Genomic DNA, 41566 nt, shown 5'->3' on the forward strand with positions numbered 1-41566 from the left:
CGGATCGCTGCTGCACACCGCGTCGAACATGTCGTTCCTCGGCGACTCCCCCTTCCAGGCGAACAACGCTCTCGGCTATCTGCTCGGCGCCATGGACGTGTCGCAGGGCGTGGTTCTTCTGTTGTTCGGCCTGGCCATGCTTCCGTCGTTCCTCGGCCGCCGGCCGCCGGCATGAGGCACCCGGATCAGTGGGCGCCGGCGCGACCGGAATCCGGGCCTTCGCCGACTCTCGCCGACGCCGACCGGACCTGAGTATCGACGGTTGGGCCGAAGGTCGTGACCAGTTCCAGAGTGTCGATCTTGACCGGCAGCGGCTCGGCGGTCAGGCCGTGCGGGGCGAACCGGAGCCCGGTCAACGTGCCCGGGCCCTGAACGATCAGAAGGCCGTGGGCGGTTGCGTGCAGCCGATGGATTCGGCCGGCGAGGTCGAAGCGGCCCCAGCGCCGCCCGTACAGGTCCCAGGCATGGATGGTGCTGCTGTCGTCGGCCGTGAAGATCACCAGCACGTCGCCGACCGCGCCGGCCGTGACCGCGGAGACCGCGTAGTCGTGCTCCAGGGTCGTCAGGCGGCCGCCGGCCATTTTCACCGTCACGATTCCCGGTCGTCTCGCTTCCGCGAGGATTCGGCCTGCTGTCCGGCCGACGGTGAAACACTCGGCGTCCATGATCAGGCCGTCGACGGTCGCCAGCCGCCGGCCCGAGTCGACGCCCCAGATGGCGGCGGCACCAGTGCCGGACACGATGACGGCGCAGTCCTCACCGAACAGGCTCGGCGATGTTCGGAGCCTCGTGGCGGCTCCGATCCACGACGTACGTGCCTCGTATTCGTGGTGGAGACGGCGGCGGCGGAACATGCCCTTGTCATCGATGCTCAGGACGCCGGGCCCGTCGTCGACCTGACCCGGCGCCACCGCGACGACCGGTCCAGCGTGCGCACCGGTCTCGCCCCAGAGCGGCGTGCCGTCGTTCGCATCGAGCACGATGATCGTCCCCTCGGCCGTGCCGAGCACGGCCCAGCGTTCGTCGGCGCCGATCGCGGTAGCTGAGCCGTCTCGCACCCACAACGGCCGCCAGCCGAGGACCCCGTCGTGCTCGGCCATGTCCGCGGTCGCTTCCGCCAGCCCGCTGGCGCCGGCGCGCACGGCGGCCAGGGCGAGGCGCTGAGTACGACCACTGCGATCGGCGCGATCGAACCCGGCGCTGACCGCCCGGCGGTACGCGGTGACCGCGGGCCCTGTGACGGCGAGACCGGCGAGCTCGGGCAGCACGACGGCGGGGTCGGCGGTGACCAGGAAATCGGCGTCGGCCAGGAGAATGGCGAGACGGCCGGCCTCGCGTGCGTGCTGGGCGATGTGCCGCTTGAGGTACGGCTCGGCGAGTTCCCATCGCGGCACGGCTGGGGCCTGACGCCTGGCGGGCGCCCACGACCGGACCGAGTCGAGAAGCCCGGTCGCCACCGGCGCAACCTCGGCCGTCTGCTTGAGGTAGTCGGCCAGTCCTTGGTGGAACAGCCGGTAGACCGTGGTGCCGTCGACCTCCGCGCTCTGCCGGAGGTAGAACCGGACGGTGTCGAGGACCTCGAGGACCAGCTGTGTGTCCGGTGGAGCCTCGCGGTCCAGCGCCGCCGCGGCGTACCCGAGGAGTCGGGCGGGCATGCCGTCGCCCTTGGCGTGGGCGGCGGCGACCAGGATCGGCCGGGTCCAGACGTCGGTCGCCCGGGTCAGCAGATCGAGTTCGAGCAGATCCGGCAGCGTGCGCGGCACACTGCGACCCACGTCGATGGCCGTCGCCTGATCGCTGATCGGCTCCGCGTAGCTGTTCAGCAGGTAGCCGCTGAACAGCCCGGCGACCAGAAAAGCGCCCCACTCCCGGTTGGCCTGGTCCTGGGTCAGGGTCTCGGCGACCGCGCGGGCCAGTGTCGAGGCCGCGCCGTCGTGCTCCAGCCGATCCCATCGTGGGTCCGTCAGCAAAAGGCGCCGGACGTAGGCGCCGACGTCGCGGCTGAGCTCCCGCTCGTCGACGTCGTCGAGGTCGACGACGCGGCCCTGGCGCTCGGCCTCGGCCCGCAGCGGCTCGAACTCGGCCCAGGGCCGCATGCCGACCAGCAGGCGTACCGGATTGCCGTCGGCCCGCACCACCCGCGTGAGAGGAAGCAGGAACTCCCGCATGAGCAATTCCGCGCCGATCGCCTCGTCGAGCGCGTCGATGACGATCACCGGCGGCTCCGGCATGACGGTCAGGGTCGCGATCAGGCCGGCCGCTGTCGGCTCGGGCACACCGGACAGGACGCCGAGTTGGCGCGCTACGGAAGAGATGATCTGAGCCGGCGTTCGCGCGCGGGCATGAACCGCGGCCATCGTTCTGTTCAGGTAAGGCGCCTGCTCGACCGCCTCCCAAACTGCCCGGGTGCTGTCGCGCATCATCGGATGGGCCGCGCAGACCAGCACGCCGATCAGCGCCGACTTACCCGCGCCCGGGCTGCCGGTCACCACCCGCAGCCCCACCGAGTCCTGCAGGTTGAGCCAGGGCGACAGCAGGCGCAGCTCGCGGCGGCGCCCGCTGAAGCAGCCGGGAAGCTCGTCGCGGACCGGCCCGCCGTGCCCGGCCGCGCGGGAGAGGAAGTGCACCGGGTCCAGCGCCTCGTCGAGATCGTCCAGGAAAGGCTTGGCGGCGGCGTCGATCCGGGTCCGGGCATCGTGGCGTGGGGTCTTCGCGTACTGCCGGTTGGGAAAGAACGGCAGCTCGGGCAGCCCGGCGCTGATGTCCACCCGGCTCGCCGTCACCCGCTGGACGAAAGCGCCCGCGGCGGTGGCATTGTGGAGAACGTCGCGGCGGATCAGCTGAGCGATGGTGTCGAGCGGAGCGAAGCGGAATGACTGGTCGATGTCGAGGCGGCCTTCGGCGAGATCGCCGAGGACCCTGATCACCGCGTCCGTGAACCGGCCGGCGTAGGCCTGCTCGTCCGGCGCGGCGGCCGCGATCACCCAGGCCCGGGCGTCCTCGTCGTTGATGGCGGGCTGCCAGAACAGCCGGGCGACGCTGCCGCCGTGACAGACGTCGAGCAGGAAGAGCGTCATCGGTACGGGGGCCTCGGCGTCGACGATCCGCTTCAGCCAGTCGCCGACGTCGGTCGCCTCGTGGTGCTCACCGTCCGCGCCGATCACCCGCAGACTTCCCGACGGTGTCAGGTAGCCGTGACTGAACAGGTGGAAGACCAGGACGTCCGTCTCGGCGGCGTCATCGATGATCTTGCGGACGGTCGCGCCGAGATCCCGGCTGGACAGGTCGGTCAGCGTGGTCGCCGTGAAACCGAGATCGGTGAACGTCCGGGCGAGGGCGCGCATCCGCCCGGCCGCCTGGGGCAGGTCCGGCCAGCGCCCCGGCTCTGGCTCCACGCCGGGCTTGGGGTCGGCGCCGAATGACGACAACCCGATGCAGACAGCCTTGTGGGTCTTCGACTTCGGCGCTGGCGCTCGGCGCGGTGCCGCGACGGACTTGCGGCCGCCCTGAAGCAGATCCCGGACCAACTGCTCGGCGCGCTCACGATGCGGCGCGAGCTGCTCCGAGGGGTGTTCCACGTCGACGACCGTCCGCCCGACCGAGACCCCCGTTTGTGGAAGGACCGGCAGGAAGACGAAGCGCGGCAGGTCTTCCACGCCGGCGTCGTGCCGGTCCTCATACGTGGAGAACGACCAGTCCGGCACACTGAGCCGAATGCGCGCCGCGATCCGGGCCAGGCCCCACAGCACGGCCGGTCGGGCGGCATCGGGACAGCCGATGACGCTGATCGGGCCGGCGGGGTCGGCCAAGAGTTGGGCCAGGACCCCTGTCAGATCGGCCGACCGGCCGGCGAGCCTGGGCAGAAGGCGCTTCTCGGCCACCCGGGTCGCCTGCCTGAGCGCTCCGCCTAACATGGGCTCCAGGATCGCGGGCGAGGGGTCGTCGGACCGCCAGCCTGTCCAGAGGCTCATGCCCAGGGCCGCCTCGGCCGCCAGCGCGTCGGCCGGGCCGATCAGGGCGTGGGAATTGTTGCGCCCGGCGCTGTCGCCCTCGTTGACCCGGCGTACCACCGCCGCGAGCCCGTCTTCGAACGAGAAGTAGGAGAGGGCGGCGTCGGGGAGCTCGGCACCTCCGACTCTCAGAAGCCTGAGGTGGGATCGTAGCCTCTGGAACCACCGCTGCGAGGCGTCCGCCTCGGTGAACGACCAGTTCAACGGCGCGAGCCGGTGACCGGTCGTGGACCAGCCGAAGAAGATCTGGTCGATCCGCACCGCCGCTGCGCTGGTCATGCTTCTGCGGCCAGCTTGGCGATCTCTGTCCGAGTGGCCTCGGCAGCGAGGTAGCTCTTGGCCCGGTGGAAGTCGAACCGGCCGATGCGCGCGTCCATGTGAATGTCCACGTCGAAGCGCTCACCGAGCCGCGGCGGCGCCGCCACGATGTCGCCGACGTCGGCGATGTCGACCCAGCGGCGCACACCGGGTGGCCGCCGTACGCCCATCGGCTCGAGACGCTCGAATATGACACCGGGTAACCCGAGCGGCGACCCCAGTGTGACGAAGAGATCCACCTCGTACTCGGAAAAGCGGCACAGCGTCTCGAACGCGACCACCGACCCGAGCGAATGCGCGATCACCGCCCGTGGCCGATGCTCCCTGAGGACCGCGGCCAGCCGATCCTGCGCCGTTCGCCGCGCCGGGCCGCCGTCGGTGAGGTAGGCCGGAACCTCGCGGAGAAACTGACCGACGAACCGGTCCACCAGATCATGATCCAGTCCGTACGTCCGGCTGACCCAGCTGATGATCTGACGGACCGGAACCGTCAGCCGGCCCTGCCCCACCTCGGCCGGCGCCCCCAGCGCCAGCGCCCACTCGGACAGCTGAGCCTGAGCCTCCGCCGGCGAATACGCGGTCCCCGCCCCCTGCACGGCCTCGGCCGCCAGACAGTCGGCGTAGTAGGCGACCTTGACGTCGACCTGCCTGCCGAGCGCGCTGCCCCAGGCCAGCGCGAGGTTGTCGGCGGCCTCGACCGGACCCCGCCGCCGGTCCAGATTGAAGATGCCGTGGATCCCCGCCACACGAAGCATGCCCGGCAGCGTATCCGCCCCGAGCCCTCCGTGCCGCTCACCGACCACGTCAGATGATGGTGTGGTCGGTGCTGCGGGGATCGCTGACGCGGGCTGCTGTGTAGATGTCGCCGGCCCGGGCGATGGCTCGCCATGGGCGGGCCTTAGTGAGGGCTATGTCGAGGGTGGGGTCGGAGCGGTCCAGGTCGACGCAGATCACGTCCGGGGCGTCTGTGCGGGCGTGGCGCAGCACGTAGCCGTGTGGGCCTATCACGGCGGACGGAGTGGCCGGGGCGCACTGGGCGGGGACCGCCATGCTCACCCAGAAATTGTGGGTGGCGGCGTGGGCTCGGGCTATGACCTCGAAGATGGGGTCCTCGGAGTATGTCGAGAACAGGACGCAATCCACGTGCCGATGTTCCAGCCATAGTTCGGGGTAGTTGACCTCTATGCACAGAAGGCAGGCGAAGCGGAAGCCGTCCACCTCGAATGTGCAGGTGTGGTCGCCGGGGGTGTAGTAGCCGTTCATTTCGGAGTGGGACAGCCAGCGCTTGTCGTAGCGGTCGGCCAGCCGGCCCTGGTCGTCGATCACCCAGAGGGAGTTGTGGGGGCGGTGCCGGCCGGTCAGGCGATGGTTGCCGCCCACCACCACCCACACGCCCAGTTCGGCGGCCAGGGCCATCGTGTGGCGTAGTTCGTCGGCCACCGGGTCCCAGTTGATGCGCCAGCCGGCGTAGTAGGTCTTCGCCGTGCCGGCGTAGCCGGACAGCGCACCTTCGGGGAAGTGGATCAGACGTGCGTTGCCGGAGGCGGCCGCACGCATCGCGGCGCGGATGGCGCGGCCGTTCGTGACCGGGTCGGTGGTGACCTCGGTCTGGGCCACGGCCAGGCGGATCGCGTCTGATCGACGGGGTGATCCGGCGATTCGGGTGTCGCGGGGCGGCGGGAGCGGGCGGGACTCCGGCGGGGAGGAGAACCCGAGATGACCACTGATCCGTCTGTCCACGATCGCACCTGGTTCCGTCTGGAGCGCGCCGCCGGCCTGGCCCTCATTGTGCTCAACTTCGCCGGCCACCGTCGACGAGGCGGCCGGCTCTTTCCGCGCTGGCCGGCCCGGCTCGGGATTGTCAGCGGGGCGCTCCGGTGCCATCGCCACCCGCGTGGTGCTGGTGGGGCGGCGCCGTGCATCGGCCGAAAGGTAGAGGCGGTGGCGGGGATTCCGTCCTCGGGCGGATGTCCACCGGGGCGGGCCGGGGCGAAGCTGTTGTCATCGCACCGGACCCAGCAACGGGGGACAACGAATGACGACGGCACCGCTCGCACACACCGACGTTGTTGTGCTGGATTATCTGGCTGCGCTGTGGGCGCAGAGCGAGGACCTGGCGCCCGAACTGCGGGACGAGCTCATGACGACGGTGGCGGACTACATCGCGGTGCGGCGGACGTCGCCCAGTGCGCCGCTCGAGGACCCGGCGGAGATCATCCGCCGGTTAGGGCCGCCGGAAGCCCTGGTGGCGGCGGTGCGCCGAGGGAGCGTGCCGGCCCACATCCGGCTGCCCGCCCTGGTTCCGACTCCTCCGCCGGCCGCCACCGGCGGGGGAGCGGTCCCCCGGGGCGGCGCGGCCGAGTACACGGCGGTGGGGCTGATGACCGTCGGGGCGGTGCTGATGCCGGTCGCCGGGCCGGTGGCGGGCATGCTGCTGGCCAGCGGGTCGCCGCACTGGCAGCCGGCGCAGAAGGCCACCGGCTGGGTGCTCACGATCGGTGCGGGCGCCGCCGCCCTCGCCTTCGCCATGTTCACGGCCGTCGCCGGGTTCGGCGGTGCCGCGGCCCTCATGTTCTGCTACATGATCCTGACCGGTGGATCGGTGATCGCCGGCTGGCGCATGTACGACGCGCTGCGCCGTTAAGAGAGAGCGCTGACCGCGCGGGCCACGCGGCGGGACTCGATGGCCAGCTCGCGGAGCATGCCGCCCAGTGTCACGTTGTACCCCATGAAGTAGAGGCCGGGGCGGGCCGACGGGCCGCCGTGTACCAGCGGGACACCGGTGTCGTCGAACAGCGTGGGGTCGTCGAAGAGCTTGGTCAGGCCCGTGCCGTAGCCGGTGGCGGCGACGATCACCTCGGGTGTCAGGGTGGTGCCGTCGGCCAGCCGGACCGCGTTCTCGGTGAAGGACTCGACCGCCGCGACCGGGCGTACGCGCCCCGCGAGCACGTCCCGGACGATGCCGACGTCCTGCAACGGCACGTACCGCTGGGTGCGCAGGCGGGTCTTGAGACCTTCGGTGGGGCGGGCCAGGCCGTACGGGCGAAGGTCCGGCACCTCCATCCGGGCCATCGTGGCCGCCATCGAGTTGAAGACCGGCTCGGGCAGGCCGCCCAGCAGCAGGCCGTTCATCTGGGCGGGCCAGCCGGCCGTGGCGCGGCGGACGATGTGCGGTGGGGTCCGCACGGCCAGGCTCACCGAGGCGGCGCCACCCTCGGCCAGGTCGGTGCTGATCTCGGCGCCGCTGTTGCCGGGGCCGACGACCAGCACGTTCTTGCCGCGGAAGGGCTCGGCGTTGCGGTAGGCCGAGGAGTGGATCAGCGTTCCGGTCCACGACGCGAGGCCGGGCCACTGGGGGATCACCGGTGTGTGCAGGTAGCCGGTCGCCACGATCAGCGTGCGCGACGTGTGCTCCGAGCCGTCGGCCAACTGCATGGACCAGCGCTCGCCCCCCGGCTTCACCCGTTCGACCGTGGTGCCGGTGCGGACGTCAAGGGCGAAGCGTTCCCGGTACGCCTCCAGGTAGCGCACCAGGTCGTCGCGGCGCACCCACCGGCCGTACTCCCGGGGGATCGGAAAACCCGGCAGGCCGGACAGGCGGCGCACGGTGTGCAGGCGCAACCGGTCGTAGCGGCCCCGCCAGCTGGTGGCCACCTCGGGGCCGCGCTCGAGCACGACGCTGTCCACGCCGTTCGCCTTGAGCTGGGCCGCCACGGCCAGGCCGGCAGCGCCGGCGCCGAGCACAGTCACGTTCGCCATGGGCAGCAGTGTGATCGATGGCTGATACGCCCGGTGCGCGGGGGTGGCCCGGGCGGCGACTACCATGGCGGCGACGCCCACAAGGCCGAGTTCACCGCCGCTACGCAGCCCCACTGGAACCGGACATGACAAGCGACACCGACCTGACCGCCAGCCTGCGCCGGGCCGGTGTGGCCGACGTGCTCACCGATGCGGCGCACCGGTCGGCCTATTCGAGCGACGCCTCGCTGTACCGGGTGGTGCCGCGGGCGATCGTGCGACCGCGCCACGACGACGATGTGGCGGCGACCCTGCGGGTGTGCCGGGAGCTGGGCGTTCCGGTCACCGCCCGCGGCGCGGGCACGTCGGTGGCGGGCAACGCGATCGGGCCGGGCGTGGTGCTCGATTTCAGCCGGCACATGAACAAGGTGCTCGAGGTCGACCCCGAGACGCGGACGGCGCGGGTGCAGGCGGGCACGATCCAGGCGACGCTGCAGGCGGCCGCGAAGCCGTACGGACTGCGGTTCGGCCCCGACCCGTCGACGCACACGCGGTGCACGATCGGCGGCATGATCGGCAACAACTCGTGCGGGGCGCGGACGCTGGGCTACGGGCGTACCTCGGACAATGTCGTGGGTCTGTCGGCGCTGACCATCGAGGGCGAGCGGCTGATCACCGGGGCCCGGACGCCCGGAGCTCAGACCTCGGGCGCCGACAAGGTCGTCGAGGAGCTGCGGAACGTCATCGGGGCCAGCCTCGCGACCGGCCGGACCGAGTTCGCCCGCTTCGGCCGCCAGGTGTCGGGCTACGCGGTCGAGCACCTGCTGCCGGAGAACGGCTTCAACCTGACCGAGTTCCTGGTCGGCAGCGAGGGCACGCTCGCGGTCGTCACCGAGGCGACGGTGCGGCTGGTGGCCGACCCGGCGTACCGCACGCTCGTGGTTCTGGGTTATCCCGATTTCGGTACGGCCGGTGACGTGATCCCGCAGATCCTCGGGTTCAAGCCGACGGCCTGCGAGGGCATCGACTCCCGCATCTGCGACGTGGTCCGCAGCCGGCGTGGCCCGGACGCGGTGCCGCCGCTGCCCGGTGGCACGGCCTGGCTCATGGTCGAGATCGCGGGCGAGGACCAGGACGAGGTCCGGGAGCGGACGGCGAGGCTGGTCGCCGCCTCGGGGGCGGTCGACTCGCTGGTGGTCGAGGACACGGCCGCGGCGGCGCCGCTGTGGAAGATCCGCGAGGACGGCGCCGGTCTGGCCGGCCGGGCGCCGAGCGGGCTGCCGGCCCACGCGGGCTGGGAGGACGCGGCCGTGCCGCCGGAGCGTATCGGCGCGTACCTGCGGGACTTCGATCTGCTGGTGGAGCGGCACGGGCTGAGCGCGATGCCGTACGGGCATCTGGGCGACGGCTGCGTGCACGTACGCCTGGACTTCCCGCTGGACTCCCCGGGCGGGCCGGGGAAGTTCCGGGCGTTCCTGGAGGACGCGGCCGACCTGGTCGTGAGCTACGGCGGGTCGCTGTCGGGCGAGCACGGCGACGGGCGGGCCCGCAGCGAGCTGCTGACCCGGATGTACTCGCCGGCGGCGATCGACCTGTTCCGGCGGATCAAGCACACCTTCGACCCGGACAACCTGCTCAACCCCGGCAACCTGGTCGATCCGGATCCGGTCGACGCGAACATCCGGGTGTCGCAGGCGCGGCCGGTGACGGTGCCGTTGGCGCTGGCCTATCACGCGGACGGCGGCGACTTCAACCAGGCGGTGCACCGGTGCACGGGCGTGGGCAAGTGCCGCGCCGACACCACGGTGCTGGGCGGCGTGATGTGCCCGTCGTACCTGGCCACCAAGAACGAGAAGGACTCGACGCGCGGGCGGGCCCGCGTGCTGCAGGAGATGCTGGACGGCGATCTCGCGCCCGATTGGCGGGCCGAGGCCGTACACGACGCGCTGGATCTTTGTCTGTCCTGCAAGGGCTGTGCCTCGGACTGCCCGACGGGGATCGACATGGCGGCGTACAAGTCCGAGGTTCTGCACCAGAGCTACAAGCGGCGGGCGCGGCCGCGGTCGCACTATTCGCTCGGATGGCTGCCTCGGTGGTCCCGCCTCGCTTCCAAAATGCCGGCTTTCGCGAATGTGATGACCTCGCTGCCCGGTATTCGGGGCCTCGCGCTGTACTTCGCCGGAGTGGACAAGCGGCGGTCGATTCCCACGTTTGCGCCGCGCACCTTCCGTTCGTCGTTCATCCCGAAAAAGTCCGGCAAACCGGTCGTGTTGTTCGTGGACAGCTTCACCGACCACTTCTCGCCGGAGATCGCTGAGGCGGCGGTCGAGGTGCTGTCGGACGCGGGGTACGCGCCGCAGGTCACCAGCCGGAAAGCGTGCTGCGGGCTGACGTGGATCTCGACCGGGCAGCTCGACGCGGCGCGGCGGATCCTCGGCGCCACAGTGGACGAGCTCCACAAATCGGTCAAGCAGGGTATTCCGGTGGTCGGGCTCGAGCCGTCGTGCACCGGCGTGCTGCGGCAGGACGCGGTCGAGCTGGTCGACAACGACAAGGCCCGTGACGTGGCGGCCGCGACCAGGACAGTGGCCGAGCTGCTGGCCGAGACGGACGGCTACGAGCCGCCGTCGCTGGACGGGGTGCGGGTCATCGCGCAGCCGCACTGCCACCACCACGCCGTGATGGGCTGGGACGCCGACGCCAAGCTGCTGAAGAAGGCGGGCGCGACCGTCAAGCGGCTCGGCGGCTGCTGCGGCCTGGCCGGCAACTTCGGCGTCGAGCGCGGCCACTACGAGGTGTCGGTGCAGGTGGCCGAGCAGCAGCTGCTGCCCGCCCTGGAGAAGGCCGAGGAGGGCGACATCTTCCTGGCCGACGGCTTCTCCTGCCGGACCCAGGCGGCCGACCTGGCCGGCACGCCGGGCCAGCACCTCGTACAGCTGCTGCGGGAGCACCGGCGCTGACCGCTCTGGAGATCGTCGCCCTGCTCGGGGGCGGGCTGCTGGCCGGCACGGTCAACGCCGTGGCCGGCGGCGGCTCGCTGATCACCTTCCCGCTGCTGGTCGCGCTCGGCCTGCCGGGCGTGGCGGCCAACGTCAGCAACGCGCTGTCGGTCGCGCCCGGCTACGCCGCGAGCGCGGTCGCCGGGCGGCCCGACCTGGCCGGCCAGGGCCGCCGCATCGTCACGATCATTCCGACCGTCGTCGTCGGCACGCTCTGCGGCAGCTCGCTGCTGCTGTTCACGCCGCGCTCGGTCTTCGACCTCGTGGTGCCCTTCCTGCTGCTGGCGGCGGCCGCGATGATGGCCTTCCAGAAGCGGTTGCGCGCGCTGGCCGGCGAACCGAAGGACAATCCCGCCGTCTTCGTGCAGATTGCGGTCTTCCTCTGCGGGCTGTACGGCGGGTATTTCAACGCGGCCATGGGCCTGCTCCTGATCGCCGCGCTGTCGCTGGTCCTCGACGAGACGCTGCGCCGGATCAGCGCCCTGAAGAACGTCTTCTCGGCCGTGGTCGGCGTGACCACCGTGCTCACCTACAGCGTCTTCGGCCCGGTCAACTGGGCCGTCGTCGCGGTCCTGGCCCCGGCCACGATCGTCGGCGGTGTGATCGGCGCCCGGATCGCCCAGCGGCTGCCGGCCGAGGTGCTCCGGTGGACGATCGTCGTCTTCGCGACGGTGGTGGCCGCGATCCTGCTGCTCACCTGATTCGCCCCATTCTTCCGTAAGATCGGCATATGAGTGGGCGGGGCGTCCGGGACGCCATGCTGGGACTCGTGCCGACCTCGGTGGCCCTGCTGGTGGCGGCGGCGGTGCTCGACGGGCTGGCCTTCTCGTCGCTGTGGCTGGCCCTGCTGATCGCCACCATGCTCGGGCTCGTGGACGCGGTGGTCCTGCCCGTGCTGCGGATCCTGGCCGCCCGGGTCGGTGCCGTGATCTCCCTGCTGCTGGGTATCGCGGCCCAGATCGCGGTGGTCGAGGCGGCGCTCGTGGTGGTGCCCGGCGTGACCGTCACGGGCTGGGCCACGGCCGCCTGGACGCTGCTGATCGTGTCGGTCGTGCTGGCCGTGAACCGCTGGCTGGCCGGGGTCAACGACAGCTCGTACCTGGTCGCCGATCTGATCCACCGGGGCCGGGTGCGCCGCCGGCCGGCCGAGGGTGGCGGCGGCGAGGGCGTCGTGATCGTGCAGATCGACGGGCTGCCGTTCCCCGTCCTGGAGGTCGGCATCGCGGCCGGAACGCTGCCGACGCTGTCGCGGTGGATCCGCTCCGGGTCGCACGACGCGGCGCGCTGGTGGGCCCGGGTGCCCTCGACCACGCCGGCCAGCCAGGCCGGCCTGCTGCACGGCACCAACGACGGGATCCCGGCGTTCCGGTGGTACGACAAGGAGGCGGGCCGGCTGTTCGTGGCCAACCGCCCGGCCGACGCGGCCGCCATCGAGGCCCGCCTGTCCGACGGCAAAGGACTGCTGGCCGAGGGCGGCGTCAGCATCTCCAACATGTTCAGCGGGGACGCGCCGACCGCGCACGTCGTGATGAGCCGGGCCGGGCACAGCTTCGGGCTGGGGCCGGGCAAGGCCTACGTACGGTTCTTCGCGAGCCCGTTCGTCCTGGTGCGCGCACTCGTCCGGACGGTCGGGGAGATGGTCAAGGAGCTCTACCAGGGGCGTCAGCAGCGGCTGCGGGGAATCGAGCCCCGGGTCTCGCGGCACGGGTCGTACGTGGCCCTGCGCGGCCTGACCAACGTGCTGCTCCGTGATTTGAACGTGGCGCTGGTGGCCGAGCACATAATGGCGGCGGCGCCGGTCATCTTCGTGGACTTCGTCGACTACGACGAGATCGCCCACCACGCGGGCGTGCTCCGGCCCGAGTCGCTGGCCGCCCTGGCCGGCCTGGACGGGGTGCTGGCGACCCTGGAACGGGTGGCCGAGGCGGCACCCCGGCCGTACCGGTTCGTCGTGCTCTCCGACCACGGCCAGAGCCAGGGCCACACGTTCCGCCAGCTCACCGGCCGGCCCCTGGAGGACGCGGTGCGGCAGCACACCGGCGCCGGGAAGGCGTCGACGCTGGCCGACACCCGCGACGCCGAGGCGTGGGGGCCGCTCAACGCGATGCTCACCGAGGTGCTCGGCAAGTCGCGGCTCGGCCCCAACCCGGGTCACGGCGCCGCGCCCGACGGCGACCGGCCCGAGCTGGTCGTGGTCGGCTCGGGCAACCTGGGGCTGGTCTGGTTCCCGCGACTGGCCGGCCGGGTGCCGATCGAGGAGCTGGGGCGGCTGTTCCCCGGTCTCATCCCGGGGCTGCTCGGTGAGCCGGGCATCGGTTTCGTGGTCGTGGACAGCGCGCGGGGGCCGCTCGCGGTCGGCCGGGACGGCGTACACGTGCTGGAAGAGGGTTTGGTCGAAGGCGCCGACCCGCTGGAGCCGTTCGGTCCCCGGGCCGCGCCCGACCTCGCCCGGGTGGCGGCGATGGACAACGCGCCCGACCTGTACGTGCATTCGACGCTGGACGAGCGGACCCGGGAGGTGCACGCCTTCGAGGAGCTGGTGGGGTGTCACGGCGGCCTCGGGGGCTGGCAGAACGACGCCGTCCTGGTCCACCCGGCCGACTGGCCGCTCGACGACCCGCTCCTGTACGGCGCCGACGCCGTGCACCGGCAGCTGGTCCGCTGGCTGGAGGGATGCGGGGCGCGGAAGTCACTTCGCTGACCGAGCGCTGCGATCAAGGCCGTGGATGCATACGCTTCGGTGGGGGTGGCCGCCGTGACCAGAATCTACTACCGGGGCCCGGATGCCATCGTCACGGGCGACCACATCGTCTGGCTGACCGAGCCGGTGCGGACCTTCCCGCGACGGGAGCTGCGCGACATCGGCATCGTCCGCGGGGCGCCGCCGCCGCTGAGCGCGGGCGCCCTGGTCCTCGCGGGACTGAGCCTGCTGGTCGCCGTGGGCGCCCTGGCCGCGGCGGCGTACGCCGACAGCACGGGCCTGTGGGTCGCCGCGGCGATCGTCGACGTGGTGGCGCTCGGCTGCGTCGGGGCCGCGCTGGGCCGGCGTACCCGGCCCTGGGAGATCCACGCGGTGCACCGCGGCGCCGAGGTCGTGGTCTACGCCAGCGCCGACGACCGTGTCTTCCACCAGGTCTCCCGGGCGATCCGGCGCTCCCTGGAGATGGCCTGAGCCGGTCAGGGCAACGGCGTACCGGTGAGCTCGGCCAGGGCGCCGAGCAGCCGATCCTGGAAGCGGGGATCGGCGGCGCTGGGATGGGGGTCGTGGCGCCGCTGGTGGTACCAGTAGCCACCGCTGGTCCGGGCCGCCGGGTCGTCGCTGGTGGCCAGCCACTCCTGGGTGCGGTGCCCGAGCCGCAGGTCGTCGGGGGCGCCGGGACCGCCCATCCGGGTCGGCACCCAGCCCGGGTCGACGGCGTTGCTGAGGACGCCGGGCCACCGCCGGGCCACGGCGAGGGCCAGGGTGGTGACGAAGAGCTTGCTGTCCGAGTACGAGCCGGCGCCGAGCAGCCCGACGTCGGGCCGCCCGCCGCGGTGCATGCCGCTGGTCAGATAGACGAGCCGCGACGGCCCGTCGATGAGGGCGGTGAGCAGGTACGGCGCGACCACGTTGACCGGCATGACCCGAGCGTCCCGGTAGACGCCCGCGTTGTGGACCACCACATCGACCCGGCCGGCCCGCTCGGCCACCGCCCGGGTCTGGCCGATGTCGGCCAGGTCGCCGACCACCCCCGACGCTCCGCGTTCCAGCAGATCGCCGACCGCGCCCAGCCGCTCCGCGCTGCGCGCGTGGACGACGACCTCGTGCCCCTCGCCGAGCAGAGTCTCGGCCGTGAGCCGGCCGAGACCGTCCGCCGACCCGGTGATGAAGACGCGGGCCACGGGCTACTCCGCCCACGCGGCGACGCCGGCGCCGGCGCGGTGCAGGCAGTCGCGGACGCGTCGCAGGTAGACGTCGAAGGGCTCGTCCGGCTCCCACGTCTGGTAGGCGGTCGCCGTCGCCGCCTGGGCCAGGTTGAGCTGCAAGGCCGCGGTGGTCGGATCGGGTTCGCGGGCGAAGACCCACTCGTGCAGATCGGCCCGGAACTGGGCGCCGAAGTCCTCGGTGGACTGGGCGAGCGCGGGGGACTGCTTCTTGAGCCGGCGCTGCAGCGGCATCCGGTCGGCCAGGCGCTCGTTGAGCCCGATCATGATCGCGGTCAGCGAGTCCCAGAGCGGCTCGCCGGCCGGGCGGGCGGCCATCATCGCCCGCCAGTTCTCCCGTTCCTCCGGGTCCTGGTCGAAGACCACCGCCTCCTTGCTGGCGAAGTAGTTGAAGAACGTCGCGCGGGAGACGTTGGCCGCCGCCGCGATCTGCTCGACGGTGACCGCGTCGTACCCGTGCTCGTCGAACAGCCGCAGCGCGGCGGCCCGGATGGCGCGCCACGCGGCCAGCTTCTTGCTCTCCCGCAGGCTCATGTGATAAATCATACCTGTGTTTGACGCCGTCCATCTTTAGACGCAGTCTAGATCCATGAGCAAGCACTGGTTCATCACCGGAACGTCCCGCGGCTTCGGCCGCAACTTCGCGGAGGCCGCCCTGAAGCGCGGCGACAAGGTGGCCGCCACCGCCCGCGACCCGAAAACCCTCGACGACCTGGTGGCCGAGTACGGCGACGCGATCCTGCCGCTGGCCCTGGACGTCACCGACAAGGGCGCCGTCGCCGCGGCGGTCCAGGCCGCCCACGACACGTTCGGCCGGCTCGACGTGGTCGTCAACAACGCCGGCTACGGCCTGTTCGGCACCGTCGAGGAGATCACCGAGGCGCAGCTGCGCGACCAGCTCGAGACCAACCTGTTCGGCGCCTTCTTCGTCACCCAGGCCGTCCTGCCGATCCTGCGCGAGCAGAAGAGCGGCCACATCGTGCAGATCTCCACCATCGGCGGCATCGGGGCCTTCCCCAGCCTCGGCGGCTACCACGCCTCCAAGTGGGCCCTCGAAGGGCTTTCCGAGTCCCTGGCCCAGGAGGTCGCTCCCTTCGGCGTCAAGGTCACCCTCGTCGAGCCCGGCGGCTACGCCACCGACTGGGCCGGTTCCTCGGCCGTGCACGCCGCCCCGAACCCGGCCTACCAGGCGCTGCGCGACGCCATGGCCGCCCGTCAGGGCGGCGCCGACTACGGCGACCCGGTGGCCGCCGGGCCGGCCCTGCTCCAGATCGTCGACGCCGAGAACCCGCCGCTGCGCGTCATCTTCGGCACCCAGCCGGTCGGAATCGCGAAGCACCTCTACGCCGAGCGCCTGCGCACCTGGGCCGACTGGGAGCACGTCTCGAACGCGGCACAGGGCTAGGGCGTTTCGAGGCGGGCCAGCCAGCGGGTCAGGATGGTCTCGAGGGCGGCGGCGTCGGCGGGGGAGAGCTCGTCCAGCAGGCGGCGCTCGTTGCGCATGTGGTCGGTGAAGGCCTGGTCGATCAGGGTGCGGCCGGCGTCGGTCAGCGCGACCACCCGGCCGCGGCCGTCGGTGGTGCTGGGGCGGCGGGTGACCAGGCCGTCGCGTTCCAGACGGTCGATCCGCTTCGTCATGGCGCCGGTGGTGACCATGGTGTGGGCGGCGAGTTCGCCCGGGGCGCGTTCGAACGGGGCGCCGGCCCGGCGCAGGGCGGCCAGCACGTCGAAGTCGCCCTCGCCCAGGCCGTAGCGGCGGTAGACGACGGTCAGCTGGTCGGTGAGGTGGCCGGCGACGCGGTGCAGGCGGCCGATCACGCCCTGCGGGGTGACGTCGAGGTCGGGGCGTTCGCGGGCCCAGGCCTGCTGGATCCGGGCCACATGGTCGGTAGCTTCCATGGAAGCTATAGTACCTTCCGTGGAAGCTACTTGGCGGTGGACGGTCATCACGGCGCTGGCGCCGATCGCGTTCGGGACCACCTACTTCGTGACCCACCGGTATCTGCCGGCCGGCTACCCGCTGTACGGAGCGGCGATCCGGGCGCTGCCGGCCGGGCTCCTGCTGCTGCTCGTGCGCCGGAAGCTGCCGTCGGGCTCGTGGTGGTGGAAGTCGCTGGCGCTGGGCACGCTCAACATGGGCGCGTTCTTCGCCCTGGTCTACCTGGCCGCGCAGACCCTGCCGACCAGCATCGCCTCGACCATCATGGCGACCTCGCCGGTGGTGCTGATGCTCTTCGCCTGGGCGGCGCTGTCCGAGCGGCCCCGCGGCGCGCATCTCGCGGGGGCCGCCGCCGGGGTGCTGGGAGTGTGCCTGATGCTGTTCACCGGGCCGGTCGCAGTGGACACGCGGGGCGTGCTGGCCTCGGTGTCGGCCATGGTCATGTCGTCGTTCGGCTACATCCTGGCCAAGAAGTGGAGCGCCGACATCGACGTGTTCTCGCTGACCTCGTGGCAGCTGATCGCGGGTGGGCTCATGCTCGTGCCGGCCGCGGTCCTGCTGGAGGGGGCGCCGCCGGCGCTGGACGGCGCGGCAGTCCTGGGCTTCGGCTACCTCACCGTCGTCGCGACGGCTGTCGCCTTCGCCGCCTGGTTCACCGGGCTGCGCCACCTGAGCGCGGGCACAGTCGGCCTGGTCGGCCTGCTCAACCCCGTGACCGGGGTGCTGCTGGGCACCGCGGTCGCGCACGAGACGTTGTCCGTACGGCAAATCGGGGGTCTGGTGTTGGTCTTCGCCGGGGTTCTGCTGGGTCAGCCCCTCCGGCGGTCGAGGAAGCCGGCGGCGGTGGAGCCGGGCGCGGTGCGGCCCTCGGCACGATCAACTAGGTCATCGCCAGGACGCGCGCCTGGCCGCCCGAGCCCTGCTCGTACGGGATCAGGCCCACGAAGACGGTCGCCCCGCGGCGAGGGAGCCGGTCGAGGTTGGCCAGGTTCTCCACGCCGTACCGGTCGGCGCCGGTGAGCGCGAGATGCGTCTCGAAGGTCTCCGACACCCCCGGATCGATGCTGAGCGTGTCGACCCCAAGGCTGCGCACGCGCCGGTGCCGCAGCAGCCACTCGCAGGCGTCGACGCCGAAACCCGGGAAGTGCAGCGTGCCCTGGGCGTCGGTGCCGCGGTAGGCGTTCGCGTCGCCGGCCTTGGCGCCCCACCCCGAATACATGAGGACGGCCGCGCCGTCCGGGATACGGCCATAGCGGCGTTCGTACGCCCTGAGGTCGTCCACGGTCACGACGGTGTCGGCGTCGCGCCGCGCCCGGCTCGCGATGTCGACCACCACCGCGGGCAGAACCAGCTCCTCCGGTCGCAGCTCGGTCGCCGTACGGCCGCCCGCCGTGAAATGCACCGGAGCGTCGACATGGGTGCCGATGTGCTCGACGGTGGTCCACTCCTGCATGTAGTAGCCGTCGCCGGCGATGGTCGCCACCGTCCGCCGAGCCGCCTCCTCACCCGGAGAGAACGCGGGGAAGGTGGTCGTGAGCGGATAGGTGAGATCGAGCAGCCCGCGTCTCCCGCTCGCCTCGGCCGGCGTGGCCACCGCGACCGAGGCGGCCACGGCCGCCCCACCGAACAGCGCCGCCCGGCGGCTCAACGTCTGCGTACACATGGTTGCTGCTCCCTCGGCTCGACTGGCGTCATTCCTCATCCTGCACAGCCGGCCGGCCGCCGTCACTCGGTCGGCGAACCGATGGTGCGCCGGCGCATCACGAGCCACGAGATCCAGCCGATGCCGATGATGAAACCGAAGCTGATGATGCGGTAGAGAACGACGGCGGCGATCGCCGTCGAGGCGCCGATGCCGCCGGAGACCAGGCCCAGGATCAGCGCGCTGTCGATGATGCCGAGCCCGCCGGGAACAAGGGTGACGGTGCCGGCCGCCATGCCCGCGCAGAAGGCGAGCAGGACCTGGGTGGCGTTGATCGGCTCGTCGCTGACCGCTCGCAGGCACAGCCACAGGCAGGCGGCGTCGAGCCCCCAGTTGAGCACGGCCGCGACGGCGGCGATGAGCCCGCGCCCCGGCGTCAGGCGGGCGGTGCCGAGCTGGGCGATGAAGCCGCGGGCGCCGTCCAGGCCGTGCTGGGCGGGCCGGCGCCGGAGACGGTTGACGACCCGCAGAACCACGCGTACGGCCGGATCGGCCCGGGCCGGGTTGTCGCTGACCCGCCGGGCGCCGACAACGAGCAGCGCGACGAGGGCGGCCAGGCCGGCCAGGCTGTACCAGTGCGGCGTGCCGTCGGAGGCGAGAGCGCCGACGGCGGTGACCACGGCCAGCGCGGTGGTGGAGAGAATGCCGGACAAGGCGATGACCCACGAGGCAACGGCCGGGGTGGCGCCGAAGTGGCGCATCTGCTGATAGTTGAAGCTGGTGGAGAAGGCGGGGCCGCCGGGAAGGGTCTCGTTGAGCGAGTGGGCGGCGTAGGCCAGGCTGAGGTTGCGGTGGATCGGCACTTTGAGGCCGGCCGAGCGCAGCAGCAGGTGCTGCATGCGGGCGTACGCGCCCATGGCCATCAGTTCGGCCACGAGCGCGGCGGCCAGCCAGCCCGGATCGGGCGCCTTCAGCTGGTGCGCCGCCGACGACAGCGACGGCCACCCGACGGCCAGCTCGACCGCGAACAGCACGACGATCGCCCCCACCGCCACATGCCGAACACGGCGGCGCCGCATCGGCCGGGCGGGGACGCGCACGGTCTCAGCCGACACGGTCATGCCTTCTCTTTCGGCGAGCCGGGCCGCGGCCTGACCTTTTGGTGCCGCTAGGTGCAGGCTTTCACCGGCTTGACGCGGCTGATGTCGTCCGGTGAGAGGGCCGCCACCTCGCCGTCGTCGGCGCGCCGGACCCGGAGTCGGCCGTCGGCGGTCGAGGGCAGGAACACGCCGCAGACCACGGAGCCGTCCGGCTTCGTGATCTGGACCGGCTCCGAGGTGGGTGGCTTGGCCGGGCCGAACACCACGAGCCCGACCGCCACGGCGAGCGCGGCGACAGTGGCCAGGGCGGCCTGGATGGCCCGCCGCAGGTGCCGCGCGGCGGCGCGGGGACGGTCCCGGTAGGCCTGGTACCAGTCGAGCAGCGCGTCGTCGTCGCCGACCGGGCGCACGGCCGGCATGCCGTGCGCGGCGCGGTAGGCCAGCAGGACCGCCGCCGCGGCGGCCGCGAACGCCAGAGCGAGCAGAACCCCGACGGCGATCTGGATCCACGGCAGCAGCGAGCGGATCGCGTCCCGGCCGGCCAGCGGCAGGATGAGCCCGGCCAGGCCGATCAGGGCGGCGATACCGGCGGTCCACTTGTCGCCGGCGGCGCGCAGGGCGGCGAGCTGGCCGTGCTGGGCTTTCCGGAAAGCTTCGGCGGCCTCCACCGGGCCGGGCTCGAAGGCCGGCCGGAGGGTCACGGTGCCGGCGTCGTCGAAGGTCGCCGTCACCGGCCACGTGCGGCCACATCCGGGCACCACGCCGTCCGGGCGATCGCGGTGGGGCTCGTCGCAGGCGCACTCGATCACGGCGGTCAGCTGTTTCGCCGCCGGCCCGGCGTTGGCCTCGAGGACGGCGGCGCTGCGTGGAAGATTGGCGATCGTGGTGGCACGGCACTCGGGGCAAGGCCCACTCAGCCTGACCTCGGTACGGCTGAGTTGCGCCTGCCAGCGGGCGAGCTGCGCGTTCGTCACGGCGACTCGCTCCACAACGTACCGCGTCGGCTTCATCGGCACATTAAAGCGGAGTTTGACCGTTTACCCGAAGCCCGATTGGGCGATGTGGACGAGGGGTGCCGGGTTGCGCCGTCGTACAGTTACGGGCACTCGCCGGTGGGGACCTGAGGAGGTGCGGCATCTCTCGGCCGTTGACCGGGCGCCAGCTGCGCGGGCTCTCCGACGCGCTGCTCGACGCCTACCCGAACCGCGACGGGTTTGAGCAGCTGCTCGAGTTCGACCTGGAGCGGTCGCTCAACCGGATGGTCGGCAACGTCAACATGACCGACACCGTCTTCGCGGTTCTGCTGGCGGCGCGGTCGCAGGGGTGGCTCGCGGCTCTGGTCGACGCGGCGCGGGAGGATCGCCCGGGCAACCCGGTTCTCCGTCAGTGGATCACGGAGGTCGACTGGCGATCGGAGCCGGCGCCGGCGGCGATTCCGGATCACTTCGAGCGGACGATTCGCCCCCACGCACCCGAGCTCCAGCCCAGGGCTTGGCATCAGAGGTGGGCTGAGCTCGAAGCCCGGACGTGCCGGATCGACGCCGAGACGGCGGGCGGCTACGCGCCGTTCGGCACCGGCTTCCTCGTCGGCCCGGGGCTCTGCCTCACCGCCGGTCACGTGATCGAGGAAGCGAAGATCAAGGGCCACGAGCCGGACGCCCTGCGGTTGCGATTTCCCGGCGGTCAGATGTTCCGACCGGACGCCGACCCGGTGGCGGCGTCGTCTCCGCGCAGCCCGGTCGACGAGTTGGCCGATCCGGGTGGCCGGCTTCCCGATCCCGGCCACCTCGACTTCGCCCTCCTGCGGATCGCCGGCCGTCCGGGCGACTCGCGAGGCTGGATCAGCGACGTGCGGGAACGGGTGCTCGAGCCGTACGACGAATTGGCGATCCTGCATCACCTCGACGGCGAAGACCAGACCCTCGCGTTCGGGTCGACGATCGGCCTCAACGGCAATGGCACCCGGCTGCGGCACACCGTCAACACCGCTCATGGATCATCGGGCGCGCCCTTGTTCGACATCAGCCTCAAGCTCGTCGCTGTCCACCAGAGCGGCGATCCGGACAAGCGGGTGAACCACCTGCCGACCCACAATCTGGCCGTTCCCGCGCTCGCGCTCCTCCGAGCCCTGCCGGCCGAGCTCGGCGCCTTCCGGACGCCCTGATGTCGCGCCGACCCCTCCGCCTGCTGCAGGCCGCGCTCGTCAGCGCGTACCCGGCGGACGAAAAGCTGGCGCGGTTCGTCATGTTCGACCTGAACCGGAATCTCGACCAGCTGGCGAAGCCCGGCGACCTGGACTCGAGGGCATCGGACCTCATAGTCGCGGCCAGAAGCGGCGGCTGGCTGGACGACCTGAAGCGCGATCTCATCGAGCTCAATCCGCACAACGAGGCGGTTCGCCAATTCGCCGAGGCGTCGGGGCTCGGTCAATCGATCGATTCCGGGCTGGCCGTGCCCAAAGCGGCCCGGCTGTTCAACGACGCCTACTTCGATCTCGCGGCCGTGCGGAACAAGGTCTACGAGTCGCACCTCAACGCCAACGGGAAGCGAGGCCTGCTCGGCCTCAGCGTCGTCACCGACGAGGACTCGGTGGCGAAGAGGCTGTGCGCGTGGTTGCCCGACTGCTTCGGCGACCTGCAGGAGAAGGACAACGTCACGCTCAGCGCCGTCATGTCCGATCCCGACCACAAGGTGAAGCAGGTCCTGCAACATCTGCCGGAGCTCGAGGACACCGGCGTGGTGTGCCGGGTGCTGGTCAACGACATCAGTCTCGGCGCCCTGGAACAGTTCTGGCAGGACGTCCGGGCCGCCTGCCAGGCCATCGAGAACTGGTTCGTGCTGGTCTTCGTGACCCGATCGGACACGCATCGGGCGGCTGACGTGATCGACCTCGGCCGGCCACGCTTCGAGAGCCTCGATGTGTACAAGTGGACGAACCGGGCCGCCCAGGAACTCGACTGGCCGCGCGAATTCGCCACCCCGTGGAGTCAATGGATCGAGCGGGTCGCGGCGGTGGACGGTGTGCTCAGCATTCCGTTGACCTACGGCGCGCTCAACCGCAGTGCCCAGGGCGTCAAGAAGCACCGCAACGATCCGGGCCGGTTCCTGGAGTGGCTGAAAGAGAGATGAGTCGACGTGTACGTCCGCCGCGCCATCGACACCTCGACCCGTCTCGAGCCGGGCACCCCGCCGGCCACGCGGGATATCGAGGACGCGTCCACGCCGCTCGAGGCACCCGAGACACGTACCGTCTCGCCGGAGCCGTACCTGCTGACCGGTGACCTGTGCGAAGCCGTCAACATCGCCATCACCTTGGGCCGTCCACTGCTGGTGCAGGGCGACCCGGGCGTCGGTAAGACCCGCCTGGCGCACGCCGTGGCGTACCGTCTGGGCCTGCCCTTGGAGCAGGCGCACGTCAAATCCACCAGCCGGGCGCGCGACCTGCTGTACACCTACGACGCGGTCCGCCGTCTCGCCGACGCGCAGCTGAGCGGCATCCTCAAGGAGAAGCTTCCCGAGCCGGAGACCTACGTACGGCTAGGCCCGCTCGGACGCGTCATCGCCCGCGCGCAGCTCGGACGGCGCTCGGTGCTGCTCATCGACGAGATCGACAAGGCCGACCTCGACTTCCCGAACGACCTGCTCCGCGAGCTCGACGAGTTGCGGTTCGAGGTCGACGAGGTCCCTGACATCGCGTACGCGGTGCCGGCTGGCCGAGCTGACCTCCGCCCGATCATCATCGTCACCAACAACGAGGAGAAACAGCTGCCCGGCGCGTTCCTGCGCCGCTGCGTGTTCCACTATGTCCGGTTTCCCGAGGACGACCTCGACGACATCCTCGACATGCACGGCATCGCCGACGACGAGGTTCGCGACAATGCCATCGACACCCTCCTCGAGCTCCGCAAACTCGACCTGACCTACAAGCCCGGCCTCAGCGAGCTCCTCGACTGGGTCGAGAGCATGCGCCGGGACGAGGTCACGGCCGAGGAGATCGCCGGACTGCCGAAGCTCGGTTCGCTGGTCAAGAACTACGACGACCAGGTGCGGGTGGAGAAACGGAACCGGGCGTAATGGCCGGCCCGATGCCGGCGTTCGCCCGCGACCTCGTGGACCGGCTGCGCCGGCGTGGCCTCCGGCTCGGCGTCGACGACTGCGTGACGCTGCGGACGGCTCTGGCCGCCGGTCACGGCCTCCACTCGACCGAGGCGCTCGGTGCCCTGTGCGTGGCGCTGTGGGCGACCTCGCGCCGCGATGCCGAGATCATCACCTCGACGCTCCACCTGGTCGCACCGCCGGACTGGTCGCTGGAGCCGCTGGAACGAGTGGCCGGCGAAACCCGCCCGGCGGCGGAGATCCCCGTGGAGTCGCCCGCGGGCCGGGAGCTCGAGCCGGTCCCGGACGCCCGAGAAGCGGATCTGGACGTCACGCGCCCGGCGTTGCGCGGAGGCGGAGCCGACCCACCCCGGTCGGGACGACCGGCTCCGTACCTCATCACCCGCCCGCAATATCCGATGTCGGAGCGTGAGATTGCCCAGGCTTGGCGACGGTTGCGCCGCCCGAGCCGGCACGGCCCCCGCACCGAGCTCGACGTCGAGGCCACCGTCGCCCGGTACGCGAAGACCGGGGTGGTCACCGCACCGGTGCTGATGCCGCGCCGGATCAACAGCGCGCGCCTGCTCCTACTCATCGACCGGCAGGGCTCCATGACCCCGTTCCACAACTTCGTCGACCACGTGACCCGGTCGATCGTCCGCGCCGCCCGGCTCGACTCGATCACTATCGGCTACTTCCGCAACTCGCTCGGCCGCAGCCCCGACCGGAGCACCATGGCCGACCTGACCGACCCGCTCGCCGTCGAGCTCGACACCATCATCGACCGCATCCCACCCCTGACCAAAGGCTGGATCTACGACGACCCGGATCTCACCCGGCGCCGGCCGGCGCGCAAAGTGCTCGACACGTTGACCGCGGGGGCCGGCGTCGTCATCGTCAGCGACGCCGGCGCGCAGCGCGGCTCGCTGGTCGCGACCCGCATCTTCGACGCGGTCGCCCTGGGCCTGGCGGTGAACGCGCGGCGGGCCCGGGTCTGCTGGCTCAACCCGCTCGCCACCGACCGCTGGGCCGAGACCTCGGCCGCGCAGATCGCCCGCCACATCCCCATGTTTCCGCTCGACCGCGACGGCATGTACGCGGCGGTCGACGTGCTGCGCGGACGGCCGGTGTCCGTGGCGGCGCCGCTGTGAGCCCCACCGCCGGCGCCCGGGCCGCCACCCGCCTGACCGAGGCCCGCCGAACCCTGCCGCCGGGGGCGATCGAACTGGCCTGCCACGCGGCCCTCCCGGTCGTGATCGACCCGCCTTTCCTCAACCTCCTACGGATCAACTTCTTCGTGGACCCACCCGACGATCTGCCGTGGACGGTCGAGGCTGACCTGCTGGCGTCGCCGCTCTTTCGCGAACTGGGCGGCGAGCTCTTCGAAATCGACGAGGACCTGCGCCGGTCGCTGCTGGTGAGCCTCCGCACCCGATACGGCAGCGAGCGCGTGGAACAGGTCGCGCTGCTCCTCGAGCGCTACTGCGACCAGCCCGGCGTCTGGGGTGGTCAGCCGTATCTGGCTCAGGCCCAGAGGCTGACCGTCGCCGGAATTCTGGACCCGGCCGGAGCGGTCAGCTGGCTCGACGACCTCCAGGCGGACGGGACATCATCGGTCGAGCTCTCCTCGGACTGGATCGTCGCGATGCGCGGCCGCCTGACGGCCCAGCCGGCCCCCGGCACCACCTTGAACGACGAGATCGCCGAGGCCGCCGAACGCCTCCGCGCGGGCGATCCGTCGGCCCGCGCGGACCTCACCACTCTGGAACTCCTCCCCGGAAGCGACATCGAGGCCGTCCGCGCCGCCCGGGAAGTAGGCGTGGCAACATCCCCGAAGCAGCTTCACTTCGGCCACAACTTCCCGCGCCTGGATATCAGCTGGGGGACGGAAGGCGGCGACCATGAACTTTCCGGTACCGTTCTGCGAACGTCGGGAATTGACGATTCTGGAATAGTGTTGCGTGCGTCCTTCAATAATGACGGCGACGGCGTCTATGTTTCAGTCATCGGGATCGACCCGGCGCTCCAGATCGCTCTGGTCCACAAGTCCTCGCCCGGAGATCCTGATGTGCCGCGGGAATCTCTGAACACCTTCTACTGGCACTTCTCTTTCGAGGCAGCCAGAGACAAGCTCTCGCGGCATGCCCATTTGCTCGATCGTGAAGGACTCCTGCCTTTCCGTAATATTGCTGTTGTCAGCGATGCGCCGATCGACTTGGGCTGGCTCGACGGTCAGTTCATCTTGGTCCCGGAGTCTTCTTCTGAGGCTGACTGGAACCTGGTCCTTGATGAGCTCAAAGCCCTCATGATCAGTTACGGAACGTGGAGTGGGAATATTCGGGTCGCCTTGATCGGGGTTGACTATTCGGTAATTTTCTCGCCAACCGAAGAAAACGCCGGCGCGGAAGACGCGCGATTGCGGAGCCTTCAGCAGACTGTTGACCGGCAGCGGCTGCAGGTCTCCAACGACCGCGATTTCCGCAAACTGGCCAGAGACCTCGACGCGCTCGCGGATGCGCTCGCGGCGAACGGGCGATACGGCGAAGCGGCGAACGCGGCCGGTGAGACGGTCGGCGTGCAACGAGGACTCAGCGAGCGTGAACCCGGCAATCTTTCCCCCCTCGCCACGGCGCTGACCGAACTCTCGGAATACCTGACGGCGGCCGGCCGATACTCCGAGGCCCTCGCCGCGAGCAGGGAGGCTGTCGATCTCCGTCGCCGGCTTCAGCAAGACGGTGACGACGACCTGGGCTCGTTGGCCAGGGCACTGAACACCCAAGCTCACGTCCTCGCCGCGGTCAGCCGATACGCCGAGGCTCTCGCCGCGAGTGAAGAAGCCGTGCACCTGTATCGCCTTCTGCGCTCCTCCGGCCCCGATCTGGCCGTGGTCCTGAACGTCCGGTCCGAGCTCCTCGCCTCGGCAGGACGTCGGGAGCAGGCGCTGAGCGACAGCGTGGAAGCGACGTCGATATATCGAGAACTTGCCGAGAGGGATCGGTGGGAGCACCTTCCCGGTCTTGCGGCTACCTTGACGAAGTTGTCGCGAAACCTGGAGTCGGTAGGGCGGTTGAGGGAGGCGCTGGAGGCCGGCGGGGAAGCGATCGCTCTGCATCGTGAACTGACCCGGCGGAATCGCGACCTCTATGCGCCCGGGCTTGCTTCGGCGCTGAGTGAATGGTCGCACCTTCTGGCTGTAGTGGGCCGTCGCGACGAAGCTCTCGCCTTCAGCGAAGAGGCCGTTGAGGAACAGCGCCGCATAGTCGATGTCAAAGGAGAGGTGCACCTGCCCGGTCTCGCCGCGGCGTTGAGCAATCTCTCGCGGCTGCTCGCGGACGCCAATCGTATGGAGGAGTCGCTCGCGGCATGCGTCGAAGCTGTCGCGCTGTTCGAGGAGATCGACAGCCTGTCCGGGTTGACGGGTGAGTTGAAGCACCTGGAAGCCCTCTATGCAGCGCTGGGCCGGTCGAGTGAGGCGGCGGCGGTGCGTAGCCGCCGCGACGTCTTGGCCGCAGGGCGGGAAGAAAGCCGGCCTGTTGTCACCGCGACGGCCCGGCATGCGGACTTCGACACCTCGAGGGACGCGGTGGTGTTCGTCCCGGGGATCGGCGGCAGCGAACTCGTCGATGCCGCGAGCGGGCGAGTGCTGTGGGGATCTGGGACCGGCAATGCTGTTCGCTTCGTCCGGGGCACCACTGAACGGCTGCTCGTCACCGATGAGGACAGGGCCGGGGACATCAGCCGAATCACGGCCGGCCGCCTGATTCGGTCGGGTGTGGTTCTTCCCGGCGTGGTCGACCTGGACCCGTACTTCACGTTTCTCGGTGAGATGAGGTCGAGCGTGGCCCATCCCGATGCCCTTCTCAACTTCGCCTACGACTGGCGCCTTTCCGTGGCCCATAACGCGAAGCGGCTCAGCGCGTCAGCCGAATTTCACCTGGCGCGCTGGCGAGCCCACCCGTCCGGCGGTCCGGACGCGAAGTTGACCGTCGTCGCGCATTCCCTCGGCGGGCTGGTCGCCCTGAATTACCTGACGACGTTCGGCGGTGCGCCCTACGTGCGGCGGTTCCTGGCCATCGGCACCCCCTTCCACGGCACGGTGACCGCTGTGACCTCGGTGGCTAGGCATGGCGGCTCGCGCGTTCTCGGCCTGCGGCAGCTCTACCAGTCGATGCCCGCCATGTACGACATACTGCCGGCGTACCGCTGTGTCGACACCGCGGGAGATCTCCGAAGGCTGACCATCGAGGACGTCGTGTCTGTCGGCGGAAGCGGGGAACTGGCCGCGGAGGCGTTCCGTCGCCGGCTCGACCTCGAGGAGAGCAGCGCCTTGCTGGCCGCCGCGGGAACCCAGGTAACCACCGTGGTGGGAATCGGCCAGCCGACGCCGAAAAGTTTCCGAATCGACGGCGGCAGGGTCACCACCTACGAGGGTCGGGGAGATGGCGTCGTGTACGAGGAAGCGGCGACTTTACCTGGCAGTGCCCCGCCGGCCCTCGTCGCTCGACGCGCGGGCAGCCTGACTACCTCCGCCGAGGTCGGCGCGTTCATTCGCGCGTTTCTGACTCGGACGCCGGCGAGACCCCGAGGTGAGCGGCGGGAAGCTTGAGGTGATGGTGCGGGGAGCGTCATCGAGGTGGTCACGCCAGGTGGGAATTGCCCAACGTGCAATCCGGCGGCGGAGGATCACTGCAGCCCTGTACGGACCGCGGTGATTCGCTTGGTGTTGAAGCCCAGCCAGTTCATCCGGCCTACGTAGCGGGCGTGTTCGACCTTGAGGCAGCGGTCCATGATGACGGTCAGGCCGCCGTCTGTCGCGGTCTGGGCGCCCTCGGGGCTGATCACGCCGAACTGGCACCAGAGCGTCTTGGCGCCGATCGTCACGGCGTCCGACGCGATCTGCGGGACGGCGCTCGGGGCGCGGAAGACGTTCACCACGTCGACCGGCTCGGGGACGTCGCGCAGGCTCGGGTAGCTGGTCTCGCCCAGGATCTCCGGCTCGCGTGGGTTGACCGGGATGACCTTGTAGCCGTGGCGCTTCATGTAGTAGCCCACGAAGTAGCTCGCCCGTAGCGGGTTGTTCGACAGCCCGACGATCGCGATCGTCTTGGACGTGTGCAGCACCCGCTGGATGTCCTTCACGTCCTGGTACTGCGTCAGGTCGGTCATCGCTTCAGCCCTTCGAAGGCCTGGGACAGGTCCCAGATGAGGTCGTCGACGGACTCGGTGCCGACCGACAGGCGTACCGTGCCCGGGCCGACGCCGGCCGCGGCCAGCTCCTCGTCGCTGAGCTGGCGGTGGGTGGTGCTGCCGGGGTGGATGATCAGGCTCTTGGCGTCGCCGACGTTGGCCAGGTGGGACCAGAGGGTGACGCCGCGGATCAGGTCCTGGCCGCCGTCGCGGCCGCCGGCCACGTCGAACGAGAAGACCGCGCCGGCGCCCTTCGGCAGGTACTTCTCGACGAGCGGGGCGTACTTGCTGCCGGGCAGCCCGGGGTAGCTGACGTTGGCGGCCAGCGGATGGTCCTGCAGGAAGGCGGCGATCGTGAGCGCGTTCTCGACGTGCCGTTCCATGCGCAGCGACAGCGTCTCCAGGCCCTGCAGGAACAGGAAGGCGTTGAACGGGGACAGCGTGCCGCCCAGGTCGCGCAGCGTCTCGGCGCGCAGCTTCATCAGGTAGCCGTACTCGCCGAACGTCTCGTGGAACTGCAGGCCGTGGTACGCCGGCGACGGGTCGGCCACCACCGGGAACCGGCCGTTCGACCAGTTGAACGTGCCGGCCTCGACCACCACGCCGCCGATGCTGGTGCCGTGGCCGCCGATGAACTTGGTCGCCGAGTGGATGACGATGTCGGCGCCCCACTCGATCGGGCGGCACAGGTACGGCGTGGCGAACGTGTTGTCCACGATCAGCGGCAGGTCGTGCTCGTGGGCGATGCCGGCGATCGTCTCGAGGTCGAGCACGTTGCCGCCGGGGTTGCCGATGGTCTCGCCGAAGAACGCCTTGGTGCTGGACTGCACGGCCTTGCGCCACGCGTCCGGGTCGTCGGGGTCGACCCAGGTCAGCTCCACGTTCATCTTGCGCAGCAGGTGCTTGAGCTGGTTGACCGTGCCGCCGTACAGGGCCGACGACGCCACCACGTGGTCACCCGGCTCGAGCAGGGTGAACAGGGCGCCCGCCTGGGCCGCGATGCCGCTGGAGAACGCCACCGCCCCGGAGCCGCCCTCGAGGTTGGCCACCCGCTCCTCGAAGACGGCGGTGGTCGGGTTCATGATCCGGGAGTACGTGTTGCCGTACTCCTGCAGATTGAAGTAGGCGGCCGCCGACTCCGGATCCTCGAAGACGTAGCTGGACGTCTGGAAGATCGGCACCGCGCGGGCGCCCGTGTTGGGATCGGGCCGCTGCCCGGCGTGCAGCTGCCGGGTCTCGAAACCGAACTCGTGTGCTTCCTCGATCACTCTGACTCCAGGTTGAAAAAGCGGCGGACGATCGGAGTCTGCCGTGCCTCCTCCAGGAGGAAGCAGTCATGGCCGTACGGGGCGTCGATGATGTGCAGTTCCTTCTCGCCGGGCAGGGCGGCGGCGATCTCCTCCGAGGCGAGGGGTGGATACAGCCAGTCCGATGTGAAGGCGATGAGCAGCGCCCGGGCTTTGGTCTGGGAAAGCGCGGCGGCGAGGGAAGCGTGGCCACGAGCCAGGTCGAAATAGGTCAAGGCCCTCGACAGATAGAGGTACGTGTTCGCGTCGAACCGTTTCACGAACGACTCCGCCTGATGGTCGAGGTAGCTTTCGACCTCGAACTCCGGCTGGTCGATCGTGTAGCGGATGTCGTCGGCGAACTGCAGCCGCCGGGCGAACCGGTCCTCCAGCGCCGGCGCGGACAGGTAGGTGACGTGGCCGACCATGCGGGCCACCCCCATGCCGCCGTCGGGCTTGCGGCCGGTGCCGTAGTAGTGGCCGCCCTGCCAGGCCGGATCGCGCCGGATCGACTCGCGGGCGATGGCGTTCCAGGCGATGCCCTGCGGGTGCAGCCCGTGGGTGGACGCGATCACCACGATCGAGTCGACCTGATCCGGGTGGTCGACCGCCCACTGCAGCGCCTGCATGCCGCCCAGGGATCCACCGGCCACCGAGGCCAGGCGCTCGATGCCGAGCTCGTCGAGGAACGCCCGCTGGCACCGGACCATGTCGGCCACGGTGATGACCGGGAAGTCCGATCCGTACGGCCGGCCGGTGTCGGGGTTCGTCGACGAGGGGCCGGTCGAGCCCCGGCAGCCGCCGAGCAGATTCGTCGACACCACGTAGTAGTGGTCGGTGTCGAACGCCTTCCCGGGGCCGATCATGCCGTCCCACCAGCCCAGGGCCTTGCCCTGGGAGCCGTCGCGGCTCTCGGCCGCGAAACCGTCGCGGGTGCTCGCGGCCGGCGCCGTCGCCGAATATCCGGCAGCGTGAGCGTCTCCACTCAGGGCGTGACAGACGAGGATGACGTTGTCACGCTCGGGGGACAGGGTGCCGTACGTCTCGTACGCCACCCGGACCTCACGCAGCTCGCGGCCGCTGTCCAGCGGCAGAGACCCCGGCAGATCAAGGAACTGTGTTTCGACGGTCAAGGGCCTCACCATGCGGGAGATGCTATCTATACGCCGTCTGCGCAGGCCAGTATGTTTGTCGGGAATCCCTATCGGGTTTATGTTCAAAGGGGCAATTGGACCATGACCGTAGTTGACAACGGCGTGAACGTGCAGGCGCTGCTCGACGCCCGCGAGGCGCTCAAGGGCGCCCCCGAGGCCGCCCAGTTCACCTGGCGCGCCACCTCCAAGTGGGAGAAGGGCGTGCACAGCACGGCCACCGTGCAGAAGTTCTTCGGCCTCGGCCAGGAGCAGAGCCACAAGAGCGAGTCGGTCTTCTCGGCCGACCACCCCGAGGTCTTCGCGGCCGAGGACAACGGCATCACCCCGATCGAGTACCTGCTCGTCGGCCTGGCCGCCTGCCTCACCGCCGGCGTCGCCTCGGTCGCGCAGAACCGCGGCATCCAGGTCCGCTCGATCGAGTCCACGGTCGAGGGCGCCCACGACATCCGCGGCATCCTCGGCGCCGACAGCGACGTCCGCAACGGCTTCAACGACGTCAAGGTCACCTTCAACATCGACGCCGACGCCTCCACGGAGGAGATCGAGGCCCTGGTCGCCCAGTCGCAGAAGCGCTCGGCGGTCTACGACGCCTTGACCAATCCGACGAACGTCACGGTCGAGGTCGCCTGAGGCGGGCCGAGTCATCGAACGCGTCACCACTGTCGTCGTCGGGGCCGGTCACGCCGGCCTGGCGGCGAGCCACTTCCTGCGCGGCCGATCGGTCGACCACGTCGTCCTCGAGCGGGGCGAGGTGGCCAACTCGTGGCGGCGCGAACGCTGGGACTCGCTGCGGCTGCTCACCCCGAACTGGCTGAGCCGCCTGCCCGGCCTCGACTACGACGGCCCCGACCCGGACGGGTACATGACGTCGGGCGAGGTCGCGTCCCTCGTGTCGCGCTTCGCCCGCGTCGTCGACGCCCCTGTGCGCACCTCGTGCGAGGTGCTGTCGGTGCGCCCGTCCGGCGACGGCTACCAGGTCACCACCAACCAGGGCGAGATCGAGTGCCGGTCCGTCGTCATCGCCAGCGGCGCGGCCAACATCGCCACAACCCCGGCTTTCCGTACGGAGGTGCCGGCCTCCCTGACGCAGCTGACCCCGCTCGGCTACCGCGGCCCGTCCGAGCTGCCCGACGGCGGCGTGCTCGTGGTCGGCGCCTCGGCCACCGGCGTGCAGCTCGCGGCCGAGGTGCGGCGGTCGGGCCGCCCGGTCGTCCTCTCGGTCGGCGAGCACGTCCGCCTGCCCCGGCTGTACCGGGGCCGGGACATCCTGTGGTGGATGGACGCCTCCGGCGTGTGGGACCAGCGCTGGGACGAGATCGACGACCTGAACCGGGCCCGCCGGCTGCCCTCACCGCAGCTGATCGGCTCACCGGCCCGGGACACGCTCGACCTCAACACCCTGAGCGGGCTGGGCGTCGAACTGGTCGGCCGCCTGGCCGCCGTCCGCGACGGGGTGGCCCTGTTCTCGGGCGGCCTGCGCAACGTGTGCTCCCTGGCCGATCTCAAGATGAAACGCCTGCTGGCCGGCTTCGACTCGTGGGCCGGCGTCACCGATCCGGTGGCTTTCGAGCCCACCGCCGTCGCCGCGTCCACCCGCCTCCAGCTCGACCTGCGCGGCGGCGAGATCAGCACCGTCATCTGGGCCACCGGCTTCCGCCCCGACTACAGCTGGCTCGACGTCCCGATCGTCGACGAGAAGGGCCGCCTGCGCCACGAGGGCGGCGTGGCCGACGCGCCCGGACTCTACGCCCTGGGCCTGCCCATGCTGCGCCGCCGGCGCTCCTCGTTCATCAACGGCATCGAGGACGACGCCCGCGCCGTCGTCGACCACCTGGCCAAGGAGCTCACCGACTACTGACCACGGGAATTTCGTCCTCGGTACGGTGGTTTCGCCGGTGCGCCACGAAAGGGGACAGCACAGATGAGTACGGTGAACCTGACCAAGGAGACCTTCCAGCAGACGGTGACGGGCGACGGCATCGTGCTGGTCGACTGGTGGGCCGACTGGTGCGCCCCGTGCCGCAGCTTCGCGCCGGTGTACGAGAAGGCCAGCGAGCAGCACCCGGAGATCGTCTTCGCCAAGGTCGACACGGAGGCCGAGGAGCGCCTGTCGGCCATCGCCGGCATCTCCTCGATCCCGACCCTGATGGTCTTCCGCGACGGGATCATGGTCTTCTCGGAGCCGGGCGCCCTGCCCGGCGCGGCCCTGGAGAAGGTCATCACGGCGGTCGAGGAGCTGGACATGGACGAGGTCCGCGCCAAGCTCTCTTGATCCGATCGCCGGGGCTCGCACAGACTGATGCCGTGCCATCAGCGCTCGGCATCGATGTCGGAACGACGAACACCAAGGTCGCGCTGGTCGACGCGGGCGGCCCGGCACCGCGGGTGCGGGCGGTCGCGTCCGCGCCCACGCCGGCGCCGGGCGCCCTGAGAAGGACCCTCCTCCAGTTGATCGCGCAAGTACTGACCGGGAGCGGGCCGGCCGGGAGCGGGCCGGACGGGAGTAGGTCGGCCTGGAGCGGGCCGGCCGGGAGTAGGTCGGCCTGGAGCGGGCCGGCCTGGAGCGGGCCGGCCTGGAGTAGGTCGGTCGATGCTGGGCTGGCCGGTGCTGGGCCGGTTGGGGCTGGGCCGGGACGGTGGGTGGCGGCTGGGGTGTCGCCGCCGGATGTCGTCGGGATCGCGTCGATGGCGGAGACCGGGGTGCCGCTGGACGCGGCCGGGGAGCCGCTGGGGCCGTGGCTGCGCTGGCACGAGCGGGAGGCGGCCGCGGCGGCGGAGGCGCTGGCCGGGCGGCTGGGGCGGGAACAGCTGATCGCGGCTACGGGCGTGCGGCCCAGCGCCAAGGTGCCGCTGGCCAAGCTGGCCTGGCTACGGGAGCACCGGCCGTCGGTGTGGGCGGCGATGGCGAGGTGGTCGGGGGCGGCCGACCTGGCCTGTCTTCAGCTCACCGGACGGCTCGCGACCGACCACACGCTGGCCGGCCGAACGATGGCCTACCGGCTGCCGGCGGAGGGGGAGGGGCTCGCCGGGGCGTTCGACCCGGACCTGCTGGCCGAGGTGGGTCTGCGGCCGTCGCAGCTTCCGGCCGTCGTCGCGCCGGGCGAGGTGGCCGGCGTGGTCAGCGATCCGGCGTTCGTCGCCTGCGGGCTGCGGGCCGGCACGCCGGTGGTGGTGGCGGGCCACGATCATCAGGTCGGCGCGTACGCCTGCGGGGTGCGCTCCCCGGGCGACGTGGCCGACTCGGTGGGCACGGCCGAGGCCGTCATGACGGTCGTCGGCGGCCACCCTTCACCGGTCGAGGCCGGCCGGGCCGGAATGAGCGTCGTCCTCACGGTCGAGGGCCGCCACCGGGCCGTCCTGGCCGGTTCTGCCAGCGCGGGCGCCACGATCGCCTGGTGGCTGAAGCACGAAGCCAGGGGCGACGACCCACTCGAAGGCGGCCCAGCGCCTGATGGCCCTCCCGCGCTGGGTGGCCCTCCCGTGCTGGGCGGCGTTCGCGGGCGCCGAGACGCGGTCGTGGAGGCTTCGGATTCCGGCGGCGACCCTTTTGGCGCTGTTGTGGAGCTTGGTGAGGAGCCGACCGGCGTGATTGTCCTGCCTTATCTGGCGGGGCGGCAGACTCCTGTGCCCGATCCGGAGGCCCGGTTACGTGTGGTGGGGCGGCGGCCGGAGCACGGCTCCGTTCTGCTGGGGAAGGCTCTGCTGGAAGGGCTGAGCCTGCACGCGCGCTGGATGCTGGCCGAGCAACTGCGGCTCGCGGCTGAGCCGGTCGCGCCGACGGTCTTCCTCTTCGGTGGGCCGGTTGCGGCCAACCCCGCCTGGGTTCGTATCAAGGCCCGGGTTCTGCCCCGGGGTCTTCGCATGGTGGCCGAGCCGGAGACCGTCGCGGCCGGGGCGGCTCTGCTCGCCCTCGCCCGGGCCGGATTCGGGGACGTGCCGGCGCTGCCGTCCGAGGTCGTGCCGGGCGGGGGCGCCACCTACGACGCGATGTTCGAGCGTTTCGTCGGCGTGGCCGTGGGCCGGTAGCGGATGGAGCTCAGCGAGGGCGAAGGCACGTGGACCGTCGTGGCCGCCGACTACGTCGTGCAGGTGCGCGTCCCGGAGCTGGTCGCGGTGCTCGCGGACCTTGACGGGCGGATCTGGTCGCGGCTCAGCCTGCTCGCCTCCGTGGACCGGGCCGACGCGCCGGACGAGTCCTACGGCCGGCCGCGGGTCGTCGCGCGCCGCGAGCTGTCCGGTCCGGCGCCGCCGGTCGCTGCACGCCGCGAGCCGGTCGCAAGCGCGTCGCGGGCCGCCGCCGGGCGGGAGCCGGCCGAGCTGGGGCGCGAGCCGGGCGAGGTGGAGCGGGAGCCGGGCGAGGTGGGGCGGGAGCGGGGCGAGGTGGGGCGGGAGCGGGGCGAGGTGGGGCGGGAGCCGGGCGAGGTGGGGCGGGAGCCGGGCGAGGTGGGGCGGGAGCGGGGCGAGGTGGGGCGGGAGCCGGGCGAGGTGGGGCGGGAGCCGGGCGAGGTGGAGCGGGAGCCGGGCGAGGTGGGGCCGCCGGTCGTTGCCGGCTGGGAGACGGGCGAGGGCGCGTCGCGGGCCGAGGTGGGGCCGGCGGTTGGGGCGGGACGCGAGGCGGTCGAGGGTGCGCCGCGGGTGGAGATGGCGGAGTTCGAGGTCGTTGTGGCGTCGAGCGCGTGGGAGTTCAAGAGCGTCGTGCTGCGGTGCTTCGAGGATCGGGTCGAGGTTCGGGTTCGGGTACGCGGGGCCGGGCCGCTCGGTGAGGTGCGGCTGCTCGGTGGGCGGGGGACGCTGCCGGACGGGGCCTGTGGTGTGTTCCGGTCGTCGATCGAGTTCGCCTCCGTTTTCGTTCCCGCGCCGGCCGAGCCGGTGCAGTTCGAGCGGCCGGCCGGCAGTGCGGCCTCGCTCGGCGTCGTCGGGGACGCGTCCGCGGGGCGGCTGCACGCGGTCTTCTCGCCGCCGCCGCTGTGTTTCGTGTTCCGGCGGACGGGCGGCGGCGGGGTGCTGAGTGCCGCGCTGGGCGGCGACGTGGCCGATCTTCGGTTTCCGGCGCTGCGCTACGACCCGCTCGACGGTGGCTTCCTGCTGGTGGCCGATTACGAAGGCCGTACGGCAATCGACGGTTTTTTCGAAACCCCGCCGGTGGTTCTCCGGCGTGCCGCCGACCCGTGGACGGCTCTGCGGGAACTGGCGCCGGCCGGGGCCGGCGGCGAACAGGCGGCGTGGTGGCGGGAGCCGATCTTCTGCGGGTGGGGCGCGCAATGCGCGGCCGCGCCGATTCCCGGGCAGCCCACCTCCCATCCGTACCATCTGCGGGACCTGGGTCCGGCCGTGGTGCCGGCCGGGGTGACCACGGCGGTCGCGCTGTCGCGGCAGGACCGGTACGACGGGTGGCTGGCCCGGCTGGCCGACCACGGTGTCGTCCCGGGCACCGTGGTGGTCGATGATCGCTGGCAGCTGGCGTACGGGACGGGCGAGCCGGACGTGACCCGCTGGCCGGACCTGCGGGCCTGGATCGCCGGGCGGCACGCGGCCGGTCAGCGGGTGCTGCTGTGGTGGAAGGCGTGGGATCCCGGTGGCCTGCCGGTGGCCGAATGCGTGACCGACCCGGGCGGCACGCCGGTCGCGGCCGACCCGGGCTGCCCGGCCTACCGGGAGCGGCTGGCGGGAATCGTCGCGTGGCTGCTCGGGCCGGACGGGCTGGACGCGGACGGCCTCAAGATCGACTTCACGCAGCGGGCGCCGTCGGGGCGAGGGCTGCGCCGGCCGGGTGCGGAAGCGGGCGCGCCGTGGGGGATCGCGCTGCTGCACCGCCTGCTCGAGACCATGTACCGCGCCGCGAAGAGCGCCAAGCCGGACGCCCTCGTCGTCACCCACGCCCCGCATCCGGGGTTCGGGGACGTCAGCGACATGATCCGGCTGAACGACATCCTCGAACGGGACCCGGCCGGCGCGGAGGTGGCCGCCGCCGACCAGCTGGCCTTCCGGCACGCCGTGGTCAGCGCCTGCCTGCCGTACCACCTGATCGACACCGACCAGTGGCCGATCGCCGACCGCGCCCAGTGGCGGGCCTATGTCGAGGCGCAGGCGAGGCTCGGCGTGCCGGCCTTGTACTACGCCGAGCGCGTCGACCGCTCCGGCGAGGAGCTCACCGCGGACGACCTGATGCTCGTGGCGCGCACGTGGAAGGCGTACCGGTCCAATCCACAGTAGAGGCGGGGCCGATGTGGAATCGATACCATACCGGCATGCCCTTCGCCGAGATCGCCCCCGGCGTGTTCCGGGTCGCCGACACCTGCAACGTCTACGTGATCGCCGATCCCGGTGGCAGCCGGACCGCCGTGGCGATCGACTTCGGGTCGGGCCGGGCCTTCGAGCACCTGGCCGCCATGGGCGTCGACCGGATCACCGACGTGCTGATGACCCACCACCACCGCGACCAGGCCCAGGGCCTGCGGTGGGCCACGGCCGAGGGGGTACGGGTCCACGTGCCGCCGGCCGAGCGGGAGCTGTTCGACGACGTCGAGGAGATGTGGCAGGGCCGCACCCTGCGCAACGACTACAACCTGCGGCAGGACAAGTTCTCCCTGCTCGAGCCGGTGCCGGTGCACGACGTGGTGCCCGAGTACCGGCGTCGGGTGTACGCGGGCACGACCGTCGAGGTGCTGCCGACGCCGGGGCACACGACCGGGTCGGTGACGTACGTGATCGAGCGGGGCGGCCGGCGGATCGCCTTCACCGGCGACCTCATCTACGGGCCGGGCCAGGTGTGGTCGCTGGCCGCGACCCAATGGTCGTACGTGGAGAACGAGGGCCCGGCCATGACCGTGCTGAGCTGCCTCACCCTCGTACAGCGGGAACTGGATCTGCTTCTGCCGTCGCACGGCGAACCGATGGCCGAACCGGCGGCGGCGCTCACGCTGCTGGCCGCGCGGATGAACCAGTACGTGGACTCGCGCCGCCCGTACCCCTGGGATCTGGCCGACTGGCTGGCCAACCCGTTTGTCGAACTGACCCGGCACCTGCTGCAGAACCGGACCGGCAGCGCGTGCGGCTACGTGCTGATCTCCGGGACCGGGGCCGCGCTGCTGATCGATTACGGATACGACATGCAGACCGGCCTGCCGCCCGGCGGCGACCGGGCCTCGCGCCGGCCCTGGCTGGGTTCGCTGCCGGCGCTGCGCCGGCGGTACGGCGTCACCTCGATCGACGTCGCGCTGCCGACCCACTACCACGACGATCACGTGGCCGGCCTGAACCTGCTGCGCGACGTCGAGGGCACCGAGGTGTGGGCCCCCGAGCACGTCGCGGACATCCTCGAGGCGCCGATGGACCAGGACCTTCCGTGTACGTGGTTCGACCCGATCCCGGTCGACCGGCGGCTGAGGCTGGGCGGGTCGTTCCGCTGGCGGGAGTACGAGATCACCGTGCACGACCTGCCCGGGCACACCCTCTACCAGGCGGCGTACGAGTTCGTCGTGGACGGCGTGAAGGTGCTGGCCACGGGCGACCAGCAGGTGGGCCTGGGCGCCGTCGGCGGGCCCCGGGAAGTGCTGAACTACCAGTACCGCAACCGTTTCCGGCTCGGCGACTACCAGGCCTGCGCGCGGCTGTACCGGGCCGTCGCGCCGCAACTCATGATCTTCGGGCACTGGCCGGCCCGCTGGGTCGACGAGGAGTACTTCGCGCTGGTCGCCCGGGAGGCCGACGAGCAGGACCGGCTGCACCGCGAACTGCTGCCGCTGGACGAGCTCGGCACCGGCCCGGACGGGGTGATGGCGAGGATTGCGCCCTATTACGCGCGAGCGGAAACTGGTGCCGTCCTGCGCCTGCGCGTGACCGTGGTCAACCCCCAGACCACCGTACAGAAGGCCGTGATCAGAATGGTCCTGCCGGTAGGGTGGGTGGCCGTGCCGGACGTGGCGACGATCTCCCTGCCCCCGTGGGGCGAGGACGACGCGGTGATCGAGGTGACGACGGGGTCTCCGCGGCGCCGGGCCCGGCTGGCCGCCGACGTCAGCATCGGCGCCCTCCACCTGGGTCAGCACGCCGAGGCCATCGTGGACGTGTGGGAGAGAGAGGCGACGTGACGGCTGAGGGAGTGGCGCGCCGGGCCACCATCCGCGAGGTGGCCGAGGCGGCCGGGGTGTCCCGCTCCACCGCGTCCCGCGCCCTGACCGGCCACGGCTACGTGGCGCCGCCGGTGCGCGACCGGGTCCGCGCGGTCGCCCACGACCTCGGCTACGTGCCCGACGCGACCGCCCGCCACCTGCGCCGGCAGGCCAGCCAGTCGATCGGCGTGCTGCTGTCCGACCTGAACAACCCGTTCTACGCGGGGCTGGCCGCGGGCATCAGCGCGCAGGCCCGCAAGCGGCAGTACACGATGATGCTGGCCGACGACGGCGGCTCGGCCGGGGTGGAGGCGGAGGCGGCCGAGACGTTCGTGGCGCTGCGGGTCGCGGGGGTCATCGTGACGCCGGTGTCGGCCGAGCTCGGGGCGTACCTGGGCCGGCAGCGGATCCCGGTGGTCGAGGTGGACCGGCAGTTCTCGGCCGGCGTGTGCGACGCGGTGCTGGTGGACAACGGCAGCGCCGCCCAGCGGGTCACCCAGCAGCTGATCGGGATCGGTCACCGGCGTATCGCCCTGGTCATCGACGAGATGCACTGGACCACCGGCCGGGACCGGCTGGCGGGCTATCGGGCGGCCTTCGCGGCGGCCGGGGTGCCGCTGGACGAGTCGCTGGTGGTGACGGCGGGGTGGGACGTGGAGGCGGCCCGGGTCGGCATCCGCGCGCTGCTGACCCGCCCCGACCCGCCGACGGCGGTCTTCGCGGCCAACAACGTGCTGGCCGAGGCGGCGTTCCGGACGGCGGCCGAGCTGGGCCGGTCGATCCCGGGCGAGCTGAGCCTGGTGTCCTTCGACGACGTCCCGTGGATGAGCATGGTGACTCCGGGGGTGACCGCGGTCCGGCAGGACACGGTGGCGCTCGGCGAGGCCGCGGTGTCCCAGCTCATCGACCGGATCCAGGCGCCGCTCGCCCCCGTGCGCACGGTCCTGCTGTCGGCGTCCGTCGTGTCGCGCGGATCGACGGCCCCGCCGGCCTGACTCTTGACCCGTCCCGGGCACTCCTCCTACGCTCGCCGGTGTGGGATCGATCCCATGTGGAGGCCCCGGTGAGTGGTACCGATCTGCTGGCGCCCTGTCCGGGCGACGCCGGGCCGGTGCTGGGCCTGGACATCGGCGGCACGAAGCTGGCCGCCGCCGTGGTCACCGCCGACGGCACGGCGCACGGCCTGGTGACCACGCCGACGCCGCACACCGGCGACTGGCGGGACGCCACGGCGTGCCTGTTCGACCTGGGACACCAGGCTCTCCGCACGGTCGGCGCGCGCGGGATCCGGGCCGTGGGGATCGCCTGCGGGGGGCCGCTCGACGGGCCGTCGGGGATGTTGATGAGCCCGCCGCATCTGCCGGGGTGGACGCGGGTGCCCATCGGGCCGTTGGCGGCCGAGGCGTTCGGGGTGCCGTTCGTGCTGGAGAACGACGCCACGGCGGCCGCGGTCGCCGAATACCGGTTCGGAGCCGGGCGGGGTACGGCGACGATGCTCTACCTGACCGTCTCGACCGGGATCGGTGGCGGCGCGGTGGTGGGCGGGCGGCTGCACCGGGGCGCGGCCGGCAACGGCGGGGAGTTCGGCCACATCATCGTGCGCCGGGGCGGGCGGCTCTGCGCGTGCGGGCGGCGGGGCTGTGTGGAGGCGTACGCCTCGGGAAGCGCGATAGCGCAACGAGCCCGCGAAGCCTGCGGCCGGGAGATGACCGCGGCCGGCGTGACGGCGGCCGTCGCGGCGGGGGATCCGGCGGCGGCAGCGGTCTGGGCGGAGACGGTGGACCTGCTCGGCGCGGCCGTGGCCGACCTGGTCAACGTCTTCGAACCCGACCTGGTCGTGCTGGGCGGCGGCGTCACCCGGGCCGGTGCCATGCTCCTCGGGCCGGTGCGTGAGGTGGTCGCCCGCGAAGCCATGCCGCCGGCCGCCCGGGCCGCCCGCGTCGAGCCGGCCGCCCTCGGCGACCGCGTCGGCGTCATCGGCGCGGGAGTCATCGCCCTGGCCCCGCCACCCACCGGTAGCTCACGGCCCGGACTCGGCAGCACCCACACCGGACCGCCGCGCG

General features: G+C 71.5%; 33 protein-coding genes and 1 pseudogene (1 of these 34 running past the window's edge). 21 read left to right on the top strand and 13 right to left on the bottom strand.

The genetic code is table 11. The features are described 5' to 3' along the window. Positions 1-175: the end of a hypothetical protein gene (locus ACGFJ7_RS23965; protein WP_392643857.1), read on the top strand. Its footprint begins 680 nt before the window's first position; the window shows 175 of its 855 coding nt (coding positions 681-855); its start codon lies off the left edge, out of view; it ends in the stop codon at positions 173-175. 10 nt (positions 176-185) lie between these two features. Here the strand turns inward: ACGFJ7_RS23965 and ACGFJ7_RS23970 are convergent, their stop codons facing one another. From ACGFJ7_RS23970 to ACGFJ7_RS23980, 3 genes are read right to left on the bottom strand one after another with little or no spacing between them, the layout of a single operon-like run. Then, on the bottom strand, positions 186-4289 hold the full coding sequence (locus tag ACGFJ7_RS23970; protein ID WP_392643859.1) for a caspase family protein: 4104 nt from the start codon (positions 4287-4289) through the stop codon (positions 186-188). Further along, on the bottom strand, positions 4286-5131 hold the full coding sequence (locus tag ACGFJ7_RS23975) for a hypothetical protein (RefSeq protein ID WP_392643861.1): 846 nt from the start codon (positions 5129-5131) through the stop codon (positions 4286-4288). The genes ACGFJ7_RS23970 and ACGFJ7_RS23975 overlap by 4 nt, the downstream gene beginning before the upstream one ends. 1 nt (position 5132) lies before the next feature. Then, positions 5133-6068 (bottom strand): carbon-nitrogen hydrolase family protein, encoded by a 936-nt coding sequence (locus ACGFJ7_RS23980; RefSeq protein WP_392643863.1) that lies wholly within the window; start codon positions 6066-6068, stop codon positions 5133-5135. A 295-nt stretch (positions 6069-6363) separates the two neighbouring features. Here ACGFJ7_RS23980 and ACGFJ7_RS23985 point away from each other — a divergent pair, with 295 nt between their 5' ends. After that, the gene (locus tag ACGFJ7_RS23985) at positions 6364-6972 is read left to right on the top strand and encodes an HAAS signaling domain-containing protein (protein WP_360255616.1); all 609 of its coding nucleotides are present in this window, start codon (positions 6364-6366) and stop codon (positions 6970-6972) included. Here ACGFJ7_RS23985 and ACGFJ7_RS23990 read toward each other — a convergent pair. Next, positions 6969-8087, bottom strand: coding sequence for a flavin-containing monooxygenase (locus tag ACGFJ7_RS23990; RefSeq protein ID WP_392643865.1), 1119 nt, complete (start codon positions 8085-8087; stop codon positions 6969-6971). The genes ACGFJ7_RS23985 and ACGFJ7_RS23990 overlap by 4 nt on opposite strands. Positions 8088-8212: 125 nt before the next feature. Here ACGFJ7_RS23990 and ACGFJ7_RS23995 point away from each other — a divergent pair, with 125 nt between their 5' ends. The 4 genes from ACGFJ7_RS23995 to ACGFJ7_RS24010 are packed head-to-tail and all read left to right on the top strand — an operon-like array spanning position 8213 to position 14237. Beyond that, the gene (locus ACGFJ7_RS23995) at positions 8213-11026 is read left to right on the top strand and encodes an FAD-binding and (Fe-S)-binding domain-containing protein (protein WP_392643867.1); all 2814 of its coding nucleotides are present in this window, start codon (positions 8213-8215) and stop codon (positions 11024-11026) included. Then, positions 11023-11766, top strand: a complete 744-nt coding sequence (locus ACGFJ7_RS24000) for a sulfite exporter TauE/SafE family protein (protein ID WP_392644018.1) — start codon at positions 11023-11025, stop codon at positions 11764-11766. Before ACGFJ7_RS23995 ends, ACGFJ7_RS24000 begins: the two co-directional genes overlap by 4 nt. Positions 11767-11795: 29 nt before the next feature. Next, a complete protein-coding gene (locus ACGFJ7_RS24005; RefSeq protein ID WP_360255608.1) occupies positions 11796-13766 on the top strand; it encodes an alkaline phosphatase family protein in 1971 nt (656 codons plus the stop codon). Between the two features lie 54 nt (positions 13767-13820). Then, positions 13821-14237, top strand: coding sequence for a DUF6232 family protein (locus tag ACGFJ7_RS24010; RefSeq protein WP_360255606.1), 417 nt, complete (start codon positions 13821-13823; stop codon positions 14235-14237). A 5-nt stretch (positions 14238-14242) separates the two neighbouring features. On the opposite strand, the gene ACGFJ7_RS24015 is transcribed toward ACGFJ7_RS24010, so the two are convergent. Next, the gene (locus ACGFJ7_RS24015) at positions 14243-14947 is read right to left on the bottom strand and encodes an SDR family NAD(P)-dependent oxidoreductase (protein ID WP_360255604.1); all 705 of its coding nucleotides are present in this window, start codon (positions 14945-14947) and stop codon (positions 14243-14245) included. 3 nt (positions 14948-14950) lie between these two features. Continuing rightward, positions 14951-15523: a helix-turn-helix domain-containing protein gene (locus ACGFJ7_RS24020; protein ID WP_360255602.1), complete on the bottom strand. Its 573-nt coding sequence runs from the start codon at positions 15521-15523 to the stop codon at positions 14951-14953. Positions 15524-15578: 55 nt separating this feature from the next. On the opposite strand from ACGFJ7_RS24020, the gene ACGFJ7_RS24025 reads away from it, so the two are divergent. Continuing rightward, a complete protein-coding gene (locus ACGFJ7_RS24025; RefSeq protein WP_360255599.1) occupies positions 15579-16394 on the top strand; it encodes an SDR family oxidoreductase in 816 nt (271 codons plus the stop codon). On the opposite strand, the gene ACGFJ7_RS24030 is transcribed toward ACGFJ7_RS24025, so the two are convergent. Continuing rightward, positions 16391-16888 carry a MarR family transcriptional regulator gene (locus tag ACGFJ7_RS24030; RefSeq protein WP_360255596.1) on the bottom strand — a complete coding sequence of 166 codons (498 nt, stop codon included), beginning with the start codon at positions 16886-16888 and terminating at the stop codon, positions 16391-16393. The two genes, ACGFJ7_RS24025 and ACGFJ7_RS24030, sit on opposite strands and share 4 nt — an antisense overlap. Before the next feature lie 19 nt (positions 16889-16907). On the opposite strand from ACGFJ7_RS24030, the gene ACGFJ7_RS24035 reads away from it, so the two are divergent. Next, a complete protein-coding gene (locus ACGFJ7_RS24035) occupies positions 16908-17948 on the top strand; it encodes a DMT family transporter (RefSeq protein WP_360255593.1) in 1041 nt (346 codons plus the stop codon). A gap of 46 nt (positions 17949-17994) precedes the next feature. Here the strand turns inward: ACGFJ7_RS24035 and ACGFJ7_RS24040 are convergent. From ACGFJ7_RS24040 to ACGFJ7_RS24050, 3 genes and pseudogenes are all read right to left on the bottom strand, one after another. Beyond that, a pseudogene (locus ACGFJ7_RS24040) lies at positions 17995-18630 on the bottom strand (cyclase family protein); the annotation flags it as partial. 23 nt (positions 18631-18653) lie between these two features. After that, positions 18654-19691, bottom strand: a complete 1038-nt coding sequence (locus tag ACGFJ7_RS24045; RefSeq protein WP_360255590.1) for a YbhN family protein — start codon at positions 19689-19691, stop codon at positions 18654-18656. A 47-nt stretch (positions 19692-19738) separates the two neighbouring features. Beyond that, entirely contained in the window at positions 19739-20644 is a 906-nt protein-coding gene (locus tag ACGFJ7_RS24050; RefSeq protein ID WP_360255587.1) for a hypothetical protein, read from the bottom strand. 173 nt (positions 20645-20817) lie between these two features. Here ACGFJ7_RS24050 and ACGFJ7_RS24055 point away from each other — a divergent pair, with 173 nt between their 5' ends. From ACGFJ7_RS24055 to ACGFJ7_RS24075, 5 genes are read left to right on the top strand one after another with little or no spacing between them, the layout of a single operon-like run. After that, complete coding sequence (locus ACGFJ7_RS24055) at positions 20818-21834, top strand: effector-associated domain EAD1-containing protein (protein WP_360255585.1); 1017 nt, start codon at positions 20818-20820, stop codon at positions 21832-21834. Continuing rightward, positions 21834-22799 carry an effector-associated domain EAD1-containing protein gene (locus ACGFJ7_RS24060; RefSeq protein ID WP_360255583.1) on the top strand — a complete coding sequence of 322 codons (966 nt, stop codon included), beginning with the start codon at positions 21834-21836 and terminating at the stop codon, positions 22797-22799. The genes ACGFJ7_RS24055 and ACGFJ7_RS24060 overlap by 1 nt, the downstream gene beginning before the upstream one ends. Before the next feature lie 6 nt (positions 22800-22805). Then, on the top strand, positions 22806-23744 hold the full coding sequence (locus ACGFJ7_RS24065) for a MoxR family ATPase (RefSeq protein WP_360255581.1): 939 nt from the start codon (positions 22806-22808) through the stop codon (positions 23742-23744). Beyond that, the gene (locus tag ACGFJ7_RS24070) at positions 23744-24916 is read left to right on the top strand and encodes a VWA domain-containing protein (protein ID WP_360255578.1); all 1173 of its coding nucleotides are present in this window, start codon (positions 23744-23746) and stop codon (positions 24914-24916) included. The genes ACGFJ7_RS24065 and ACGFJ7_RS24070 overlap by 1 nt, the downstream gene beginning before the upstream one ends. Next, positions 24913-28371, top strand: coding sequence for a tetratricopeptide repeat protein (locus tag ACGFJ7_RS24075; RefSeq protein WP_392643873.1), 3459 nt, complete (start codon positions 24913-24915; stop codon positions 28369-28371). The genes ACGFJ7_RS24070 and ACGFJ7_RS24075 overlap by 4 nt, the downstream gene beginning before the upstream one ends. Before the next feature lie 77 nt (positions 28372-28448). Here the strand turns inward: ACGFJ7_RS24075 and ACGFJ7_RS24080 are convergent, their stop codons facing one another. From ACGFJ7_RS24080 to ACGFJ7_RS24090, 3 genes are read right to left on the bottom strand one after another with little or no spacing between them, the layout of a single operon-like run. After that, positions 28449-28931, bottom strand: a complete 483-nt coding sequence (locus tag ACGFJ7_RS24080; protein ID WP_392643875.1) for a CoA-binding protein — start codon at positions 28929-28931, stop codon at positions 28449-28451. Next, positions 28928-30220, bottom strand: a complete 1293-nt coding sequence (locus ACGFJ7_RS24085; RefSeq protein WP_360255569.1) for an O-acetylhomoserine aminocarboxypropyltransferase/cysteine synthase family protein — start codon at positions 30218-30220, stop codon at positions 28928-28930. The genes ACGFJ7_RS24080 and ACGFJ7_RS24085 overlap by 4 nt, the downstream gene beginning before the upstream one ends. After that, on the bottom strand, positions 30217-31383 hold the full coding sequence (locus tag ACGFJ7_RS24090; RefSeq protein ID WP_360255567.1) for a homoserine O-acetyltransferase: 1167 nt from the start codon (positions 31381-31383) through the stop codon (positions 30217-30219). Before ACGFJ7_RS24090 ends, ACGFJ7_RS24085 begins: the two co-directional genes overlap by 4 nt. A 90-nt stretch (positions 31384-31473) precedes the next feature. Between ACGFJ7_RS24090 and ACGFJ7_RS24095 the strand changes: the two genes are divergently transcribed. From ACGFJ7_RS24095 to ACGFJ7_RS24130, 8 genes are all read left to right on the top strand, one after another. Next, positions 31474-32022 carry an OsmC family protein gene (locus ACGFJ7_RS24095; RefSeq protein ID WP_360255564.1) on the top strand — a complete coding sequence of 183 codons (549 nt, stop codon included), beginning with the start codon at positions 31474-31476 and terminating at the stop codon, positions 32020-32022. A gap of 13 nt (positions 32023-32035) precedes the next feature. Then, the gene (locus ACGFJ7_RS24100) at positions 32036-33250 is read left to right on the top strand and encodes an NAD(P)-binding domain-containing protein (protein ID WP_392644020.1); all 1215 of its coding nucleotides are present in this window, start codon (positions 32036-32038) and stop codon (positions 33248-33250) included. Positions 33251-33313: 63 nt separating this feature from the next. Beyond that, complete coding sequence (locus tag ACGFJ7_RS24105; RefSeq protein ID WP_360255562.1) at positions 33314-33664, top strand: thioredoxin family protein; 351 nt, start codon at positions 33314-33316, stop codon at positions 33662-33664. Between the two features lie 380 nt (positions 33665-34044). Beyond that, positions 34045-35418 carry an L-fuculokinase gene (locus tag ACGFJ7_RS24110; RefSeq protein WP_392644022.1) on the top strand — a complete coding sequence of 458 codons (1374 nt, stop codon included), beginning with the start codon at positions 34045-34047 and terminating at the stop codon, positions 35416-35418. A 3-nt stretch (positions 35419-35421) separates the two neighbouring features. Then, positions 35422-37605, top strand: coding sequence for a hypothetical protein (locus ACGFJ7_RS24115; RefSeq protein ID WP_392643878.1), 2184 nt, complete (start codon positions 35422-35424; stop codon positions 37603-37605). 35 nt (positions 37606-37640) lie between these two features. Then, positions 37641-39482 (top strand): MBL fold metallo-hydrolase, encoded by a 1842-nt coding sequence (locus tag ACGFJ7_RS24120; protein WP_392643880.1) that lies wholly within the window; start codon positions 37641-37643, stop codon positions 39480-39482. Next, positions 39479-40498 carry a LacI family DNA-binding transcriptional regulator gene (locus ACGFJ7_RS24125; protein ID WP_360255553.1) on the top strand — a complete coding sequence of 340 codons (1020 nt, stop codon included), beginning with the start codon at positions 39479-39481 and terminating at the stop codon, positions 40496-40498. The genes ACGFJ7_RS24120 and ACGFJ7_RS24125 overlap by 4 nt, the downstream gene beginning before the upstream one ends. A gap of 68 nt (positions 40499-40566) precedes the next feature. Continuing rightward, the coding region (locus ACGFJ7_RS24130; protein WP_392643882.1) for an ROK family protein at positions 40567-41566 on the top strand (1000 nt) is incomplete at its 3' end.

Source organism: Actinoplanes sp. NPDC048988 (assembly GCF_043197815.1).
Lineage (GTDB): Bacteria > Actinomycetota > Actinomycetes > Mycobacteriales > Micromonosporaceae > Actinoplanes.

Coding starts and splice junctions, on each gene's coding strand:
- ACGFJ7_RS23990 (WP_392643865.1), bottom strand. CDS start 8,087: ATGGCGAACGTGACTGTGCTCGGCGCCGGCGCTGCCGGCCTGGCCGTG.
- ACGFJ7_RS24025 (WP_360255599.1), top strand. CDS start 15,579: ATGAGCAAGCACTGGTTCATCACCGGAACGTCCCGCGGCTTCGGCCGC.
- ACGFJ7_RS24020 (WP_360255602.1), bottom strand. CDS start 15,523: ATGAGCCTGCGGGAGAGCAAGAAGCTGGCCGCGTGGCGCGCCATCCGG.
- ACGFJ7_RS23985 (WP_360255616.1), top strand. CDS start 6,364: ATGACGACGGCACCGCTCGCACACACCGACGTTGTTGTGCTGGATTAT.
- ACGFJ7_RS24090 (WP_360255567.1), bottom strand. CDS start 31,383: ATGGTGAGGCCCTTGACCGTCGAAACACAGTTCCTTGATCTGCCGGGG.
- ACGFJ7_RS24070 (WP_360255578.1), top strand. CDS start 23,744: ATGGCCGGCCCGATGCCGGCGTTCGCCCGCGACCTCGTGGACCGGCTG.
- ACGFJ7_RS24080 (WP_392643875.1), bottom strand. CDS start 28,931: ATGACCGACCTGACGCAGTACCAGGACGTGAAGGACATCCAGCGGGTG.
- ACGFJ7_RS24005 (WP_360255608.1), top strand. CDS start 11,796: ATGAGTGGGCGGGGCGTCCGGGACGCCATGCTGGGACTCGTGCCGACC.
- ACGFJ7_RS24120 (WP_392643880.1), top strand. CDS start 37,641: ATGCCCTTCGCCGAGATCGCCCCCGGCGTGTTCCGGGTCGCCGACACC.
- ACGFJ7_RS23970 (WP_392643859.1), bottom strand. CDS start 4,289: ATGACCAGCGCAGCGGCGGTGCGGATCGACCAGATCTTCTTCGGCTGG.
- ACGFJ7_RS24045 (WP_360255590.1), bottom strand. CDS start 19,691: ATGACCGTGTCGGCTGAGACCGTGCGCGTCCCCGCCCGGCCGATGCGG.
- ACGFJ7_RS24095 (WP_360255564.1), top strand. CDS start 31,474: ATGACCGTAGTTGACAACGGCGTGAACGTGCAGGCGCTGCTCGACGCC.
- ACGFJ7_RS24115 (WP_392643878.1), top strand. CDS start 35,422: ATGGAGCTCAGCGAGGGCGAAGGCACGTGGACCGTCGTGGCCGCCGAC.
- ACGFJ7_RS24030 (WP_360255596.1), bottom strand. CDS start 16,888: ATGGAAGCTACCGACCATGTGGCCCGGATCCAGCAGGCCTGGGCCCGC.
- ACGFJ7_RS24105 (WP_360255562.1), top strand. CDS start 33,314: ATGAGTACGGTGAACCTGACCAAGGAGACCTTCCAGCAGACGGTGACG.
- ACGFJ7_RS24060 (WP_360255583.1), top strand. CDS start 21,834: ATGTCGCGCCGACCCCTCCGCCTGCTGCAGGCCGCGCTCGTCAGCGCG.
- ACGFJ7_RS23995 (WP_392643867.1), top strand. CDS start 8,213: ATGACAAGCGACACCGACCTGACCGCCAGCCTGCGCCGGGCCGGTGTG.